This window comes from Chitinophaga filiformis (assembly GCF_900102545.1).
Classification (GTDB): domain Bacteria; phylum Bacteroidota; class Bacteroidia; order Chitinophagales; family Chitinophagaceae; genus Chitinophaga; species Chitinophaga filiformis.
On the sequence record NZ_FNBN01000001.1, the window covers coordinates 956473 to 1014143 of the forward strand.

Annotated in this window: 43 protein-coding genes (1 of these 43 running past the window's edge); 13 read left to right on the top strand and 30 right to left on the bottom strand. The window is 45.4% G+C overall.

What is annotated here, in order from left to right; all coding sequences use genetic code 11:
• The 5 genes from BLR32_RS03945 to BLR32_RS03965 all read right to left on the bottom strand — a co-directional run.
• Positions 1–1036, bottom strand: the 5' portion of a protein-coding gene (locus BLR32_RS03945) for a RagB/SusD family nutrient uptake outer membrane protein (RefSeq protein WP_245705348.1). It extends 296 nt beyond the left edge of the window; the window shows 1036 of its 1332 coding nt (coding positions 1–1036); it begins with the start codon at positions 1034–1036; its stop codon lies beyond the left edge, outside the window.
• 22 nt (positions 1037–1058) lie between these two features.
• Entirely contained in the window at positions 1059–4190 is a 3132-nt protein-coding gene (locus tag BLR32_RS03950) for a SusC/RagA family TonB-linked outer membrane protein (RefSeq protein WP_089829922.1), read from the bottom strand.
• A 31-nt stretch (positions 4191–4221) separates the two neighbouring features.
• A complete protein-coding gene (gene soxC / locus BLR32_RS03955) occupies positions 4222–5439 on the bottom strand; it encodes a sulfite dehydrogenase (RefSeq protein ID WP_089828928.1) in 1218 nt (405 codons plus the stop codon).
• A 45-nt stretch (positions 5440–5484) separates the two neighbouring features.
• A complete protein-coding gene (locus tag BLR32_RS03960) occupies positions 5485–6060 on the bottom strand; it encodes a c-type cytochrome (RefSeq protein WP_245705349.1) in 576 nt (191 codons plus the stop codon).
• A gap of 205 nt (positions 6061–6265) precedes the next feature.
• Positions 6266–6517, bottom strand: a complete 252-nt coding sequence (locus tag BLR32_RS03965; protein WP_089828930.1) for a hypothetical protein — start codon at positions 6515–6517, stop codon at positions 6266–6268.
• A gap of 1044 nt (positions 6518–7561) precedes the next feature.
• On the opposite strand from BLR32_RS03965, the gene BLR32_RS03975 reads away from it, so the two are divergent.
• A complete protein-coding gene (locus tag BLR32_RS03975; RefSeq protein ID WP_089828932.1) occupies positions 7562–9058 on the top strand; it encodes a sensor histidine kinase in 1497 nt (498 codons plus the stop codon).
• A gap of 59 nt (positions 9059–9117) precedes the next feature.
• On the top strand, positions 9118–9822 hold the full coding sequence (locus BLR32_RS03980) for a response regulator transcription factor (RefSeq protein ID WP_089828933.1): 705 nt from the start codon (positions 9118–9120) through the stop codon (positions 9820–9822).
• Positions 9823–10185: 363 nt separating this feature from the next.
• On the opposite strand, the gene BLR32_RS03985 is transcribed toward BLR32_RS03980, so the two are convergent.
• The 12 genes from BLR32_RS03985 to BLR32_RS04040 form a co-directional block, all read right to left on the bottom strand.
• A complete protein-coding gene (locus BLR32_RS03985; protein ID WP_089828934.1) occupies positions 10186–11046 on the bottom strand; it encodes a cupin-like domain-containing protein in 861 nt (286 codons plus the stop codon).
• Positions 11047–11060: 14 nt separating this feature from the next.
• Entirely contained in the window at positions 11061–11894 is an 834-nt protein-coding gene (locus tag BLR32_RS03990; RefSeq protein ID WP_176842159.1) for a DUF4397 domain-containing protein, read from the bottom strand.
• A 31-nt stretch (positions 11895–11925) separates the two neighbouring features.
• Positions 11926–14478: a TonB-dependent receptor plug domain-containing protein gene (locus BLR32_RS03995; protein WP_089828936.1), complete on the bottom strand. Its 2553-nt coding sequence runs from the start codon at positions 14476–14478 to the stop codon at positions 11926–11928.
• Positions 14479–14527: 49 nt separating this feature from the next.
• Entirely contained in the window at positions 14528–15463 is a 936-nt protein-coding gene (locus BLR32_RS04000; RefSeq protein ID WP_089828937.1) for a cytochrome-c peroxidase, read from the bottom strand.
• On the bottom strand, positions 15463–16122 hold the full coding sequence (locus tag BLR32_RS04005; protein WP_089828938.1) for a YceI family protein: 660 nt from the start codon (positions 16120–16122) through the stop codon (positions 15463–15465). The genes BLR32_RS04000 and BLR32_RS04005 overlap by 1 nt, the downstream gene beginning before the upstream one ends.
• Positions 16123–16241: 119 nt before the next feature.
• Positions 16242–17528, bottom strand: a complete 1287-nt coding sequence (locus tag BLR32_RS04010; RefSeq protein ID WP_089828939.1) for a peroxiredoxin family protein — start codon at positions 17526–17528, stop codon at positions 16242–16244.
• A 744-nt stretch (positions 17529–18272) separates the two neighbouring features.
• Entirely contained in the window at positions 18273–19295 is a 1023-nt protein-coding gene (locus tag BLR32_RS04015; RefSeq protein ID WP_089828940.1) for a glycoside hydrolase family 43 protein, read from the bottom strand.
• Positions 19296–19297: 2 nt separating this feature from the next.
• Positions 19298–20014 (bottom strand): DUF3823 domain-containing protein, encoded by a 717-nt coding sequence (locus BLR32_RS04020; protein WP_089828941.1) that lies wholly within the window; start codon positions 20012–20014, stop codon positions 19298–19300.
• Between the two features lie 11 nt (positions 20015–20025).
• On the bottom strand, positions 20026–21924 hold the full coding sequence (locus BLR32_RS04025; protein ID WP_089828942.1) for a RagB/SusD family nutrient uptake outer membrane protein: 1899 nt from the start codon (positions 21922–21924) through the stop codon (positions 20026–20028).
• Between the two features lie 20 nt (positions 21925–21944).
• Positions 21945–25379: a TonB-dependent receptor gene (locus BLR32_RS04030; RefSeq protein ID WP_089828943.1), complete on the bottom strand. Its 3435-nt coding sequence runs from the start codon at positions 25377–25379 to the stop codon at positions 21945–21947.
• Positions 25380–25544: 165 nt separating this feature from the next.
• On the bottom strand, positions 25545–26627 hold the full coding sequence (locus BLR32_RS04035) for a FecR family protein (protein ID WP_089828944.1): 1083 nt from the start codon (positions 26625–26627) through the stop codon (positions 25545–25547).
• Positions 26628–26789: 162 nt separating this feature from the next.
• On the bottom strand, positions 26790–27338 hold the full coding sequence (locus BLR32_RS04040; protein ID WP_218124148.1) for an RNA polymerase sigma factor: 549 nt from the start codon (positions 27336–27338) through the stop codon (positions 26790–26792).
• 1328 nt (positions 27339–28666) lie between these two features.
• Between BLR32_RS04040 and BLR32_RS04045 the strand changes: the two genes are divergently transcribed.
• The gene (locus BLR32_RS04045; RefSeq protein ID WP_089828945.1) at positions 28667–29617 is read left to right on the top strand and encodes a helix-turn-helix transcriptional regulator; all 951 of its coding nucleotides are present in this window, start codon (positions 28667–28669) and stop codon (positions 29615–29617) included.
• 216 nt (positions 29618–29833) lie between these two features.
• Positions 29834–30439 carry a GyrI-like domain-containing protein gene (locus tag BLR32_RS04050; protein ID WP_089828946.1) on the top strand — a complete coding sequence of 202 codons (606 nt, stop codon included), beginning with the start codon at positions 29834–29836 and terminating at the stop codon, positions 30437–30439.
• Between the two features lie 13 nt (positions 30440–30452).
• Here BLR32_RS04050 and rnc read toward each other — a convergent pair whose 3' ends face one another.
• Genes rnc through BLR32_RS04065 form a run of 3 tightly spaced genes read right to left on the bottom strand, consistent with a single transcriptional unit; the run spans position 30453 to position 32694 of the window.
• On the bottom strand, positions 30453–31175 hold the full coding sequence (gene rnc / locus BLR32_RS04055; RefSeq protein ID WP_245705350.1) for a ribonuclease III: 723 nt from the start codon (positions 31173–31175) through the stop codon (positions 30453–30455).
• A 4-nt stretch (positions 31176–31179) separates the two neighbouring features.
• Entirely contained in the window at positions 31180–32433 is a 1254-nt protein-coding gene (gene fabF, locus BLR32_RS04060) for a beta-ketoacyl-ACP synthase II (RefSeq protein WP_089828948.1), read from the bottom strand.
• Between the two features lie 24 nt (positions 32434–32457).
• On the bottom strand, positions 32458–32694 hold the full coding sequence (locus BLR32_RS04065) for an acyl carrier protein (RefSeq protein WP_012788038.1): 237 nt from the start codon (positions 32692–32694) through the stop codon (positions 32458–32460).
• A 379-nt stretch (positions 32695–33073) separates the two neighbouring features.
• Here BLR32_RS04065 and BLR32_RS04070 point away from each other — a divergent pair, with 379 nt between their 5' ends.
• The 3 genes from BLR32_RS04070 (at position 33074) to BLR32_RS04080 (ending at position 38674) form a co-directional block, all read left to right on the top strand.
• Positions 33074–34165 carry an efflux RND transporter periplasmic adaptor subunit gene (locus BLR32_RS04070; RefSeq protein WP_089828949.1) on the top strand — a complete coding sequence of 364 codons (1092 nt, stop codon included), beginning with the start codon at positions 33074–33076 and terminating at the stop codon, positions 34163–34165.
• 67 nt (positions 34166–34232) lie between these two features.
• Positions 34233–37346, top strand: coding sequence for an efflux RND transporter permease subunit (locus BLR32_RS04075; protein WP_089828950.1), 3114 nt, complete (start codon positions 34233–34235; stop codon positions 37344–37346).
• Positions 37347–37360: 14 nt separating this feature from the next.
• Positions 37361–38674 carry a TolC family protein gene (locus BLR32_RS04080; RefSeq protein ID WP_089828951.1) on the top strand — a complete coding sequence of 438 codons (1314 nt, stop codon included), beginning with the start codon at positions 37361–37363 and terminating at the stop codon, positions 38672–38674.
• Positions 38675–38747: 73 nt separating this feature from the next.
• On the opposite strand, the gene BLR32_RS04085 is transcribed toward BLR32_RS04080, so the two are convergent.
• On the bottom strand, positions 38748–39506 hold the full coding sequence (locus tag BLR32_RS04085) for a carboxypeptidase-like regulatory domain-containing protein (RefSeq protein WP_089828952.1): 759 nt from the start codon (positions 39504–39506) through the stop codon (positions 38748–38750).
• Between the two features lie 220 nt (positions 39507–39726).
• Between BLR32_RS04085 and prs the strand changes: the two genes are divergently transcribed.
• From prs to BLR32_RS04105, 3 genes are all read left to right on the top strand, one after another.
• Complete coding sequence (gene prs, locus BLR32_RS04090) at positions 39727–40644, top strand: ribose-phosphate diphosphokinase (RefSeq protein WP_089828953.1); 918 nt, start codon at positions 39727–39729, stop codon at positions 40642–40644.
• 414 nt (positions 40645–41058) lie between these two features.
• Positions 41059–44640 carry a SusC/RagA family TonB-linked outer membrane protein gene (locus BLR32_RS04100; protein ID WP_089828955.1) on the top strand — a complete coding sequence of 1194 codons (3582 nt, stop codon included), beginning with the start codon at positions 41059–41061 and terminating at the stop codon, positions 44638–44640.
• Positions 44641–44651: 11 nt separating this feature from the next.
• Complete coding sequence (locus BLR32_RS04105; RefSeq protein ID WP_089828956.1) at positions 44652–46112, top strand: SusD/RagB family nutrient-binding outer membrane lipoprotein; 1461 nt, start codon at positions 44652–44654, stop codon at positions 46110–46112.
• Between the two features lie 74 nt (positions 46113–46186).
• Here the strand turns inward: BLR32_RS04105 and BLR32_RS04110 are convergent, their stop codons facing one another.
• Complete coding sequence (locus tag BLR32_RS04110; protein WP_089828957.1) at positions 46187–46669, bottom strand: YcxB family protein; 483 nt, start codon at positions 46667–46669, stop codon at positions 46187–46189.
• 18 nt (positions 46670–46687) lie between these two features.
• Positions 46688–47269, bottom strand: coding sequence for a hypothetical protein (locus tag BLR32_RS04115; protein WP_089828958.1), 582 nt, complete (start codon positions 47267–47269; stop codon positions 46688–46690).
• Positions 47270–48356: 1087 nt separating this feature from the next.
• On the opposite strand from BLR32_RS04115, the gene BLR32_RS04120 reads away from it, so the two are divergent.
• Positions 48357–49115, top strand: a complete 759-nt coding sequence (locus tag BLR32_RS04120; protein ID WP_089828959.1) for a phosphoglycerol geranylgeranyltransferase — start codon at positions 48357–48359, stop codon at positions 49113–49115.
• Positions 49116–49263: 148 nt separating this feature from the next.
• Here BLR32_RS04120 and BLR32_RS04125 read toward each other — a convergent pair whose 3' ends face one another.
• Both BLR32_RS04125 and BLR32_RS04130 read right to left on the bottom strand, forming a co-directional pair.
• Entirely contained in the window at positions 49264–49992 is a 729-nt protein-coding gene (locus tag BLR32_RS04125) for a LytR/AlgR family response regulator transcription factor (protein ID WP_089828960.1), read from the bottom strand.
• A 36-nt stretch (positions 49993–50028) separates the two neighbouring features.
• Positions 50029–51069, bottom strand: coding sequence for a sensor histidine kinase (locus tag BLR32_RS04130; protein ID WP_089828961.1), 1041 nt, complete (start codon positions 51067–51069; stop codon positions 50029–50031).
• 183 nt (positions 51070–51252) lie between these two features.
• Between BLR32_RS04130 and dxs the strand changes: the two genes are divergently transcribed.
• Together dxs and BLR32_RS04140 are read left to right on the top strand one after the other, a co-directional pair.
• On the top strand, positions 51253–53178 hold the full coding sequence (gene dxs / locus BLR32_RS04135; RefSeq protein WP_089828962.1) for a 1-deoxy-D-xylulose-5-phosphate synthase: 1926 nt from the start codon (positions 51253–51255) through the stop codon (positions 53176–53178).
• Positions 53179–53260: 82 nt separating this feature from the next.
• Positions 53261–54310: a flavin reductase family protein gene (locus BLR32_RS04140; protein WP_089828963.1), complete on the top strand. Its 1050-nt coding sequence runs from the start codon at positions 53261–53263 to the stop codon at positions 54308–54310.
• A 10-nt stretch (positions 54311–54320) separates the two neighbouring features.
• Here BLR32_RS04140 and BLR32_RS04145 read toward each other — a convergent pair whose 3' ends face one another.
• The 5 genes from BLR32_RS04145 to BLR32_RS04165 form a co-directional block, all read right to left on the bottom strand.
• Positions 54321–54695, bottom strand: coding sequence for a hypothetical protein (locus BLR32_RS04145; RefSeq protein WP_089828964.1), 375 nt, complete (start codon positions 54693–54695; stop codon positions 54321–54323).
• A 202-nt stretch (positions 54696–54897) separates the two neighbouring features.
• The gene (locus BLR32_RS04150) at positions 54898–55374 is read right to left on the bottom strand and encodes a Dps family protein (RefSeq protein WP_089828965.1); all 477 of its coding nucleotides are present in this window, start codon (positions 55372–55374) and stop codon (positions 54898–54900) included.
• A 28-nt stretch (positions 55375–55402) separates the two neighbouring features.
• Positions 55403–56113 (bottom strand): pirin family protein, encoded by a 711-nt coding sequence (locus tag BLR32_RS04155; RefSeq protein ID WP_089828966.1) that lies wholly within the window; start codon positions 56111–56113, stop codon positions 55403–55405.
• A gap of 143 nt (positions 56114–56256) precedes the next feature.
• Positions 56257–56667 carry an OsmC family protein gene (locus tag BLR32_RS04160; RefSeq protein WP_089828967.1) on the bottom strand — a complete coding sequence of 137 codons (411 nt, stop codon included), beginning with the start codon at positions 56665–56667 and terminating at the stop codon, positions 56257–56259.
• Between the two features lie 308 nt (positions 56668–56975).
• The gene (locus BLR32_RS04165) at positions 56976–57503 is read right to left on the bottom strand and encodes a YceI family protein (protein ID WP_089828968.1); all 528 of its coding nucleotides are present in this window, start codon (positions 57501–57503) and stop codon (positions 56976–56978) included.
• Positions 57504–57671: the final 168 nt, after the last annotated feature.

A 57671-nucleotide genomic window follows, 5' to 3' on the forward strand; every position in this document is an offset into this window, starting at 1 on the left:
CACGGATGAGATACTGTTCTGCAATACGCAGCACATAAGCAGGATCGGTTGCCGGACTACGATAGTAGAAGTTGCCATACCACAGTCCCTGGTTGGTGATGGCCACGGCGGCCTTACGGTTACCGCCGATAGCCGGGTCATTGATCAGTGCAATAAAGGCATCGTTGGGCGCCCATTGACGGGTACCACCATTGGCAGGTGGCTGCCAGTACCCCCTGTGTGCATTCACATTGTTGGCACTGTAGGATATTTCGAAGATGGATTCATTTGTAGCTACCACGTTGTTGGCGAAAAAGGCGCTATAGGGTTTTATAAGGCTATATTTGGCGTCTTCTATCAGTTTTGAGGAATAGGCCTCGGCCTGCTCCCAATTCTCCCTATAGAGGTAAAAACGGGCCATTAATGCCCATACTGTTTTCCGGGTAGCACGATAGCGGTTAGTGGTTTCCGGTAAAAGCGGTTCTGCCGTCTGCAGATCGCTCAATATCTGTGCATAGGTCTGCTCCAGGGAACTTCTTTTAAGCCCCTTGGTATCGTTGATATTAGTTGTTGCTTTCAGTACCAGCTGTACACCACCCCAGGTACGGGCCAGGTCAAAATAAGCCAGCGCACGGATGAAATAAGCTTCGCCAATTAAAGCATTCTTTTCATCCTGTGTAAAAGTGGCATCTGTCACACCAGGTACTTTATCAATTACCTGGTTGGCCCTGTTGATAGTGGAGTATATGCCTGCCCAGACAGTAGCCACATTGGCATTATCGGCTTTTACATTGTGAGAAATGAACTGTTGTATCACCGACTGTGATCCCGTCCACTGGATATTATCACCGGATAAATAACCAATGGTCTGAAAAAGCGAACCGTAATAAGCATCATCCCCCAGTTCACGATATACGCCCCTTACGGCCGTTTGTGCGGAAGCTTCATCAACAATGGTCGCATCATCCGAAACGGAATCGCGGGGCTCTACATCCAGGAAGTCTTTGCAGGATGAGAGTAATAATACAAGTGGTAATATGCGGATAAGTGATTTCATGATCTTCTTCATTAGATGTTTCCTATAATGTCACATTCAAACCAAACTGCAGCGTGCGCGACTGTGGTGGTGTACCCAGGTCAATACCCTGTACGGTTTGCGTAGCCGTTACGTTTGCTTCGGGATCAGGCCCTGTATATTTTGTAAGCAACCACAGATTATTCCCGGCGAAGTATACGCGCAAGGCATTTACATGCCAGCGGCTGGTCAGCGCTTTAGGTAGTGTATACCCTACTGTCAATGCCTGTAAGCGCAGGAAGGAACCATTCTCGATAAAACGGCTGTTCTGTTCCAGTGTGTAGTTGTTGCCTACCTTCGTCAGGCGTGGTACATCTGTGATGTCGCCCTCTTTCTGCCAGCGCTTCAGCTGACTGGCAAACAGTACCCTGTTCGCATCGCGGGTACCACCACCTTCTCCGAAGAAGCGGTTCAGGTTTAATACCTTGTTGCCATACTGGAAGTTGAACTGCACAGATGCATCAAATGATTTCCAGGAAAAACTGTTATTGATACCACCGAAGAATTTCGGCAATGCGTTCCCTACAATCTGCCTGTCAGCTACTGTAATGCTGCCATCTCCATTCACATCCTGGAATACCGCATTACCTGTTTTAGGATCTACATACAGTTGTTTATACATCCAGAAAGAATACATAGAGTACCCCTGCTGCATCCTGATCCAGTCACGGTTGTACTGCGTGATCGGCACCGGCAGTTTTTCCACCTTGTTCACGTTGCCTGAAATGGTGAAAGAGGTATTCCAGGTAAAAGCACCCCGTTTAATATTCTCGGAACGGATAGCCACTTCGTATCCTTTGTTGCTGATCTCACCGGCATTGGAGTAATAGGTGGTATAACCGGTGTTAGAAGGAACCGGCAATTGCAGCAGTACATCAGTCGTTTTCTTCGAATAGACATTCACTTCCAGCGACACTCGTCCGTCCAGGAAACCTGCATCCAATCCAAGGTTCGCTTGTGTTGTTTTCTCCCAGCGCAGGTCAGGGTTGGCCAGCTGTAATGGAGCGGTCGCCGCTTTATCTCCGCCACTCTCTGTATCAGGATAACCACTGGCGCCTGTCCATAAACCACGGGCAGCATAATCATTGATACCACTCTGGTTACCGGTCACGCCATAACTAGCCCGCAGTTTCAGGTCACTGAGGAACTGTATATCTTTCAGGAACTGCTCTTCTTTCAGACGCCATGCTGCACCAACGGCAGGGAAATATCCCCAGCGGTGATTACTGCCAAAGCGGGAAGAACCATCAGCACGAACGCTCAGTTCCAGGTAGTACTTACTATCGTAGTTGTAATCAACACGGGAAAAGAAAGAGGCGAGTGTCCCCCGTGTCCAGGTCTGTCCTGCGGTACGGGTGGAAGCGGAGGAAATATCTTTATAGGCATTATTCGGGAAACCTGTACCCTGAGCAAAAGTTCTTCCCAATGTATTCTGCTGGATAGTGTTACCTACTACAGCGCCAAACGTATGTCCGCGGCCCAGCTTCTTACGATAGGACAATGTCTGCTCATTGATCCAGGTACTGTTCTGTGTGATGGAAGACGTTGCTAAACCATTGGTGGGCGCAGCACCTAACTGTGTTTTATCATTCCAATATTCTGATTCATCATAGTTGTTATAATCCACACTCCAGCTGGTACGGAACTTCAGGTCACGCAGTATTTCAGCTTCTGCATATACATTGCCGATATACCTTAAACTGATCGTATGCACATCATAGTTATTCAGCAACACCTGCAGGTTGTCGAAGCCTGCCCAGCGGGCGGGAGTACCATCTGGATTGGTTTCCGGCAGATAAGTAGGTGTATGCAATGCAGACTGTAACAATCCTCCCTGCGGACCGTCACCAGCACGTGCCTGGTTCCTGTAGGAGCGGGTAATACCATTGCTCACGCCTATCTGTACCCTGTCATTGATCTTATGATCAACATTCAGTTTCAGGCTGGCCCTTTCAAAGAAAACAGGACGGATATTGGCCTCCTGTTTTGTATAACCAGCGCCGATATAGAATTTAGTCTTGTCAGAACCGCCATTCAGCGACAGGTCATAGTTTGCCAGCTGACCGGTACGGAAAAGTTCTCCCAGTCTGTCATAGGTTTTCTGTTCTTCCGGCAGTCCGCGGCCTCCTTCTGCCACAGGACGGAAAGGGCGATTGGCAAAGGTCTGGTTCAGGGAAGGATTATCGATACCTGTATTGATCCAGTACTCGTTGATTAATGTGGCATGTTGAGGACCAGTTGTTAAATCCCATAATTTCGGCGCCTTTGCAAAACCATGTGATACATTCACATTGACTTTAGTACGCTCACCATAATTCCCCCTTTTTGTAGTAACGATCACCACACCATTTGCACCACGTGAACCATAGATAGCAGTGGCGCTGGCATCTTTCAATACCTCTATACTGGCAATATCAGCCGGATTAATATCTGCGATAGGAGAGGTTGCACGACCACCTGTGCTCACCGTCTGCAGACTGGTATTATTTACAAACACTCCGTCTACCACATACAAAGGATCATTGCCTGCATTGATGGAAGTAGTACCACGCACACGTACAAAGACACCATCTCCCGGTACGCCGGTGTTAGAGTTAATCTGCAAACCTGCTGCCTTTCCCTGTAACTGCGCATCAAATCCTGCTACAGGTATATTCCTTGTTTCAGCAGCGTTGATGGTCGACACAGAGCTGGTCAGGTTACGACGTTCCTGTGTACCATACCCCACTACCACCACCTCGCTGAGTTTCTTGTCGTCTGTTTCCAGTTGTATATTGAGCCGGTCGTTTGCACTTACCTTTACCTCCTGTGGTTTATAGCCGAGATAGGTAAATACCAGTACCGCATCTGCCGGCACATTCAATTCAAAAGAACCGTCTATACGCGTCAGGGCTCCCCGTTTTGATCCCTTTACGATTACGCTTACACCCGGCAATTGCTGACCGTTGCTATCTGTTACCTTTCCTTTTACAGGAATATCTGCCGGAAGATTACCGGCAACAACATGTTTACTGGCAGCGGGCAACACTGCCCCCCACATTTCTGAGCTTCCCAGTACAGCGGGAATGAGCAGAAAACCTGCATTTCTCGCAAGCCTGCGTATGGCAGGAACGTGTCCATAATCAAAGAATGACATATAGTTGGTTGATTTTTTTATGCTGATTATTCTATTTCCATTTCTCCGGACTGTATACCACTTGTCCATCCCGTTTGATGAGCCATGCTGTAACAGGATTGAGATGATAGCCTGTACCAATACCCCGGGCAGCGATCAATTCCTGCAATACAGGTTGCACATAGCCTGTTTCGTCAATAGCGCGGCTCATAATAGCGGCAGTGTCTCCGTTCCATTGCCATAGGTATCTGAAGTAAGTATGCGCCTTATCTAATACAGGTTCCTGCAGGCGTGCGGCATTCCAGGTTTTTCCAGCATCTGTACTTATTTCCACTTTCTGGACTTTACCGCGTCCGCTCCAGGCCAGTCCTCTTATTTCCACCCATCCTTTCTGCAGCTGCGCAGGGTAGGCCGGATAGGTGATAATAGAACGGGCATCCATGGTGAAACTAAACTGCCGGATCTTACCATCTTTTACAGGCTCTGTGTATTTGGAAGTTTCTTCCCTGGTCATGAAGGGGCCGTCTGACAATTCAATACGGCGTATCCATTTCACACTGGTGTTGCCTTCCCACCCCGGTAGCAGCAGTCTTGCCGGATAACCTTGCTGGGGGCGAATAGCCTCCCCATTTTGTGCATAAACTATCATAGCGTCCTCCCAACCCTTACTGACGGGAATGCTGCGTGTCATCACTGCTGCATCAGACCCCTCTGCCAGGAACCAGGTAGCCTTCGGATTGATGCCTACTTCCCTGAAGAGGGTGGACAACATCACACCGGTCCATTCGCTCTGGCTGGTCAGTCCGCAGATATCCTGTGGTGTCACATTCTCTTTATCGGGCTTGCGGAAATTGCCGGAGCACTCAATAAAGCAGATCCTCGACACAGACGGAAACCGCTTCAGGTCTGCCAGAGAGAAGACAGTTGGCCTGTCTACCATACCATGTATCATCAGCTCATAGCTATTGGGATCAATAGCAGGCACACCCGCGTGATGCCGTTCGAAATGCAGGTCTGAAGGCGTGATCATGCCATACAGGTCCTGTAAAGGCGTCTGTGAAGAAGTGAGGGATGGCTTCCTTTGCGGATGTTCAAATGGAGATCTTGTACCCAGTACACCAGGCAGCGGTCCCACCTGTTTGGTAGGGTCAATAGCTGCTTCGGGAATACCCGTCTGGACCATTTTGCCAAAGGATGACTTTACCAGTACCACAGCAGCTGTGGCAGCACCTCCCAGCAAAAGGCGACGACGCGTCATCTTTTGACTCATATTAAGTTCTGTTTCGAATTACAGTTTTGTACCTAATGCATATAGTTATTCATAAGGCCCTTCCCCTCCTTTTCTATTGTCTGTGACATAGTATTTCCTGGCCGGCATGACAACGGCAGGTAAGGTTTTCGCGTTGATGACAGCATTTGCGTCAATCAGTTTATTGGCATGTAACAGCCATGCTGTGATGCTGTAGACTTCGTTATCTGATAGTGAGCCCGGCGCATTAAAAGGCATTGCACGACGCACATAATCAAAGATGGTGGTGGCGTATGGCCAGTAATTACCAATCGCTTTCACACGCTTTGGAGCCTGGTCAAAAGGTGGTGCATCTATAGTATCAGGCGCTACAAGTATGTTGTATGGCCCTTCTACACCAGTAGCACCATGACATGCTGCACATTTTGCAGCATAGATCAACGCACCATCCTGTACAGTACCACTCCCGGCAGGTAATCCTTTACCATCCGGATGAATAGCAATCGCTTTCGCTGCTATCTCCTTTTCTGTAGCTGGCCGTCCATACCCGAAATGTTCCGGCATAGCTGTATTGCGGCGTTCACAGGCAATCATGAGGGTACCTGCAACGCAGGCCCAAAATGGCATTCGTAGCTTAAACATCAGATAACTGAGACTTGGATCGTTGGTTGATTATAATGCGCAGAGTGTAACCTTACCGGTTACTTGCATTTAGTCTCTTGGTGGGAGCACAATGATAATCGATGCAAATATATGCAGTTCATTTTTAAAAGTCTACTATTCGTGTAGACTTTTATATGAATGGTAATATTTAACCAAAATAGGTGAGTATATGAGGAGCGCAATATTAATGTTCCATCATATCCAGTATGTCTGTCCAGATGATGCGGGCTATCTGTTCACTTTCAATTGTTTTTACCCGCTCGTCCGGAGTAATCATACGGTCTTCCTGCCAGTCTATCTCTTCAGGCATAAAATCCCTAAGAATATTTCCGCTGGTGATAACTTCGTATGTCGTTTCCTGAGCAACATCGTCCACGGTGATCGCAAGCTGGTACGATCTACCTTCGATATAAACTGTTATTGTACGCCTTTCCATAACAAACAATTAAAACAATTAAAAAAGGGGCCTTACTATGGAATATTCCATAGCAGAATAAGTTGCAGAGAATCTGTTGGTATATTACTGGCTGCTGACTGCCGGAGGCACACTAAAGTTGTCACTGTTCGCTATTAGACCTGCTCTTGTTCCCTCTACACTTCTCTTTTTCGCTTTTTGACCCTTGCTCGAATACGTCTTCATAATCTCACATTTAAATGGGTTAGTAATAAGCTGACATACTACATAGAACAAAATATCTGCCAGTATGTTTTCATTAGTAAAATGTGGAATAATTCTCCCCAACTCCAAACCCCGGAGGCTCGCTCCGGGGTAAAAAGTACGCTCTGTGTATGAATCAGTGTAGAACAAATGGCCTGTCTACCAATTGGAAGCAATTTGAAAGTAATTGAAAATCAGTATATTTATGTGGAAAAACTCATCCTTATGGCGAAAATCAGGGGCGAACCCGGCCATTTGACACCATGGGGTTTATTTTGATCTGTAACACAAAAAAATTAAGGGTATCTTATACGCAGGAAACGTTCAATTAAACATTCTATTCATTTGCAATGATTATCTGAAATGGGCTAAAAAACAAAAATGCACCGCAACCGACAGTGCACTTCGTTGATATATCAATCTGCATTCATCCGGATTTTTTACCAATATCCTATACCGTCTGTGAAATTGTTTCTTTCAACTGAAGGCCGGTAAATATTCACTTTTATATAGCTGATATAATAGCTATCTTTTCTGGTATTGAATGATGGGATTAACAACCTACAAGCCGCACAGAACGTACAGCCTGTAGTTTGTTCTTTCTAAAGATGGCTGAGTACTTATTTCGTGGTAATTAGCACAAAGGTCCCGCAGGACTTGTCTGTAAAAAAAATCGGCGGTTGATAAAATAGTCGTCAAGAATAACCTGCCGAAAACCGAAGATAACAAAGCATCATTGGAAAAGTTGTAAATGGAAAGCAAACGAAGTGTAAACAATCTTAAATGAATTGTGAATGAATATTAAATTTCCAATATTTAAATATGACTAGAAAATCATGGAGTTTACTGAAACTGCCAGCTGAAAGAATATATTTGTTCTTCAGGAATTTTTCGATGAAGCATCCCTTTAAGATCTACATAACTACATCTGTAATTTGCTTTCTTGTATTGGCACTCGTTCAGTTTATTCTGGTCTACAATACCTATGATCTGCTCAACAGGCGTTTCTATTACGAGAAAAAAAATAAGATCAATGAAGAATATAGTAAGGCTATTATCAATGACAAATTATATCCCGGAGGACAGGCAATTATAGACAGTATCCTGGTGCCTGAGCTCAGAACACTGGAACAACTCAACAATACCGACACTACAAAATTCCATACTTACTCACAGCAGCTGTTAAATAAAATATTCCACCGTCTTATCAAAGAACAGCGGATCGACAGCCTTATGCGGCAGATCCGTGATAAAGAGAATATCACCGACTCATTACGATATGCGCTGAACATTGCCAAGATCGATATCATGACCGGCAACAAAAAGTATATCAATATCTACGATAGCAAGAAAAAATATGAACTGATAGACGATTCACTGCAATGGTCTGACGGTATCCGTATTTATGGCGATCTGAAGGATCCTGACGAACGAAGCCAGGTAGCAAGATTGAATGTGAGCAACCCCGCGCCTTATACTTATGCCATGGCATTCAGCTTCCATGCGGAGCCCTCTAACCGCCGGCAGATGGTTTTCCGGCAGATGCGCCTGATGCTCACCATGTCGCTGCTCTCCATGTTTGCCATTATTTTACTATTTTTCATCACCATGCGGAACTGGATAAAGCAGAAACGACTCTCTGATGTTAAAACTGATTTTATCAATAACATTACGCATGAATTTCATACACCATTGTCAGCCATTATGGTAGCCAATAAAAACATCCAGAATGCAAAGATCCTGGATAATAAGATGGCTATCAGATCGCTGTCTGACGTAATAGAGCGGCAGTCTCACCGGTTGAAACTGCTCTTCGGACAAGTGCTGGATCTTGCTACTGTCGATAAATTATTTGTGCAGAAAAAGCCACATCATCTCAACATGCTGGTGAGTGAAATTCTGACCGATTTCAGCATCAAGTTCTCTGCTTCCAATGTGGAGATTGATTTTTCGCCCGCAGAAGAGGACCTGGTAGTAAATCTTGATAGTTTTCATTTTACTACCTTAATGCTGAATATACTGGACAATGCAGTGAAGTATAATCTTCAGCCGGTCAAAGAGTTGATGGTGCTTATCAGAACTGACAAAGAGAATATCTACGTTACGGTCTCAGATACTGGTATCGGCATGTCAAGAGAAACGCTCAAACACATCTTTGAGAAATTTTACAGGTATCAGAAAGATCTGACGCAGAACACTAAAGGATTGGGACTAGGATTACACTATGTGAAGCAGTGCATAGATGCACATCAATGGAAATTAAAAGTAGACAGTGAAGTAGGAAAAGGGACTACCTTTGTAATTGTAATTCCTTCATAAAACATTTTTAGTAATTAACGTAGAACAGGTCGGCTGCTTCAAATTAAAAATTGAACGCTATGAGACATCGCATTTTATTAGTCGAGGATGAATCAGATTTGGGTAATGTAGTAAAACAGTACCTCGAGCTGATGGATTTTGAAGTAAACTGGCAACAGAGTGGCAGTGATGCGCTGGAAGATTTTAAAAGAGCTCCTGAGCTCTATCAGATACTGCTGATCGATGTGAATCTTCCCGGCATGAACGGATTCGAACTTGCCGAACACGTGGTCAAAATCAATGATCAGGTACCTTTCCTATTCCTTACTGCACGCGGTGAAAAAACAGATCGCCTGAATGGTCTCAAAATAGGGGCAGACGATTATGTCGTGAAACCCTTCGATGTAGATGAACTGGTATTGCGTATCCGGAACATCATCAAACGTAAACAACCCGTGGTACAGCCGGAAGTTGTAAAAGCCAATAATGTTATCACCATAGGCAATACGCAGCTATTCGTTGATTCCCTGAAACTGATTACAGAACAGGGAGATGAAATAGTGCTTACGCCAAGAGAATGCGACCTGCTGGTGTTATTCTTCCACAACGTAAACCGTGTGATCAAACGGGAAGAAATCCTTACCAAAGTCTGGGGTTCCAACGATTACTTCGTGGGCCGCAGCCTGGATGTGTTCATCTCGAGGTTCAGAAAGTATTTCAACCAGAATCCCGGTATCAGTATCAAGAACGTATACGGAATCGGATTTGTGTTCAATGTGAAATGATCATACCGCTTATCCTCGCTACACTTTTTTCAATTGCCTGCATCGTCATTTGATGAAATGCATGTGGCACATACACGCATGCTATACCGCTACAAATCTGGTTCAGTAATTCCGTTTAGTAGCACAGGGGCCGTTATAGCGCCCGCCTCAGTAACGAAATATAGTAGTTATTGGAACGCGTCATTTACGTTTCCCACGGGGTGACGATCCCGTTATATTCCCCGCGATTGTCATCCCAACACGTACCAGGGTTGAAACCCGGGGTATCGTAAGACAAACCAGGATCATGCAAGTCATATGCAACTCTGTATGCAACATACATGCAGCCTCGTCCTGACATTAGCGATACACTCCTCAGCGCAACTATTTCCTGTTCACAGCGCGTTCAGCCCTTCTGTATGCAGTCTTCATCTTGTAGTCAAACCACTTCTTTCCCAGTATCTTCCGCATGGCATCGTCAAAACGCCGCGTTATAAAGATATTCCGCACGCCGACTGCACGCTTCAGCATAGACACCGGCAATGCACGATAAGCAACCGAATAGCCCTCCGTTTCATACTGGATGTAATGCCAGTAACCGGAAGGTATGAACAGCGTTTCCCCGAAATGCAGGGTACACTCCCAGCCATTCAGATGCCGGAGCGCCGGAAAGGCCTCATAATCAGGATTACGCAGATCGGCAATACCATGGAAATTCCAGGGCAGCCGGTATAAGAGGTCCGATTGCTCATTAGGGAACAACCATACTTTTTTGACTCCTTTAAACTGCGACAGAAATACGTGCGACATGTCGATATCATAGTGATATCTCACAGAAGAGCCCTCTCCGCCGAAGAACAGAAAGGGCAACCAGGTCAGCAGGTTATCTGCCAGTTTTCTCACCTTCAGCTGTTGCTTGATATCCGGTCGCTCCCGCAGCAGGTTAAACAGGAACAAGCGCCTGACGGTAGGCCTTGACTCAATCAGGTCCAGGTAGTCGCCAAACTTCATTTTTTCCGCAGGCTGGCTTGTCGCCTTGTCCAGATGCGCGTTTTCCTCATTGTGCACACCTACCATCACATCACCGGCTTCCTGCCTGAAATAATCGTAGTTCCATTTTTTCAATGCCTCGCTCTCAGGGTGAATAAAGTCCTTTATCAGCACAGGAATCCCCGGTTCCAGAAATTCGCTCGTAAACTGCTCCCGGGTGTACCCGCTAATAGTTGTTACAGGTTTCAGTTGCATGATATATTCTGTTGTTAATTCTCAAGATGTGTAATGATAGCGCCTCCTGTCGCCGATTTGCCCGGCGCCTTGTACAGGAAGACCGTGTAGCTTTTCCCGGCTTCCAGCGCCAGGTTGGAAAATGTTTCCCCTTCAATGGCCAGCGGGCTATGATCGGAGCTTGAACTCACCGCCAGACCGGAAGTACCTGCAGGTACTTCCACAAAAGGCCCAAGCGACCATACATTCAGACCATTGCCTTCCAGTACAGAACCGCCGGCACGACCATAATCCACACTTCCGAACAAGAGGCTATCCCTGCCCTGCTGCTGTAATGTGATACTGACAGCCGGAATGCCCGGTGCAAGATGAACGAAGCGTAGTTTGGCCTTGCCGGCGGCAGGGGTTTCAAGGTTGTCATAGAACAGTATGAGGGTATCTTTCGTAATATCTGTTTTGCTGCTGGCGGCAAAGACGGTGTGGTGATAGCCTGCTATAGGTCCGTTCGGCCCTCCGCTGGCTGTAAAGGCAGCCTGATTTCCGAACTGGCGCGACAGCTTGTAGCTGGTGCCTGTACCTTCTGTGAAATTGATCTGCACATTGCCGAATACCGTTGGCAGATAAGGCGAGGCTTTGCCAACACCTACCGAAGTTGTCGTTACCTGCGCTGTGAAGGCCCAGAACTGTAATGGAACATCTACCGGACGTGCATTCACAAAGCTGATCTGCGCATTGAGCGGCGGTCTTTCTCCGGCATTCACATCCAGGTAATCAGCCTTATTGCAGGCCCCCAGCATACCTGCAATGAGTAATATCGTCACAATACGGGCTGAAAAAATGCCCCGAGTGATATTGATCGTCATATTCATGTTCTGCATTTTAATACGCCTTCAGGCGCGTTTAAAATTGAGCCAGCAACCTGGCAAAAGGCTGAATACCAGCACTGCCATTCTGAATGCCTACCACAGTTGGATTACGCAGGCCGGATATTGTAGCAGCTGTATAATCGCCCAGCACATCAAAAACATTGTTGACACCAACTGTGGCCAACAGCTGTGGCGTGATATAATATCCCGCCGAGAGGTCTGTTACCCAGACAGGCTTCAGTTCCTGGAAGAAATAGTCAGGTCTGGGAAAGGTAGCATTCAGTGCTGTAGCTGTGGTAACACTGCCGAAATAGACAGTACGTAGCAAGAGGTTCCATTTACGGAGATTATAGATGCCCTGCAGTGTAATTTTCGTTTGCGGTATGTTAGTCGTTACACGCGCCTTTTCTGCTTCACTGAAGATGACATAGCGGTATGCTTCCAGTCCTTTCGGCGTATTCACACCCGTGACTTCGTTGCGCGAAAAGTTGGCGCCTGCCAGGAATGACAATGTTCCCTTATCTAACTGCAGTTTATAGCTGCCTGTAAATTCAATGCCCTTTGTACGGGTACTGAATGCGTTATAAAAGAACTTCGCCTGTGTAGTACCTGTTTGCAGCAGTAGGGCCCTCACATCTTCCGGCAGATTGTTATCCAGTGCAGAGAAGTTACCGGTATTGCCTACGCGGTTCTCTATCTCAATGTGATAAGCATCAAGCGTTAATTCAACCCGTGGCGCCGGTTGGGAAGTAATACCGGCACTGAAACCCTTTGATCTTTCAGGTGTCAGAGAAGGGATACCCAATGCCCTTGCAGCGGCGCTTTTGTTGGAAGCGGTTACCAGGTCTACCGCGCGTCCCTGTTGAAAGGTGGTGGAAGTCTCCGTGTAATAGAACTGTGCAAGATCCGGTGCACGGAAACCAGTATTATAGGCTCCCCGGAAAGCCAGCCATTTAGCCAGGCTATAACGGCTGGCAACTTTCCAGGTAGTAACATTGCCAAAGTCAGAGAAATGCTCTGCCCTGATGGCTGCTGACAACAACCATTTACTGGTAATGTTGGCCTCAATATCGAGATAACCTGCGGCAACAGCCCGGTTAACATTTACTTCATTGACAGGCCTGAATCCTGCATGTATCTGTGATCCCGGAGATAAACCATTCAGCGCAATCAGCCCGGCAGATGATTGATACGGTACGCCGGCAGCTGTGGTATCAATGTTATACACCGTACGCAGATCAGCCTTTGCATAAGACGCTTCTTCTCCCGCAATGATCTGGTATGTTTCCACGCGGTACTGCCCACCGAAGGCCACATTAACACCTTTCAGCGCCTTGTCGAAATACCTCGAGATATCCAGACTGGCTGTATTCTGCGAAGCATTATAACGACCGGCATCAAAGGTGGTAGGACTCTTCAAACCATAACTTGCATTCAGTGAATTGTCTATTACATTCCCGAAATCATTCTTACCATATACATTCGAAAGATCGGTAGTCCACTCTTCTAACTTTCCTTTAATGCCTATGGCGATAGATTTATCCGTGATAGTATTGTCCATCTCCGGCAGAAAACCGTCAGGATACAGGAATGAATTATTTCTTTCTGTCCATCCCGGTAAACGGTATACAGCAGTGAACTCAGCGTTACGATGACTGATACCGCCGAAAGTATACAGCTCAACACCGTCTTTGAGCGGAATAGCGGCGTTGAACGACAAGAGTGCGTCTTTAGCCTTGTTGGAGCCGCCTCCGCGCTGATCGAAGTAATGACGGTCTATACCACGACTGGCCAGTATCGCATCATCTATCTCCTTTGTATAGACAGCATCATATCCACGTGTATTAGCACCACCGCCATAGATGGGTCCATTGTATAGTCCCGCATCCCTTCTGCCTGCCGGCAATGCAATGCCCTGTGTGGCAAATTCGGCAGTGAGATGGAGATAACCACCCTGCTGTCCTATTTTAAGGCCATAGCTAACGTTGGACCGGGTTGTCAATCCATCTCCTCTGCGCCGCATGCTGGCAGTTGAACTGACGTTGATATCATCGGTTGATTTCTTCAGTACGATATTGATCACACCTGCAATGGCGTCGGAGCCGTATTGTGCAGCAGCACCATCTCTGAGTATTTCGATACGCTCAATAGCTCCCGCCGGAATGGCGTTCAGATCATATCCTGTCGCACCATTTCCCAGTCCGCCCCAGTTTATATTAGCGCTTTTATGTCTTCTTTTTCCGTTTACAAGTACCAGCAGCTGGTCCACACCCAATCCCTTTAATTGCGCAAGACTGAGTGCGGAACCTGCATCACCGGCGTTGCTGCCATTCACTGAGTGAAAGGAGGGAGAGATGTATTGCAGCAACTGAGTCACACTGGTTTGTGGGGCATTTTCCTGTAAAGACCTAAGGTTAATGACATCTACCGGCACCGGTGCATTCAGCCGGGTACGGGTCACACTGCGGGAACCCACTATCTGCACCTCGCCCAGATGACGCTGAGTGAGGGTATCCTTCTCCTGCGACTGTGCCTGCACAATATTGCCTGCAAACAGCAGTAAAAAAATGATAGTAAAGATTCTCATGTTGATAATGTTAATAAGATAAGGTGTCCGCCCTGCGACGGACTTTTGATTATTGGTTGATGAAACGGTCGTCGGTGAGTGTTTTTAAAAATGCTTCGAGTTCGTCTATTTCAGTGGCTGTTAAATTCAGTGGCGTATTTAATGAGAGATCCCTTTTTATACCATCATGTACAATTGCATCAGGATTGTTATAGTACTGTATCACTTCGCGCAATGTTTTAAACATACCGTTATGCATATAAGGCGCAGTGATAGCTACATTCCTGAGACCGGGCACTTTGAAGAATCCCAGTTGTGCACTATCCCGTGTCACTTCAAATCGCCCCGCATCTGTCAGTGTAGTGCCATTGTACAAGCCGATATTCTTAAAGCGGTCGGCAGTAAAATCTTCCCCCGAGTGACAATTGCTGCAATTGGCCTTACCTATGAATAATAATCTGCCTCTTGCAGCTGCCGGTGAAATGGCCTGATCGTCTCCGTTAATATATCTGTCATAAGGACTGTTGGCCGTTTCCAGGGTACGCTCATATGCAGCGAGCGCATTCAGCAGATTTTTCTCAGTCGGCACACTGTTAAACAGTTTTCTGAAAGCGCGCACATAAGTACTGTCTGCATTCAGCCGTTTTACTGCATCTTCAATAGGTAAGCCCATTTCGTTTGCAGCAATGATCGGCTGTTTGGCCTGCTCTTCCAGTGAAGCGCTGCGTCCATCCCAGAAGAAACTGGGTCGGCCCCGCTGATTGGTGATTGAGGGCGTATTCCTCTTCGTAAGCTGACCATGAATACCACTACTGAATGCGGCAGTATCTGCAAATGCAAACTGTGGCTTATGACAGGATGCACAACTGATGGTTCTGTCGCCGGATAATACCGGATCAAAAAACAACTGCTCTCCCAGCTTCGCACGTGTTAACGGTTCCTCCGAATGAAAGGCCAGCAACATAACGGCAGTTACTAATATGCCTGCGATGTACCACTGTTTCATTACTGTGCATTAGCCAACAATGTTATGTCCAGCTCAAAATCATCATAGATAGCTTTGTCGCCAAGGTTCTCGAAATAGTTCTTCGAACGGTATTTGATATCATACTTCGTTCTGTCTATTTTCAACTTTGCAGTAGCGGTCAGCTTATCCTTATCCACCTTTACGCTGGCTGGAAAACTGATATCGTTTGTGATGCCTTTGATGGTCAGTTTACCTGTGAGATCATATTGATTATTACCCTGCGGTTTAATACCGGTGATCAGAAAATCTGCAGTAGGAAATTTTTCAACAGCAAAGAAATCATCACTTTTCAGATGCCCTGTAAGCTTGGCATTACCGTCTGCATCTTTGATATCGGTTACTGTGATACTACGGGTATCCAGTTTGAAACTGCCGTTCTTTAAAGCGTTGTTCTCTACATTCAGTGTACCACTGCTGATGTTGATAGTACCGGTATGTTCGCCGGTTACTTTGTGTGCAGTCCACAATAGTTTACTGTTCCTATTATCTACCTGGAATGCAGTTACTTTATTGGCTGTAATAATATTATTAACAGTTGCAGGTATCGGTTGAGTATTCTTTACCTGTACGGTAAAAGCGGTGATCACGGCTATGACACCGATAGAAGCAAAGGAGGCTGCGTGTTGGAAGAGTTTCATAATAATTCGTTTTTAAAGACCTGTGAAGGCTGTCTTGCACAGCCCCACAGGCCTGACTACAGAAAACAACATGAGAACCAGAAACATATTTTGATCATCATCCGATGATAATAGTCCTGTTAGTGCGCGCTGGCAACATCCTGCGGAGCAGGTTCTTCAATCAGCGCATCCAGGTCTTTATTCCATTTCTCCACATATGATTTGAAGTACTGACCAGTTACTTCTCCTGTATAACCCGTATGGATCTGTCTTACATCTCCCTTGCGATCAATAATGATCGTTGTAGGGAAGGCCATCATGCGGTTGAGTGCCGGAAGTTTTTCCGAAGCCACTTTCTTATCAGCAATGCCACCAAAAAGAATATCATATTCAATTCCGTATTTATCTTTTAATTTACCCAGTGTATACCTGGCATATTCGAGATCATCTTTCTGCTCAAAGCCTATAGCGATCGCTTCTACGCCGCGTGCTTTGTTCTTTTTGAACCAGGGAGCAAGGAATGCTGTCTGGTCTGTACAGTTGGGACACCAGGTACCGATTATTTCTACAATGACAACCTTACCTTTATACTTTGCATCGCTCAATGATACTGGCTGACCATTCAGATTGGGCAGGGTAAAATCCAGCTTATTATATCCTTCTTTCAGATAAGTGAGCTTATAGGGGTCCGGCAATTCTGCTTCCGCATTTTTATTGCCATCAAACTTTACATTGTTGTAGATGCCCAGGCTCAGCTCTCCGGTGAAAGACTGATCATCATTGATCTTTCCTTTTATATAAATAGGACTCGGGCCAGTGAAGCCTGACAGCTCAAACTGGTCGCCCTGTACAGTGCCTTCCAGTTCACGGCTGTCGCCTACTACAGACATGATCACTCCTGTCAGTTTGTTCCCTTCCTGTTTCAGTAATCCGATACGGTTAGGAGTAGGTTCTTTGCTATAGATCTGCAGTTCCCATTTACCTGAGAGATCATATGCAGGTTTGAGGTCTTTTCCGGGTTCTACAAAGCGGTATTTCTTACCGGCTTCCGCTACAAAGGGCAGTGCATTACCACGGAAATTAGGCACCAGGCTTCTGTATTCACCGGTGATACGGCCATCTGTTTCAATCTTTGCAAACAGTGCAGCATCGTAGGTATTCATTTTAATAAAAAGTGAATCATCTGCAATGCGTTTCACTTTAAAATCATCGCGACGGTGACCATTAATGAGTGTAAAAACGACATGCTCAGGGTCTTTACCTTTCAGTTCAAAATTGAAGGGGACATTGGCTTCATTCACTGTAAAAACACCACGCCATACGCCTTCTTTTAAAAACAGGGGCTTTTTCTCAACAGCCAGTACGGTGCTGCTAAAAAGTACAGCGGCCAGCAGGCCTTTTACTCCAATGCGGGTAATTGCTTTCATGAGAGTAGATTTGGTTTGATGGTTGATAGTTCAGGGCATGGCGATCTCCTTCCGCTTAGCGGTCAACTGTAGAGTATATCTGACAAAATGGAATGGGAGTGCCTTTGCCTAAGGCAGAAAATTAGCTACAACAACAGGGCATACAGCCGGAAGAACGAAAGAAGTTGTACATGTTGAATGACGTTAGTTAATTTTTATAAATCAACTAATTAATGGTGGCTTAATTAGGGTGGTGATAACAAAGATAGAATGGTGAATCTTATTTTCCAAAAAATAGTCTATAATTTTTATAGACTAATGAAAAGCGGGTAAATAGCACTACCGTTACTGAAGGTTAGACATAGGGATATAAGCTGTTTTTCTTCAGTGCAGAAGCTTGTTCGCTACTCAATAATGCGGGACTTACCTGACGCGTGGCTCTTAAAGCTGTTCATTGTTCTCCTTCCAGTTGATGCTCGTCTTGTGACCGTAGAATCTATTCACTAAAACAAACATAACTGTAATGCTCGCAATGATAACATAATGTAAAACGATTGACGGCATGTTGCTTAAAACTAAAACTGAAAAAGTATAATGTTCTATCTAAATCTACTTAAAGCAGGTTGAAAATACACGGCAGTCCTGACAAATTTTGAGGGAGGCCGAGAAATTCAATAACCAAAAGTTAACACTCCCTTTTCAATCCTACAATACAACGATCGTTTAATCTATTAAAAAAAATAGCCGCAAAAGCAAAAATCCCCGCTATATGCGGGGACTTTGTAATAAAGAGTCAGTTCTGATGGGCTTGCCAAATACAGGCCATCCGTCTTTATCCCAGGTAAAACGCTGAATACGCGGGGATCTTTTATCTCCGCAACCATCGCCAGGATGGTCGTTTGCATGATAAAGTATCCAGTACTCTTTTCCATCCGGGGAAGTGAAGAAAGAGTTATGGCCCGGTGCATATACGTTATTTTCAACTGATTGCTTAAATACTGATTCCGGCTTCTTCTTCCAGGATGCAGGATCCAGCAGATCACTATCCTCGTCGGCAGCAAGTATTCCCAATGCATAATCGTCTGTCCAGCAGGCAGATCCTGAGTATACAATGAAAAGTCGCTTGCCATATTTCAACATCTCCGGACCTTCATTCACATCTATATGCCGCAGGTTAGGGTCACCAATGTCTCCTTTCGTTTCCCAGGCGTACTCCGGTTTGGAGATCCTTACTCTTTTCCCTTTGATTGTCAGGGGATCTTTCATGGCTGCGATATAAATATCCTGCCGGCCATTCTTATTGCCTTCCCATCCTGACCAGATCATGTACAGCTTTCCCCGGTGTTCGAATACGCTGGCGTCAATAGCCCATTTATCTTCCGCATCGGCTACTTTGCTTTTGAAGATCCAGTCGCCCTTCATGGGGTCAGGAGAGCTGTTTTCCAGGGCATATATCCGGTGATATTGATTATCACCACCATCTGCCGCAAAATAGACGTACCATTTGCCTCTGAGGAAATGAATTTCCGGTGCCCAGATATCTCTTGAAAAAGGACCTGCTACTGGTGGTGTCCATATCGTTTTATGCTCCGCGTCTTTCAAATGTGCGATATTCTTTGTTTTCCATAGCTCCAGGTGGTTTCCCATGGTATGCATATAATAGTAATATCCATCCTTATAGACGCACCAGGGATCAGGCCCTTTGGATAAGAGAGGATTCCGGAAAGTATCCTGCGCCTGTACAACAGTCCCTACCAGGAGCATCAGGCAAACAAGTGTTCGTATCATAACTATTTAAGATTAATCTGCTGCACTTCAGAAAACAACAGGTCTTCCACACCGCTGATCTTCACACCGATACGCGCAAATACATAATCCTGGTCGCCCGTAATACCGGTGCCGGAGATAACATCCGGAATATTCACGCTCAGGTGTACATTGGCAGGATCAGTAATATCGCCTCCTGACAGGGAGCTGCGGGCAATGTAGTTAGTCGCGTCTACAAAGCTGGTCTGGTTCAGGTACAGGAACACTGACTCCACATTTCTGGCATTTGCATCGGTGATGATCTTCTCCAGCCGGCAGCTGCTATTCACTGCCGTTGTACCACTCAGTTCCATTTTGGCGTCCCTGATCATATAGTAAGGCATCACTTCAATGTCCATCTCACGGCTGCCATTTATGGTGAGCAGCATTGTGTCTGACTTCGTCTCTGCATCGGTAATTGACCTGAAAGGCCCCTGGGAAGGAGGTATGATCAGTTTATAGTTACCATTGAACAACAATGCGGAGTAAGAGCCATCCTCATTTACGGCCACATTAATAGCCCCATTCTTACCCCAGCCGGGTTCCCACAGTTCGAAAGTTACATCTTTTGAACTGACATTAACCGGCACTCCCTGATAAGTAATATGCCCTGACAACATGGAGGATGGCGCCTCGTAATTGTCTTTCCGGCAGGAAAAAGCAGTCAGTATCAACGTCGTATATACAAATATCTTCTTCATGTAGTTCTTTTTTAGTTGTTGGGATTCTTTACCAGTTTAGGGTTGTTACTGAGGATATCTGAACCGATACGGGAGTAATAGTTCCCGAAGTTGAAACGGTGTGCAGCAGTCACGTTAGATGGCTTCACGACCCTGTATACCCATTTCCCATGGTTCGGACTCCCCGGGTTGAAGATCTTGTATCCCCACAGCCCGTAGATCATGGTATTGATCTTATCAGCCTTCCCGATGTTGCTGATCACATCATTGGCCGAAATGGTCTCTCCGTTCCATACCTTATGCGCCAGTCTCCAACGCTTGTTGTCAAACATTTCATGCCCTTCAAAGGCCAGTTCAACACGTCTTTCATGTACGATCCTGTCAAAAGAAATCTCTGCATCTGTTAGTGGGGTAGTAAAACCAGCGCGTTCCCTCAGCTGATTCATATAAGTGGATGAAAGACCAGGTTGTCCTAATTCAAAAGCTGCTTCAGCGGCATTTAATAATACCTCTGCATAGCGGTAGCGTACCCACCATACATCACTGCGGGTACCGATCTGGCCTGAGCCTACCGCAGGGTCCATGAACTTACGTACAAAGAAGCCGGTCTGGGCGCTGAACTGTAATCCGTCTACCGGACCATCAGTACCTACTACCTGCGAACTTTTAGGAGCGCCTGCTACCGGAATACTATCCAGGTCGCCGAAGTTGTCGCCGGTAATGGTATTATACTTACCATCTTTCCAATACATTACACCCGCCCAGATATCCAGTGGTACTCCTTTAAATTTGGTGCCAGGCAGGATGATCGTACCTCCAAGACGCGCATCCCTGCCGGCAAAAATATCCTTCGGATTGTCGTAGTACATGTAGTCGCTCCCGTTATTCGTTGCAAAAGGACTATAGGTATTATCCAGTTTCTCATACAGGAGTGCCAGGTTGAGTGAGGGATTGATCCTGCCACCCTGTTGTTCTTCCGCAGATGACCATGGCTGATTAATGATCGTCCATTCCTGTGTTTTACCAGATTTCAGTTTGAAGTCCTGTGCAAAGATCACTTCAGGATTATTGGCTTTATCATAGAACAGTGAAGCAAAGTTCTCTTCAAGATCCTCTGCTTTCTTCTTATACAGCGAATATTTACCACTACCGATGATCTCCTGTGCAGCAGCCAACGCTCGCTGGTAATAAGCCGTTGCTTTATCAGCAGATATCCCTACTTCTCCTCCGGGTAATGATACAGAAGGAGTAGTTGCGCCATACTTTGCGATAGAGGCCGCATACAATGCCGCCCTTGACTGCATAGCTAATGCCAGCCATTTGGTAGCGCGTGACTTGATACCGGCATCATCCGGCAGTACCGTCTTGATGCTATCCATTTCGCTAATCACAAAATCGTAGATATCAGACTCTTTCGCTCTTGCATGCTGCAGATAGGTAGGATCGCCGCTGAAATTATACTCCATCGGTTCCAGGATCAATGGTACGCCACCCATACGTTTTACCTCTTCAAAGTAGATAGCAGCACGCAGTAACCGTGCTTCCGCTACAAAGCGTGCACGTACATCAGCTGCCAGCTCATTTGCAGCACTGCATTTTTGTACAAAGAGATTCAGGTCGCGGATATACCCGTAGTCCCACAGGTTCCACCAGTCGTACGGATAGTCTACCTGTTTCGTTCTCCAATACTGGCCGGATTCAGAAGGGAAGGCTTCATCAAAGTTGGTAAACTCTGCCCAGTTGGTGATGGTCTGTTGTTCAGGATAACGATTGTACAGATCAGCAAGCACAGACAACACGAGGTCAGGGCTTTTCCATACCGCTTCATCTGTAAGCAGGTCTTTAGGGTCTGTGCTAAGGAATTCATCGTCCTTTACACATCCGGATATCATCACGAGGGCTGCTGCGAGTGTCAGCAAATATTTTTTCATGCTATTATGCAGTTAAAAGATCAGAGAGAAAGTTCAAAACCAATATTCACAAATTTGCTCTGCGGATAGGTGAGACCGTTATCATCCACAATCTCAGCATCGATACCGATGCCGCTCATATTGTCAATAGAGAACAGATTGTAAGCATTTACATAGAAACGGGCTCTTTCTATTTTCACGCGGCTAAGCAGATTCTTAGGGATTGTATACCCTAACTCGATTGTTCTGGCACGCAGGTATTTTACATTGACAAGCCAGAAATCGGAGTTCCTTCCAAAGCTGCTGTGATCTCCGTTATTGAAGCGAAGTGCAGGATATTTTCCAGCTATCCAGCGACTGTTCTTATCCAGCGGATTCTCTCTGTGCCAGCGGTCTTCATAGAGGTCCAGCAACAGGTTACCACCATTCTGGTAAGGGTTACGCATCTCCCAGTTACGATTGAAAGAATAACCGCTGCCACCTGAAAAGTCGATACGCGCATCGAAACCATTCCATGCTGCGGCGAAGTTCAGACCAAAGTTCACAATAGGATTCCTGCCAGTACCATAACCGATAGGACGCTGATCGTAATCATTAATCACACCATCATTATTAAGGTCTTTATAGATCAGATCTCCCGGCAGTAATGTTTTGTTGCCGGCGCCATCTATATTCACAGGGTACTTGTTGATCTGTTCCTGCGACTGGAACTGTCCCTGTACCTCATATCCCCAGAAGGTATTGCTGAACCTTTCCTGTACTGAGTTGCGGTAATGATCCCATGAATTGTTGTAAACCGGCTTGTAAGTGTGCAGTGATTTTGCTCTTGCATAGGAGACGTTACCACCTATGTTTAAGTTCACTTTCTGGATTTTGGTAGACCAGGCAACGGAACCTTCTATACCTGCTACCTGATCGCTGTTCACGTTTTCAGAAGGCAGGGAATAGCCGAGTTCACTGGGTACCAGGATGTCATATTTTGCGCCTAGCAATCCCGTTCTTTTTCTGTTAAAGACATCTACCGCACCGGTGATCTTACCGTCAAGTAAACCGTAGTCAAGGCCTATGTCCAGCGTTTTGCTCACAAACCATGAAATGTTTTTGATAGGCACGCCTTTGTTGCTGGAACCAATTACAGCATTTCCATCCAGTATAACGGTAGAGGCGTTGTAGTTATAACCTGCCAGGTAGTCGTACGCGCCAATACCTACATCATCATCACCCAGCTTTCCATAAGAAGCACGGAGTTTCAGTTCACTCACTACTTTTTTGCTAACGAAGCTGAAGAATTTCTCTTCGCTCAGGCGCCATCCGCCAGAGATAGCCGGGAAGGTACCCCATCTTTTATCTGGTGAAAATTTCCACGAAGCATCCCTGCGTGCAGACACTTCCAGGTAATATTTGCCTGCATAGTTATAGTTCACACGACCGATATATCCGAGACGGGCTTCTGTTCCATCAGCATCATTATAAGTATCCATTGTGGAGAAATAGATCAGTGGCAGCTGATTGGTAGTAGGCACCGAGTGTACATAATTGCTCAGGTCTCTTCTTTTAATACGCTCTGCCACCAAAGTAGCGCCAACAGTATGCTGTCCGAATACTTTATTGTAATTGAGCTGTACCTGGATATTAGGTGTAAGGATAGTCCTGTTACGCCTTTCTCTGTACGGGTTGGAGCTACCGCCGGTTGCATTATAGGAGCTATCTACCGGATTGTAAGTATATACTTTATAGGTATACTCATGTCCGTTCATAATTTCATTGGCATAGTAGTAGGAGAACAATCCTTTCGCTGTCAGGCCCTCCAGCGGGAACTGGTATTCAGCGGTCAGGTTGGATTGTAATACACGCCAGTCGCTGCGCCAGTAGCCGGACAACTTCTTATTCTGTACAGCCCATTGCTCTGTATTGTGACCGATGTCATTGGGATACTCGGGATTATCATTGGCGTAAGCACGTTCAGTAGGCCTGTTACGGAGTATAGCAAAACGGGCAGCCCAATAGTCATCCACACCTGGTACACCTGGCTGGTCGCGTGTTTCCACGCGTCCGTTGATCTGTGCACCGATCTTAAAACGATCAGATACGCGGGCTTCTATATTGCTTTGTACGTTGGTACGTTCGAATGTGAATTCCCTACCCAGTACAGAGTTCTGTTTCAGGTGGGTAGCGGATACGTAGTAGTTGATCCTTTCAGAACCACCGGTAAAATTGAGGTTCATCTGTGTAAGGGGGGAGTTGCCTTTTACAATGAACTTATACCAGTCAAAGTTCTTATAACCGGTTTCTGTACCCTGTTTCCATTTGTCCAGCTCCGCCTGTGTGATGGATGTCTGGCCATACTGGTTCATGTCAGCATCAGCCTTGCCTACCATCCACTGGTAAGCATTGGTGGTTTTGGGGAAGCGGGTCCAGTTCTGCCATCCTTTGTAAACGTTTACGTTGATGGTGTTACGACTACCCAGTTTACCGCGTTTCGTAGTTACCACAACCACCCCGTTTGCAGCACGCAAACCATAGATAGCGGCGGAAGCATCTTTCAGCACAGTGATGCTCTCAATGTCGTTGGGAGCAATGTTATTGAACTGACCTTCATCCTGCTGAATACCATCTATTACATACAGCGGGTTGCCCATGTTCCTGATCTGTATGGAAGCGCTGGCGCCGGGACGGCCATCAGAAAAGCGGAAGGATACGCCGGCTATTTTACCGGCCAATCCTGCGCTGACAGTGGAGCCAGCATGTATACCATTTAAGTCTCTACTCGTAACAGAGGCAACAGCGCCTGTCAGGGATTCTTTTTTCTGTGCACCGTAACCAACGATCACCACATCACTCAGCGATGTGGACGATGCTTCCAGCACGGCATTCACATTATCCTTACCATTGATCTCGATCTCTTTGCTGGCAAAACCTACATAAGTAAATAGCAGGATACCACTCAAAGCCGGTACATTGAAGGCATAGCTACCAGTACCGTCTGTTGTGGCGCCGGTAGAAGTACCTTTTAATTTTACGCTGACGCCGGGCAGGGGCTGACCTTTATCGTCAGTTACCTTACCGCTGATCCTTACGGGCTGCATCTGTGTACCCGGATCTGTGGAAGGTGCGCGTAATCGATTAAGTACAATCTGACGACCAGACACGTGGTACTGTAGTTGCAATGGTGAAAGTAAGCCGTTCAGGATGTTGCCTAAAGCTTCATTGTCGGCCACTACATCCACCTTGCGGTCTGATTGGATCAGTGAAGAACTGTAAAGGAATTTAACGTCGACCAGTTTTTCTATCTGGCTCAGGACCTTGCCGATTGGCTGTTGTTTCAGTTCCAGGGAAATTTTCTGCTGTAGTATTTCCTGGGCGCTGCTGCTTCCGGCAAAGGTGAGGGTGGTAAACAGCACTGCAACCAGCAGTTGAGAGGCACATGTACGCGTAACGTGAAAGATTAAATCACGGATTCGTAATCTTTTTTTCATAACTTGGATTGTGTTCCTTAATAATATGGGAAATAGAAGGGCTGTCTTATCCCAGTGGAGCGGGCATAAGGCAACGTGAAATCAGTCATAGCCAGTGGTACGGCCATACCGCTGGCTATTTTCATTAAGTACTAGTGTTCATTTTTTAAGATTCTGGTTTAGTTTTCAATAACGATGACATCCTTTCGCCGAGAGGGTTATGTCATTCCCCTTAATAATACAGTCAGCCTCCAGCGCCTTACAGATCAGGCGCATCTTTTCATATAATGGTTCATCTGTCAGCGAAGCCGTCAGCCTGCAATCAGCCAGTAATGCCCTGTCATAGGCGATATGCACACCATAGGCGTTTTCAATAGTACTCATCACACTATCTACCGGGGCATCATTGAATACGAACGAATAAGTGGTTGCTTCCGGTGCTTCCTGGTCTATGTGATGCTGTTCTGGCAATTGTACCGATACGGCAAGTGTATTTCTCTGCAATATGGCCTGCTGATTGGCTGAAACGTTTGATACTACCTTACTCCCCAATGGTTGTACAGAGAGCGCTATTTTACCTGTCTTCACGTACACCTGCACCAGGCTATCCTTATCATATGCCTTTACATGAAAGCTGGTGCCCAGTACATTGATCACCATTTCATTGGCATATACGACGAAGGGTTGCAGTGTATTCCGGGATACTTCGAAAAATGCTGCTCCGGTAAGATAAACCTCACGTTTACAGTTGTTGGTCGCACATACCGGGTAACTGATCCTGGCGCCGGGCTCTAATACCACTGAACTTCCGTCGGGCAATCTTACTGTCCTGACAGTACTTTCCTCATTTACTTCTTCTATGCGTCTATTGCCATCGAGCTTTGCTTCTTTCAGCAAACGGGTGTACGCGACTGCCGTTTCCTTCTCCGGGCGCATCCACCAGAGGGCTGCACCAGCCATGATACATACTGCCGCCGCGGCCCAATACCAGTAGGTAAAACGGCTTTTTTTTACAGGCGCCATTCCGGTAGTGTCCATCTGGCTCCTGATCTGATCCCACATCTGCTGCTGGTCCTGCGCTTTCAGTTGAAAGGGAGGTAGCTGTGCAGCTGCCAGAATGATGGTCCTTGCCTGTAATATCAGCTCCTGTTTACCAGGATACTGTTTAATCACCTGTTCCCAATGAGCGCCATCCCTGCCTTCCTTTACCCAAGCCACAAAAGAATCGTCACAGACAAAATCTGCGGTATCGTATGCTGAATAATCCATAGCATTAAGTGCCTTTCCGACAGTATTTATAATGATAAAGGCGGGAAGCTTTCGTTTTAACTCACTTCTCCTGAAAAAAATTTATTCTTTTTTTGCCAGGCAGAGATCTGGTATTGCAGAATGGTCAGTAAACCGCCAGCTGTGAATAAGGTATGCACAGGGTTACTTCCATCCTTCACGGAGTTTAACAATGGCGCGTTGTACGAGGTTTCTCACAGATTGTTCATTGATCTGCAGGATGCCTGCGATTTCTTCCCAGCTGAAGTTATCGTAAAAACGTAGGCGGATCACTTCCTGCTGCCGTTCAGGCAGGCGGGCCATCAGTTGCTGCAGCCGTTGCAGCAGCAACAGGTATTCTTCTGTTTTTATTTTGAGCTCTTCGATGGATTCTGTTTGTAACGGTGTGGTGGAAGGTATGGGTTTGATATCGGCCATCCGGTGCAGGCGGCGGCGTAGAGAGCGGAAAAGATAATATTTAATGGAGCTGGTGTCGGAGAGGTTATGTCGTGTACGCCAGAGGTCAGCAAACAGGTCCTGCATGGCATCCTGTACCAGGGCGGCGTCGGGAACAAGGTGATAGCCATAGTTGTACAGTGTGCCTGCGTATCGCTGGTACATTTCACTGAATGCTTCTGTGTCTCCTTGTTTAAAAGCTATCCATAGCTCGTGGTCCGCTATGGATGCATGGTTGATATTTTCGGACCCCGCCAATTTACCTCGTTTAAAGTACAACAGTTCAAACTATTGCATCTAAAGTACAAGCTATAAAATTTAAATGACAAGGGGTAGAAAATAAAAAGGGGCCTGATGAAAATCAGGCCCTCCCCAAATTAACCATTAAAAAACTCATTTGAATTTTGCTGTATCAAAAATAGGATGAATCCGTGTTTCAACTGTTAATCGTAAGTTAATGATTTTAAATAATTTGGGTTGGGCAAATGCGTTAGTTGCAGGGTAAATACAACTGCTGCATTCCGACCTACTCTATGAGATCCGTCTGGGATGCGTCTGGTATACGTCCGGTATACCTTGGGTATAAAGCGTACTACCAATACGGCGATCATTTGTTTTAACAGCACCCCGAACGGAATGGTATACCCCCCGCACCGGCATTTACAACCAATACCATTAACAAAACATAATAGGACTCCGGTAGGAGTTCCATTGTTTGTAGCGCGGGGTGATAGCCCCGGGAAAACGTGTTTGTAGCGCGGGGTGATAGCCCCGGGAAAACGTTTGTAACGCGGATGCCATTCCCGGGAAACGGGTTGGTTTCAATCCGGCACCGGCATTTACAACAAATACCATTAACAAAACATAATAGGACTCCGGTAGGAGTCCCATTGTTTGTAGCGCGGGGTGATAGCCCCGGGAAAACGTGTTTGTAGCGCGGGGTGATAGCCCCGGGAAAACGTGTTTGTAGCGTGGGGTGATAACCCCGGGAAAACGGAATGATGATAACCCCCGGGAAACGTATTCGTAACGCGGGGTGATAACCGGGCGCAACGGAATGGTTCCCCAGGCCCCAAAACATTCTGATATTATTTTAACACAATACCCCTATTCGAACAAGCGTCGAATTAGCGTCGAAGACGTGTCGAATTAGCGTCGAAGAAGCGCCGGCGTTAATCTGGTATAAAAAAGATATAAAAAGCCCCAAAATGAGACATCACTGATGTTATTTTAACCCAAAAGACTGAGAGAACAAGGAGAGATAAAGCAGAGAAGACGGAGAGAATAAGCAGAGAAGATTCAAACCGGTTAAAGAGTGCGAGAAACCATGTAGGTCAGATCCGTGGGAAAAAACAGGCCCCCGCAAGAAATTGCAGGGGCTTACCATTTAACCTATATTCTGTACTGTAGCATCAAATTCTTTAAATATTTTCCAGGGACCTTCACATTTTACTCATTCTGTTATCACTTAGATCATCCTCGAAAATGTCGCCCTCAAATATTTGTTGTATCTAAGACTGGGTATTATAACCGAAGTTTAATCGGTGTTCGGATTTTTTTTCATTTTTATTCTAACTTGCCGTCATATGAACAGGATCGACCGTCTTTCCGCCATTCTTATCCAGCTACAGGGCAAGAAAGTGGTGCGTGCCGCTGAAATAGCGGAACGCTTCGATATCAGCCTCCGTACGGTATACAGGGACGTCAGAGCGCTCCAGGAAGCTGGTGTGCCTGTAGGTGCGGAAGCGGGTACCGGCTATTACCTGGTGGAAGGGTATCACCTGCCTCCTGTTATGTTCAGCCGGGAAGAGGCCGCTGCATTGCTAACGGGTGAGAAACTGATGGCCAATCTGAGCGACCGTTCCAACAGGAAGGAATTCAGTAACGCCATGCAGAAGATAAAGGCGGTATTAAGAGGCAGTGAGAAAGACTTCCTGGAATCGCTGGAAGACAATATTGCGGTGGTGAGCCGCCGGCCACCCGTAGGAGAAGAGTTCCCCAACCGCTTTCTTTCCGATATTCAATACTCCCTGGGCAAACAGCAGATCCTTCAGCTGGATTATTTCGCCCTCCATAATGAAACACTCACCAAACGGGATGTAGAACCCATTGGTATCATTTTCATGAGTGGTAACTGGTACCTGATTGCCTGGTGCCGACTGCGGCATGGGTACCGGAATTTCAGAATGGACCGTATCAAGAATGTCACTGTTTCCACAGAGCCATATGACAGGACCCGGCATATCACCCTCAAAGAATATATAGACAAATATGCCGAATACGATACCCAACCCTATGAGGTGAAAGTGCGTTTCCCCGCATCATTTGCCCGCCGCATAGGCGAGCAGTTTTATTATGGCCTGGTTGAAGAACGGGCTGTGGGAGAATGCACCGAAATGACCTTCATGGCGCCCTGCCTGGAATGGTTTGGCCGCTGGCTGTTGACATGGGGTTCAGCGCCTGAGATCGTTGCGCCTCAGGAACTTGTAGAAAAAATGCAGGTACTGGCCCTGGAAATAAAACAACATTATTTATAACCCCGTTTTTCGCTCCTGACATAAGGCTGTCACTTCCCCCATTTTTCTTTGTATCAGTAAAATAACTCTTTACTGATGAAATTACATCTATGGTGCCACTGGTTATTGTTGATCATTGGTAGCGTGCACCAGTTCACGCTGTCTGAGAAGACGTGTGTTATAACGCATAAGATTAAACGCAATACTAACAACCCATGTTATACTAAAACAATGTCTATGTCAAAAACAGATCTAACCAGGATACACAAGGAACTTTACACGGCACAGGCTACGCCGGCGCTCATCTTTGTACCTGCCGGCCATTACATCAGCATCAGCGGTAAAGGCGATCCTAACGGTCCTTTGTTTGCAGACAGTACGCAGGCGCTATATACTGCTGCCTACAGTATTAAAAATGTATACAAACAATCGGGACAGGATTTTACTGTCAGCAAACTGGAGGGTACCTGGTGGGTGAACTCCGACAGTCACAATCCTGTAGCAGAAGTGCCCAGAGAGGAATGGCACTGGCAATTGCTGATCCGCATGCCTGATTATGTAGTGAGTGCAGTTGTACAGCAAACATTGAAGGCGGCTTTTCTGAAGAAACAATTACCCCTGCTGCAGCAGGTCACACTTTCTGCGCTGGCAGAAGGCAGATGTGTACAGATCATGCATAAAGGACCTTATTCCGAAGAACCGGCCACATTACAACTGATGGAAAATTTTATCAGGAAAGAAGGACTGATAAGGAATGGCAGGCATCATGAGATCTATCTCTCAGATCCGCGTAAGACAGCGCCAGACAGGATGAAGACGATCCTGCGGCAACCCGTGAAGTAAGTAACGAAGCTGATTATTTTTCGCCGAGACCTAACAGTTCAATGGCCTGCTGGGCAGCTATCTGGCTGGCGTCCTTTTTATTGAAGGCTTTGCCGCTGCAGATCAGTTCACCATCTACTACAGCGCCGACAGTGAATATGCGGCGACCGTTATCCATTTGCTCTTCCAGCAGGTCAAATTCCAGGGTCTTACCATGTTTATTGGCCCATCCGTACAATTTGTTCTTATGGTTCATCTCTACATTTTCCAGTTGCTCCAGGTCAATGTAGGGAACAATAAGACGTTGATGTACGAATTGTTTGGTCCTGTTGTACCCTTTATCCAGGTATACAGCACCTACCAATGCTTCAAGGGTATTACCAAAGATCTGACTGATCTTCAGGAAGCTGTTGTATTTATCGTAGATAGTCAGTTTACGCAGACCCATTTTGATAGCAATATCATTGAGCTGCTGACGGTTAACGATCTTAGACCGCATTTCGGTCAGGTAACCTTCTGTTTTGTAAGGATACTTTTTGAAGAGGTAGTCGCCAATGATAGCGCCAAGTATTGCGTCGCCAAGATATTCCAGGCGTTCATTACTTTCCAGGAATTTCTCCTTACTGGACCGGTGACTAAGCGCCACCTCATACAATGAGAAATTACCCGGAGCAAACCCCAGCAAATTGTAAAGGTCCTTGTAAAGGCCCCTTTTTTTAGGAACGAATCGATATAAAAATCCTGGCAGTAATTTCACACAATCAAGCAACAAATTTTTTGAAAATAACTGATGCATTATGGCCACCAAATCCGAAGGTGTTACTCAATGCAGCGTTGATTTCTCTACGTTGTGCGACGTTAAAGGTAAAATTTAATTTGGGATCCAGTTCTGGATCTTTTGTAAAATGGTTGATGGTAGGAGGTACGATACCGTGTATTATAGACATGATTGCTGCGATGGACTCGATTGCTCCTGCAGCACCTAACAGGTGCCCGGTCATGGATTTTGTGGAACTGATGTTCATATTATAAGCATGTTCTCCAAAAACCTGTTGTATCGCTTTCACTTCGGCTACGTCACCGAGCGGTGTGGAAGTTCCGTGCACATTAATATAGTCAATATCATGGGGTTGCAATCCCGCATCCGCTAAAGCTAACCGCATTACATTCATGGCACCTAATCCTTCCGGATGTGGTGCTGTAAGGTGATAAGCGTCTGCAGTTGCACCACCTCCGGCCAATTCAGCGTAAATTTTAGCACCTCTTGCCGTCGCATGTTCATAGGATTCTAACACCAGTCCTCCGGCGCCTTCTCCCATGACAAAGCCATCTCTGTCAAGATCAAAAGGACGGGAAGCTGTTGTTGGGTCATCGTTTCTCTCGGAAAGGGCTTTCATGGCATTAAACCCGCCTATACAGGCTTCGTTAATAACATTTTCTGATCCACCGGTGATCATTACATCTGCTTTGCCATACTGTATATACAGCATTGCCTCAATAATAGCATTGGTGGCAGAAGCGCAGGCAGAAACTACTGAGAAGTTAGGGCCTCTGAAGCCATGACGGATGGAAATGTGCCCGGCTGCAATGTCGAGAATTAACCGTGGGATCAGGAAAGGACTGAAACGGGGAGTTCCATCCCCCTGACCAAATTCTTTCATTTCCTGACAAAAGTTGATCATACCCCCAATACCGGAAGCCCAGATCACCCCAACTCTGTCTACATTAACAGTATTGCGGTCAATCCCGGCATCTTGTACGGCCTGGTCAGCAGCTATAACGGCTGTCTGCGTAAAAGGATCCATCTTGCGGGCATCCTTTTTATCCAGGAAATTGGTAGCGTCAAAGTTCTTCAGTTCGCAAGCAAAACGGGTCTTGAACTTGGCAGCATCAAAAAGTGTAATAGGGCCGGCACCGGATACACCGTCCGTCAATCCCTTCCAGAAATCGGAAACTGAATTGCCGAGCGGTGTAAGTGCGCCTAAACCTGTAACGACTACTCGTCTTGGTTGCATTAAAACAAATCTGATTAAGTAGGATTATTTCACATGTTCTTCCAGGTAGGCAACTGCCTGGCCAACAGTAGTAATAGTTTCAGCTTGTTCGTCAGGAATGGAGATGTTGAATTCTTTTTCGAATTCCATGATCAGTTCTACCGTATCCAAAGAGTCAGCGCCCAGGTCGTTGGTAAAGCTGGCTTCAGGAGTTACCTCGGCTTCGTCAACGCCCAATTTGTCAATAATGATCTTTTTAACTCTTGATGCAATGTCTGACATAATTTTAAGTGTTTTTGGTTTAAAACTTGAGTGCAAAAATATAATTTTTATTGAATTGACAAGAACGCACACAAATTTTACGTCATATACTTTAGTTGTAGGCCAATGAAACAACGGCCCAATAAGGGTTTCAGGCATTATTATTAATACCGGCAATGGGGCGTTTCCTGTCGAAAAGCCACCAAAAAGGGGTTTCAGCCCCCATATATATGGGTTATTGTGAACAGGGAAAGATAATTGCCACTCAACAGCCAAATCAGCCACCTATATACCGGAAAAATGCAATTAACTTTAATTAACACTGTAACTTCCCTAGCAGCAATCCCATTTATTAAATTTGCCCGGATTTATCCCTTCTATATTAACACAATACAAGCACATGGCTGGCAATAAGAAGATCCTGAAAACGGTTTTATTTTTAATAGTAGCTGCTGTCGTTATCGGTTTTATCATAACGAAAGCAACTGCTCCGGGGAAAAAAGCAGAAAAAACACCTGATAAAGCTGCTGCTGGTGGTAAAGGCGCTGGCGCCAAAAACCTCCTGGTAGACGCTTATGTGATTAAACCCACCTCTCTGAATGAAACCATTGAAGCGAGCGGTACCCTGCAGAGTAATGAAGAAGTACAGGTACAGGCAGAGATCACCGGCCGTGTTACAGGTCTCTTTTTTAAAGAAGGTACTCAGGTTACCAAAGGTACCCTGCTGGTAAAAATTTATGACGAAGACCTGAAAGCACAGTTGCAAAAACTGGAACTACAGCGTCAACTGGCTAAAACAACCCTTGAAAGACAGGAGAACCTCTTAAAAATCAATGGTATCAGCCGTCAGGATGTAGACGTAACCCGCAACCAGGTAAGTGCCTACGGCGCCGATATTGAGTATACACGTACCCAGTTACAGAAAACTGAACTGCGGGCGCCGTTTTCCGGCAGACTCGGTCTCAGGAACGTTAGCCTTGGCGCTATTGTAACACCTACTACTATTATTACTACCCTGCAGCAGCTGGATCCGCTGAAAGTGGATTTCTCTGTTCCGGAAAAATACCGTACCGCCATCACACAGGGAGACCAGGTGGATTTTAAGGTAGCCGGAGATCAGCAAACATATAAAGGCCATATCTATGCTATCGATCCTAAGATCGATCTTTCTACCCGTACTATTAAAATAAGGGCCCTTGTGCCTAATGCCGGTAAATTACTTCCCGGCGCTTTCGCGCGCGTACTGATCTCACTGAAAAATATGCCTGATGCCATCATGATACCTACACAGGCCGTTATTCCAGGCACACGCGATAAAAAAGTAGCTATCGCTGACAGCGGAAAAGCGAAATTTGTAATAGTAGAAACAGGTATCCGAAATGCGGACAATGTACAGGTTACCAGCGGACTCAACGCAGGTGATACTGTTATTACAAGTGGTATTATGCAGCTCAGACCAGGAATGGTGCTTAAGTACAACGAGATTAAATAGACAGTTCTACTAATAATAATAACAACGCGTCTGCGGTCATCGTCTGCAGACCTTTAAATATACTTTAATGAGTCTCCCTTCGCTATCGCTTAAACGTCCCGTATTCGCTATCGTGATGAATATCATCATTGTGATATTCGGCGTAGTGGGATTCAACTTCCTGGGGGTAAGGGATTTTCCCGCCATTGATCCTCCTATCGTGAACGTGCGTACCTCTTATGCAGGCGCCAACTCTGATATCATCGAAACACAGATCACCGAACCATTGGAGAAATCTATCAATGGTATAGCCGGTATCAAGAATATCTCCTCATCCAGCAGCCAGGGTTCCAGTAACATTACCGTCGAGTTTGAACTGGGTATAGACCTTGAGGCCGCTGCCAACGACGTGCGCGACAAAGTATCACAGGCACTCCGTAACCTGCCGCCAGATATTGACGCGCCACCTGTAGTATCAAAAGAAGACGCTAACTCTGATTATATACTGTCAATGACAGTGCAGAGCAATGTGCGCAATCAGCTGGAAATCACTGAATACGCCAACAACGTATTGCTGGAAAGACTGCAGACTATTCCCGGCGTTAGCTCCATCCGTATCCTGGGGGAAAAGAAATTTGCTATGCGCCTCTGGATGGACCCTGCCCGCCTGTCGGCATATAGTCTCACTCCTACAGATGTACAGGCTGCCCTCGCCAAAGAAAACGTAGAACTGCCTTCCGGTAAGATTGCCGGTAATGCTACCGAACTGACTGTACGTACTTTTGGCCGTTTAAATACAGAAGATGATTTTAATAACCTCATCATCAAAAATGAGAATGGTAATGTAATCCACTTCCGTGATGTAGGACAAGCAGTACTCGGCCCGGAAAACGAGGAAACGATCCTTAAAGAGTCCGGCGTTCCAATGATCGCGCTTGCTTTAACACCTCAGCCGGGCTCTAACTATGTGGCTATAACGGATGAGTTCTATAAACGTTATGAGCAACTGAAGAAAGACCTTCCTGATGATCTTGTTACCAACATTGCTATCGACAATACCAAGTTTATCCGTAAGTCTATTGAAGAGGTGGAAGAGACTTTGATTGTGGCGCTGGTGCTTGTGATCATTATTATATACCTCTTCTTCCGTGACTGGCTCATGGCCTTCCGTCCGCTGGTGGATATTCCGGTATCCCTCATTGCGGCGTTCTTCATCATGTATCTCTGCGGCTTTACCATAAATATCCTGACACTATTAGCCATCGTACTCGCTACAGGGTTGGTGGTAGATGATGGTATTGTGGTCACGGAGAATATCTACAAAAAGATAGAGGCCGGGATGCCGCGCATGAAAGCTGCAAAGGAAGGTTCAGAAGAGATCTTCTTTGCGGTAATAGCAACATCCATCACACTGGCATTCGTATTCCTGCCGATTGTATTCCTGCAGGGATTTGTGGGTAGATTATTCCGGGAATTCGGGATTGTGGTAGCAGGCGCGGTATTAGTCTCTGCCTTTGTATCCCTGACGCTGACGCCGGTACTGAACGTAAAACTGGGTCGTAAAACACATAAACACTCCTGGTTTTATGAGAAAACAGAGCCTTTCTTCACAGGCATGGAATCAGGCTATCAGCGGGCATTGGAAGCCTTCATGGGTATACGCTGGATAGCCACCCTGATCATACTTGCCTGCGTTGCGCTCATCTACATTATATTTAAAATTCTGCCGTCAGAGCTGGCGCCTATAGAAGACCGCAGCCAGTTCCGACTGTCCATTTCAGCTCCGGAAGGCACTTCCTATGATTATATGGAAAACTACATGGATGGCCTTACGCAATTCATGGTAGATTCTATTCCGGAGAAAAAGATCCTCATGACGGTTACTGCTCCCGGCTTTGGCGGCGGTGGTTCTGTCAACTCGGGCTTTGCGAACGTAGTGCTTACAGAGCCAAACGAACGCCAGCGTTCACAAAAACAGATCGTGAACATGGTGAACCGTAACATGTTCCGATTCCCGGAAGGTAAAGTATTTGCCATCGAACAACAGACTATCCAGGTAGGACGCCGTGGTGGTTTACCTGTTGCATTCGTATTACAGCATATCAACTTTGACAGCCTGTCGTCAGCCTTACCACAATTCCTGGAAGAAGCTAACAACGATCCGACCTTTGCAGCTGTTGACGTGGATCTGAAATTCAACAAGCCTGAATTACGTATCCAGATCAACCGTGCTAAAGCAAGTGAACTAGGCGTATCTGTAGATGACATTTCACAAACCTTACAGCTGGCATTGAGTAACCTGCGTTATGGTTACTTCATACGTAATGGCAAACAATACCAGGTAATGGGGCAGGTATACCGTGGCGCCCGCGATAAACCAACCGACCTTCAGAATATCTACGTGCGTAACAGCCGTGGTGAGGCCATCCAGCTGGATAACGTCGTGACGATTGAAGAAGAGACAAGTCCTCCTATTATTTATCACTTCAACCGTTATAAATCCGCTACGATTTCAGCGAGCCTTGCCCCAGGTAAGACCATCGGTGATGGTATCAAAGCTATGTATGACATCTATGGCCGTCTGAAGGATAAAGGTGTACTGAATGATAACTACGTATATGCATTGGCTGGTTCTTCCCGTGACTATGCAGAAAGTGGTTCCAACACCATGTTTGCATTGATCCTGGCGCTGGTGCTGATCTATCTTGTACTGGCCGCACAGTTTGAAAGCTGGGTCGATCCGTTGATCATCATGATAACAGTACCACTGGCATTTGCAGGAGCGTTGCTCTCCCTGTGGATATTCGGTCAGACCTGGAATATCTTCTCACAGATCGGTGTAATTATGCTGATAGGTCTCGTTACAAAGAACGGTATCCTGATCGTGGAATTTGCGAATCACAAACGCGATGAGGGATACACTAAAGCCAGGGCAGCGATCGAGGCTTCTGCCATGCGTCTGCGTCCGATTCTGATGACCAGTCTGGCGATGGCGCTTGGTGCATTGCCTATTGCCATGTCACTGGGAGCTGCCGCTACAAGCCGTATCCCATTGGGTATCGTGATCGTGGGAGGTATCGTATTCTCCCTGATCCTGACATTATTTGTAATACCGGCCATGTATACTTTCTTATCCAGGCGGAAACCTGTATCTGATAAATTTGAAGAAGAAGAAGCGGAGCCTGCTTCAGTGCATGCATAAACATCAGCAATTAAATGAAACGTACACTTCTATATTTCTCTTTATTACTGGGCACCGCTGTACATGCACAGCAGGTGCTCACGCCTGAACAGGCGATAGACCTGGCATTAAAGAATAACTACGATATCCGTCTGGCAAAAAATGATGCGGCCATTACTGCTAACGATTATGCTTATGCTAATCTGGCTTTTGCTCCCCGTGTGAATGGTACTGCCAATAAGGTATGGAACAGCACACGGACCAAACAGGAATTTGCCAATGGCACTAAGCGTGATACCAGTGGTATCCACTCCAGCACCTTTAGCGCGAATGTAAGCCTGGCATGGACTTTATTCGACGGGTTAAAGATGTTTGCTACAAGGCAGAAACTTGAATCGCTCCGTGATCTTGGTGAACTGGCGGTAAAAGACCAGGTGATCAACACCGTAGCTAATATCATTGCCGGCTACTATAATGTCGTACAGCAAAAGCAGCAACTGCGTAATCTTTCAGAACAACTGTCCATATCAGAAGAAAGGGTTAAACTATCTGATGCTAAATTCCAGACAGGACTCGGGCCTAAAACAGACTGGCTGCAGTCAAAAGTTGATTACAACGCATTGAAAGCATCTTATCTGCGTCAGCAAACGCTGATAGAACAAAGCAAGGCATCATTGAATCAGCTGATGGCTGTAGATGCCGGCAATACGCAATATGATGTGCTGGATACTATTCCGCTGAATATGGAGCTATCCTACGGCGGATTAAAACAGGAAGCACTGCAAAAGAACACCGGCCTGATGGTGGCACAACAAAACCTCCGGGTATCCCAGTTGCAGCTGAAAGAGAGTAAAGGAGATTATTTCCCGGTGATAAATTTCAACTCTGCCTATAACTATTCAAGGGTCAATTCCAACGCGGCTACGAACTCATTCAGCCCTGTATATAACCAGAATGGCGTGCTTAGCTATGGATTCTCTGCTACTATCCCCATTTTCAATGGTCTGAATGTTAAAAGGCAGGTGAATGCGGCTAAACTGAACGTAGGTTACCAGCAACTGACACTGGAAAATACACGCACCCTGGTGGACCTGTCGCTGACCACTGCCTTCAAGGATTACGAGTATTACAAAACGGCCCTTACACTGGAAGATGAAAATCTGGGACTGGCGAGAGAAAACGTCATGGTAGCCATGGAACGTTTCAGGCAGGGAGTAAGCACCGTGATAGAAATGAAGGAAGCACAGCAAAGCCTGGAAGATGCTTATAACAGATTGATCAACGCACGATATAATGTTAAACTTGCGGAAACACAGTTGTTGAGACTGAACGGCTCGCTGGTAAAATAACAACAGACGATAAAATAAAAAGGGTCCGTTTGATGAAACGGACCCTTTTTATTTTATCGTAAATAATGGTTAATTACTGCTGTTCTTCCTTCTTTGCCGGCATATTGGCTTTATCCTGCTGGTAATGCTTGAAGCTCTCTTTTATGAACAACATCAGGTCATATTCTGTGGCCTCCTGGAGGAACTGATAACCCGGTCTATATCGTAGCATAAAAGTATCCAGCTCATCTCCACTCAGCTTTGTCATTCTCTCCACTAATTCCGGATTATAGCGGTTGTCAATGAACTTTTCTTTTTCCCAGTATACCAGCTGTTCCTGGAAATGTTCTTTACGTTTACGCGCCTTACTGGGTACCAGGTAGGTGAGTGCCGTAATCGGATTGGAAGGAAGTGTCTTTAACACATCCATTGCACCCGGTTTATGATAGTTGAAATATTTACCATATTCCTCACGGGTGGCGAGTGAGTCACGCTTATAGTCCTTTCCCACTACTGTTACCTGTCCCAGGCCAATCACCTGACGGGTAAGATAAACATTAATGAACATGGAAGTGGTGGGAACTGTAAGGCTCTTTTTATAATAGCTCAGAATTGAAAACTCAAGTGTATCGCCCGGCATTGCGTCAATGGAAAAACGGCCGCTTTCATTACTGATGGTCCCGCTCCGGGTAGCTTTATTAATAATTGTAACCCCCGGCAATCCTGTTCTGGCATCTGCATCTGCCACCATACCTGATACCCTCACCTGCGCGTTGGCATGCTGCAGAAAGAATAACAGGTACAAAAACAGTGCTCCGATGCATCCGGAAAGTTGTATAAATCGTCTAGGCATCGCTCAAATTTAGTTTTCCCAGCGCAAATGAAAAGTTAAAAAATAGTTCCCCGTCGACAGACTACAGTCCAGAATTTGTGGAAAACAAGCATTAAACTTAGGATTTTTATTTCTAATAACTCAACAGTTCATGCTAAACGGCAAATAAGTTTCCCGTTACTGCCCTGATAATCTGTATATAAAAACTATATTATTATCTTTATTCCTTATTTCGAAGAGTATGCCTCACAGGATCTTATTTGCAACGCAGCGTTATCAGTATCTGAAAGACAGGTTATTATCCCTTGTTCCTGAATGGGAAGAGGGCTTGCTGGACATCCAGGATTTTCCGGATGGGGAGCATTATCACCGGATAACAAGTAATGTTGCAAACAAGGAAGTCATCCTGGTGGGTGGTACCATCGACGACAAGGAAACATTAGAACTTTTTGACATTGCTCATGGTTGCATCCAGGAGGGAGCATGCTCAATTAATATTGTGATCCCGTTTTTTGGCTATTCCACAATGGAACGAGCTGTTAAAAAAGGAGAGATCGTAAAAGCCAAAACCCGGGCTTTGTTGTTCTCCGCTTTGCCTCCTACCAGTTCGGGTAATAAAGTGCTGATGATGGACCTGCATGTGGACGGCATTACCTACTACTTTGAGAGTGCTATTCGTCCGGTGCATTTATACGGCAAGGACCTGGTAAAGGAAGCGGCTATGGAAATAGCAGGGGGCCGTCCATTTGTGCTGGCCAGTACAGATGCAGGTCGCGCAAAATGGGTGGAATCGCTGGCGAATGACCTGCATGTATCTGCAGCTTTCGTTTTCAAAAAACGCCTCTCAGGAGAAGAAACACATATTACAGCAATCAGTGCAGATGTACAGGATAAACTGGTGATCATTTATGATGATATGATCCGCACAGGAGGCTCGCTGTTACACGCTGCAGAAGCATACCTGCAGGCAGGTGCGTGTGAAATAGCTGTTATTACTACACATGGTATTTTTGCAGGTAATGGTTTTGAGAAGATCAAAAAAAGCGGCATTATAAAAAAAGTTGTTTGTACAGATACGCACCCCAATGCGCTTGCTATTAACGATGAACTGCTCGTAATTAAATCAGTAGATAAGATCATTGCAGATTACTTCAATTAGCAATACTCAATGTTAGCCCTGTTTATAGAGTATGCCGTTGGCAAGGTGTTTGATATACAACGCAATAGAAGGGATTGCTGTTGAGGCGGAAACCATTGCCAGGGTGCATTATACTAATATGGGGAATGACAAAATATCACAGTTACTGTCGCATCCTCACTTCAGATCAAATAAGCAACCAGAGTACAACTACGCAGGAATGTCCGTACACTTAATGAATAAGCGTATGGACCGCCAACTAATGACTGTATGAACAGTGCGTGAATACACAATTTTAATAAATATCAGCCCCGGGGCTCATTGTAACGTGCGTTTAGGTTGTATTGTAAGTAGCAGAGAAGTTTATCACATAGTATAGAGATAGAAGCAGCCACCTGCTTCAAAAAAATTTGTAACCAAATCTTACCATATAAGATGAGAAGCCATGTACTCAACTGGTTGTGGCTGTGCTTTGCCTTTTTCTGTAGTGTGAAACCCATAAAAGCAAGCACACGCGTTAACCACTCCTTTTACGGAACCAGCGCTGAGATAACCAGATATCAGCCGCTTATTACAGATAATGTTAACTTTCAGCAGAAAGATACCACTGTAAAACCCACTACCAGTCCGGTAGTTATAACACCTTCCTCGTCGGGAAAAAAAGACACTACTAAACCTGCAACTGCATCACCTGTAGTCGTCACTCCTTCGTCTGACACATCAAGACCGAAGAAAGACTCTGCTGCTAAAACAGCCGCCGATACGACTACCAGGCCGAAAAAAGATACAGCACTGATCCTTCCTGCTGATTCAAATCAGCTGAAAAAGGAAGCAGGTCAGTTCAATCTGAAAGGTGTGGTAAAAGAAACCGGTGGTACACCTATTCCAGGTGCACAGGTGATAAATCTTTCCACGAAGGAAGCTGTTGCTACAACTGCCGACGGTACGTTTACGTTAAAAGCATCTCTTGGAGATACTATCAAGATCGCGTCTGTCAGCTACGCTGAACAGTCGATCCCGCTTGATTCGAGAGAACCGCTCAATGTACAACTGACTTCTGCATCTGCCAACCAGAAAGCACTCAAAGAAGTAGTAGTAACGGCGTTGGGTATTCAGAAAAATACACGCGCTGTTGGCTATGCTGTAGAAGAAGTGGGTGGCAATGCTGTGCAGGAAGCAAAAGAAGTGAACTTCGCCAACGCCCTCACAGGTAAAGTGCCCGGCTTACAGATCAATACCAACACGGGTTCCATGGGTGGTTCTACGAAGATCACTATCCGTGGTGTAAAGTCTATCCTTGGCGATAACAACGCCTTCATAGTAGTAGATGGTACACCGTTTATAAACAATAATACCAACCAGGGTGGTCAGTTGAATGGCGGTGGTGGTTATGACTTTGGTAGTTCTTTGCAGGATATTAACCCGGAAGATATCGACAATATATCTGTGCTGAAAGGTGCTGCTGCTACTGCACTGTACGGTAGTCGCGGTGCAAATGGTGTAATGCTGATCACTACTAAGAAACGTCCGGAAGTATCCAGCGGTATAGGTGTTACTTATAGCATCAATGCGCAGGTAGACCAGGTATATGTACTGCCTAAATACCAGAATGAGTATGGTGGTGGTACCGGTGGAAAATTTGACACGCTCTATTACAATCAGAATCCGGAGGCATTCATTGATGAGGCGCATGCTACATATGATAACAATGATGGTAAGGGTCGCTATGATCTGTTAGTAAAGTACTATGACGATGCTTCATGGGGTCCTAAACTGGATGGCCAGTTGGTGCGTCATTACTGGTCATGGGATAAGAACAAGGGTAATCCTTATTTTGGTCAGACAGCTCCATGGGTGGCTCATCCAAACAATGTGAAGGATTTCTACAGATCGGGGTACACGCTCACCAACAATATAGCCATGGCCGGTAATAACGACAAAGGTTATTTCCGTCTTTCGTATGGCAATATGAATCAGATATTCGTACTACCGAACGCTTCGTTAAATCGTAATAACCTTTCCTTTAATGGCGGTTATGAACTAACAAAAGGTCTCCGTGGCGTGGCATCTCTGAATTATACTGCCATGAAGGCGAAAGCCCGTCCGGGTACAGGTTTCACTGGTCCTAACCCAACGCTGCAGTTCACCATGTACGGTCAGCGTCAACTGGATATAGACCAGGAGAAACGCTACCAATATGAAGATGGATCGCAGATCACCTGGAACCGCAAATCCTGGAATGACCCTGCTGTTGCTTCAAGTAATGGGCCCTACTGGAACCGTTACATGGATTATGAAACAGACAGCCGCAACCGTATATTCGGTAATGCAGGTCTTGACTGGGATCTAAGCAAATGGCTGACCATCAGCGGCAGGGTGTTTATGGACGATTATAATACACTGGAAGAAGAAAGAACAGCGAAGGATTACCTGATAGGAGGTTATATCAAGCGCGTACGTACATCCAGGGAAATGAACTACCAGTTAACTGCAAACATTAATAAAGACCTCGGTAAGGATTTTAAGCTGAATGCATTAATTGGTGGCAACATCATGCATCGTAAATGGACCACCACCGGTGGTAGCACAGTCGGTGGTCTGATCATTCCGGGTGTATATAACCTGAATAACTCCCTGCAGACTGCCCTGCCAATAGATGAGTTTTACGAAAAGCAGATCAATTCAGCTTTTGCTACAGCATCCCTGGGTTACAGGAACTTCCTGTTCCTTGAACTGACAGGTCGTGCTGACTGGAGCTCTGCACTGTTGAGTGAAAACAACCCATACTTCTATCCATCTGCATCTGGATCCTTCGTCTTCTCAGATCTGTTAAAAGAGTGGAAATGGCTGACCTTCGGTAAACTGCGTGCCAGCGTATCGCAGGTGGGTAGTGATACTGATCCTTATCAGATCTACGATACTTATCAGTTCATTCCGCCATTCGGTAACTACCCTGTTACACAGCTGACTTCTACCAAGTATAATAAAACACTGAAACCAGAGCGTACGAGAGAATATGAAACAGGTATTTCCCTGAAGTTCTGGGATGATCATATCGGCCTCGATGTTACCTACTATGACAGGATCACTAAAGACCAGATCATTCCGCTACCTATCTCTTCTGCTTCCGGTTTTACCAATACGATTGTTAACGGTGGTAGCGTGCAGAACCGTGGTCTGGAAATAGGACTGAACCTGAATCCTATCCGCCTGAAAAATGGTTTCCGCTGGGATATCAATGCGAACATCGCACGTAACCGCAATAAGCTGCTGAACCTGGACATTCCTCAGTATAATAGCTCACTGCCTGTATTGCTGATTGGTACAGACCGCAGAACAACCAGGGTATCTGTAGCTGCTTATGTTGGTAAACCAATGGGAACAATACTGGGAACTGATTATGTATACGATGCGCAGGGCCGGAAGATTGTAGGATCCGATGGTCTGTACAAGATCACTGACAATCCGGTTCCTATCGGTAATGCGTATCCTGATTATGTAGGTGGTGTGACCAACTCCTTTACATATAAAGGCGTTTACCTGTCGGCACTTGTCGACTTCCAGCATGGCGGTGATTTCTTCTCTTACACCAATATGTACGGTAAAGGTTCCGGTTTGTTGGATATCACTGCAGCAAACGGGGTAAGGGAAAAAGGTATCATTGCTGAGGGCGTAACAGAAGAAGGCAGGCCTAATGAAGTAGTACTGGATGCGGCTACCTATTTCCAGAACAATGAAGGCAAAACGCTGAGCAAGGCTAATCTGTACGATGCTAGCTACATCTACCTGCGTGAGGTGAAGCTGGGATATAATCTGCCTGAGTCATGGTTCAAAAAAGTGCATGCACAAAGCGCCCGTCTTTCTTTGTATGCAAGAAACCTCTGGCTGATCAAATCCAATGCACCGAATGTGGATCCTTCCAATATTCTGAATTCATCATCTAATATCCAGGGTATTGAAGGTGGTGCATTGCCTTCACTGCGTTCTTATGGTGTTAACCTGAATGTTTCATTCTAAAACTGAATTCAATGCTGAAAAGATTCTTAATATACGCATGGCCGGTATTATTCATCTTCGTGATGGTGGCAGGGTGTAAAAAACTGGATGATATCAATCACGATCCTACCAAGCCTACTTCAACATCACCTGCCTATCTGCTGACCGGCGCAGAAAAAAATGCCATGGACTACCTCTACAGTACCCTGCAGAATGGTTATATCGGTATGCATTATGCGCAATACTGGTCTGGCAACTCAAGAGTAGGAGATAGTCAGTATGCAATTGATGAAAACAACAATACGGCTTTCTGGAACTTTATGTATGTGTCGCTGCATAACCTGGACAAGATCGTTGCACTTAACAATGCAAGTGGGGATAATCCCGCTGCAAAAAATCAGAATGCTATTGCTACGATTTTAAAGGCCTGGTTGTATCAGATCCTGACAGATACTTATGTGAATGTTCCTTATTCACAGGCCTTAAAAGAGGGCGAGAATATTACGCCTGCATACGATAGTCAGGAGTCAATCTATACGTCACTCATTGACACATTACAGCAGCAGATCACTGCATTAGATCCGGCACAACCTACGTTTACCTCCGGTGATGTGATCTACAATGGTGATGTTACCAAATGGCGGACATTGGCACATTCCTTACTGCTCCGCTTAGCGATCCGTATTGCAGATGTGGCGCCTGATAAGGCAAAATCTATTATCGAAGCTAATTACCAGGCAGCAATGACCAGCAATGCTGACAACGCACAATTCGCTTATCTCAGCGTTGCACCTAATAAGTTTCCTTTGAATGATTCTGAGAGGGAGGTGCTGGATTTCTTTGTCAGCACCACGCTGGTGGATTATATGAAGAGCACCAATGACCCTCGTCTTTCAATATATGCAAGACCAGCTAAGGGAACAGGGCTGATCACAGGGCTGACATACGGTATCAGTGCAAATGATCCCAGCAGACTAGCTCCTGAAAATTATTCCTATCCGGGTACATTGATATATTCTGCTACCATGCCCGGTATCCTGATGACATACCCCGAAGTGGCCTTTATACTGGCTGAAGCGGCGGCGAGAGGCTGGTCTGTGGGCCAACCTGCTGCTACCTGGTATGAAACCGGTATCAGGGCTTCTATGGCCTACTGGAATGTAACCACTGGTGTTGATGAATATATTGCGGCTGTGCCCTACACTGCCGGTGACTGGAAAAATGTGATTGGTACGCAGAAATGGCTGGCATTATATCCTCAGGGCTTCCAGGCATGGTATGAGCGCCTGCGTCTTGATTTCAAAAAGCCTAATGGTGATTCATTGTTCATACCGCCTTATTCCGGCTCATTGGACCAGAATGTATCTTTTGTGCCTTCCCGTCTCACCTATCCTTTAGGAGAGCAGACACAGAATGCGGCAGCCTATAAAAAAGCGGCCAGTGATATTGGTGGAGATACGAAAGCAACGAAGAGCTGGTGGGACAAGTTTTAAAAGCACAACTATCCTTCATAAATTCCCGCTATCCGAGATGATGGCAAACTGCCCTGGCCTCTGGCCGGGGCTTTTTAATTGATATTATCATTCGCCAGGCGGCTGAATTCTTTCTGTGCGTCTTCTGATTTAAATGCGCTGGTAGGAACGAGGAAGAAGTTCTTTTTACCCCGGTAAAGGAAGAAGAAGTTTTTAGCTTCCACTACTTTGGTAAATGTGCTCCAGGAGAGCAGACGTTGATGTTCGCTTGTGCGGGTGGAAATGGTGATTCCTTCTTCGGAATATTTCAGGTGAATATCGTCTTTGAAAGTGGCGGCTTTATTATAGATAGATACGGGCAGCAGGAACCAGAACACTGCAATGATGAGCAGTACCATGGCGGCAATACCTAAGAGGGCACCGATTGTAACTACTTTGAAAGCATATCCGGCCATTGTAAAGGCCAGCAGGATGAAGAGTGTGTTTCGGAATACTTTTATTTCTCCCCGCTGCATGAAATGATAGCGTAATGCATTCAATACCTCCTCCTTATTGTAACTAAACTCCAAAAAATGCATTATGGCAAGGCAAACTTTTTATTTATTAACAGGGAGTGTCATCTGACTCTCCATATCGTCTCTTCTGCTGACAGGTGCATATTTTTTCCGATTGGCAACTGGTTGTTTTTTAACAGTGGAGGCGTCATCAGACAGGTCATCCTCACTTAAGCCGGGAAAATTATTTTTTACGAACTGAAAATACTGCTGGAGGGTCTTGGCATCAACTTTAAAGGGGAAGGCCAGCTCATTGCCGGTCATCTTTAGAATGTCATTATTGTTGATGCGGGACTCGTTCTGAAGGTACCATTTGTAGAGGTCTACAATTCCTTTCTTCAACTCCTCTTCGTACATTTTATCACCATCCTGATCTTTGGGCAACATCCATACGTACTCTTCAACCCTGCCAGGTCTGGCAGCGGTGGCTTTGGCAGCTGTTACTGATTTATCGGATTTCTCGTCGCAAGTAGCATTCTTATTCCCGGTTTTCTCCCCCTCTTTATCCTTCTCTTTCTCTTTTGTAGCTTTAGTTTTGTCCTCGTCCTTCCACTTTTCGCTATTTGCGCTTGCTGATGCGGCTGAGGCTAAACTTACCAACAGCAGGAACAACAGCTTTTTCATAGTGTAAAAAATTTGTAAGACTAAAAATACAAAATCAAAATTATAAATCCCAAACTAATTGTACCGGAAAGCCGGCTCATATGGCAGAAAAAACAAAAGCAATGGATAAACCATTGCTTTCGAGAGTCATTTTACATTGCATGATGATTCACGCCTGTAGGAATATTTGGTTTTTCATAGGACAGTAACCATAATAAAATTAATACAATAACAAATATAATAAATATTTATTGCAACATAGACGATCCCCTAAATATTTGAAATTCTTCAAATTGGCCTATCTCTTTTTAAATAGCTGGTAAAAAATTAAAATGTTTGTTAAAAATCCAAAACCAGTTCTTTTACGGATATATTAAAATAAACATAACCTGTCTTCCGGAAACATTGCAGGAAGCACAAGTGAGCAAACAACCACGAAAAGTCGTAAACACGTGAACAGTATGAAAAACTATTATGAATTGCTAAAACCGATCAGTAAAGGGGGAGATTAAAATTTTCAACAAATAGGCCGATAGTCCGAAATGGGTAGAAATAGTAAGGGCACCTGGAAAGGCGCCCTCAATTTGTTACTATCCTATGAAAACCCTATTTGAATACAAATGTAAGCTCATGTTATTTTTCTTTGAAATTTTAAGGCCACAATAACAAATCATTAACAAAGGCAGGGACCGGATAATAGCTGAAACCCTCTGCTATATTGCATTTAGCACATTCCCACTTTTTTACTAAATTCGTTAACAACCCCTGAAATTCACTACAGATGGGCCTGTTTTAGTGATATATGATGTTATATTCACCTTGTAAATAACATGGCGGGACCGGCAGAACCGCTTCTGCGCTCATTTAAGTACTTGCAGGGTGAGTTAAAAAAGTATATTTTTATTTGATATGACGTCCTTTTAACCTTTTTGGTTTTCATTGGTTTACAAGAAGGAAATGGCCTGAAGATTGTACGATAAACGAGCAGAGCCCTTGCTTGGCGGGGATTTTCACGGATAGAAAATGGATAATATGCATATTTAACTAACAATGTGGCTTATTACCGAAAAATTTATACATTTGCGACAACCGGAACAATGCTATTTTAATGCACAATAAAATATACAACTCTTTTATCGATAGAAAGGCGAAGGGGATAAAATCTTTTGCTGTTCTGATTGATCCGGACAAGGTAACTCCTGCTGGCATAGCAGACCTTGCGGCGAAATGTATGGCAGCGAAGGTAGATTACATTTTTCTGGGAGGCAGTCTTGTGATCACCGATCATCTCGATGAATGCGTACAACAGTTCAAAAGTCTTTGTGATATTCCTGTTGTATTGTTTCCTGGCAGCCCATCGCAGGTTTCACGCTATGCTGACGCATTGCTCTATCTGTCCGTAATATCTGGCCGTAACCCCGAATTACTGATAGGACAACATGTGTTATCAGCCCCCGCTGTCAAAAAAAGCGGGCTGGAAGTTATTTCTACCGGTTATATCTTAATTGATGGTGGCGCTCCCACTACCGTTTCTTATATCAGCAATACGACACCTGTTCCTGCCGACAAAGACGACATTGCCATGTGTACTGCTATTGCAGGAGAAATGCTTGGCATGAAGGTAGTGTTCATGGATGCCGGCAGCGGCGCCCGTAAGCCTATCAGTGAAAGCATGATAGCACGCGTAGCCAGCCAGGTATCGGCCCCTATCATCGTAGGCGGCGGTATCCGGGATGCAGAAAAGGCTTACCTCAATTGCAAAGCCGGCGCTGATATCATCGTTGTAGGAAACGCTATCGAGAAAGAAACCTCTCTGATCAAGGAAATGGCTGATGCAGTACACGCAGCTGCACCAGTGTTAAAATAATACCTTTTTAAAGGAGAAACGCTGATTACCGTATTCACTACGATAATCAGCGTTTCTCCTTTTTATTTTGATGATCCGGCTACCTCTTTGTAGCCGCAAGACGATCTTTAAGTGCTATAACAGCCCTCACAGGAAGCCGGTGCTGTTGTCAAAGACTCATCATCTCCTTAAACTTCACCGCTTGCCTGCGGCTCACTTCTATCTTTTCTCCCCCACGCATTTCCAGCAACAAACCTCCGTTGAAATAGGTATCGATCTTCTCGATCATGCGCAGGTTCACAATATGTTTTCTGTTGGCCCGGAAAAAGGTACGCTCATCGAGACGTTCTTCCAGCGCATTTAAAGATTTCAGGATCAGCGGCTTATTACCCTCAAAATACACACGGGCATAGTTACCCACACTTTCAAAAAGCCGGATCTCCTGCAGTTTTACAAACCAACAGCGGTCGCCATCCTTAACAAATACCTGGTCGTTTTCTGACAGGATGGTCCGGATAGCACCTGCCTCCGCCTGTCGTTCTTTTTCTTCCAGCTGATGCAACTTATGAATCGCATCTGCCAGCCTTTTGGGCTCAATGGGTTTCAGCAGATAATCCAGCGCATTATACTCAAATGCTTTCAGTGCATGCTCATCATAAGCAGTAGTGAAGATCACCTGTGGCGCTTTTTCCAATTCTGCCAGCAAATCAAAACCTGTTTTATCTGGCATTTGTATATCCAGGAAAAGCAGATCAGGATGCAGTGTTTCAATTTTTTCCAGTCCGTCCTTTGCATTTACTGCCTCTCCGACTACCACTATTTCAGGGTGGTCAGCCAGCAATTTTTTCAGCTCGCTTCTGGCCAGGCGTTCGTCATCGATTATCAAAGCTTTTTTCATGAGCAACTACTTTTAAACTTGGCGCGAATAATACTACTAAAACAACGGCATCAGCACTTTTGCTTCAACCGTTTCCTCATTTTTATTATAAATATTAAATGACGCTTTATTCCCATACAACAAACTCAACCGTTGCCTGGTGCTTTGCAGGCCAAAACCATGTCCCGTTGTTTCTTCTCCTCCTATCTGCCCCGTATTTTCTATTGTGATTTCATGATGCATGTCCCTTACGTGAGAGCCGATCACTACCGTTCCTCCACTTACTGTGCGGGAAATGCCATGTTTAATGGCATTTTCCACCAATGTTTGCAACATCATGGGAGGTATGGGCAGTTCCAGTGTTTCCGGGTCTATTTCATATTTCACCTTCAGTCGCTCTTCAAACCGGATATTCTCCAGTGCAAGGTAATCTTTTACTATATCCAACTCGTTTTCCAGGTTCACCGTTTCTGCCTTTTCCACCTGCATAGAGCTTCTCAGAATATTGGACAGCTCCGTGATCGCCGTTCTGGCCCGTTGTGGATTCTCATCCACCAGCGCCCGGATGCTGTTCAGGGCGTTAAAGATGAAATGAGGATTTAACTGTGATTTGATCGTTTTCAGTTCCAGCTCCTTGACTGTACTCTCCAGTTTCAGTTTATCCACCTGGCTGTTACGGCTGCGCTCAATATAGTGCCACACAAAATAAACCAGCCACCAGATAGCTGTGAGCGTGAATATGGGTAAAAGGAAGGTCAGTGTTTTCTGGTCTGTCAGGCCCCGTTGCTGCCACGAATACCTGAACATGTTCCCTGTTGTGGTAATACCTACGTAAATAATGAGTCCTGCACTTACGGTGAGGGCGAAAAAAAGTAACATCTGGCCCTCAAAACTATACTGAAACCAATTTAACCGTTTGATGACAACCCGTAACAAATGCGTAGCGAGTATCCCAAAAAACATGATCATCAGCAGGTTTATCAGATAGAAAGAGCCAAATGAGCCCGCAAATGAATAGGCAAAGAAAAGATTGACTACTGCATATGTCGTCCAGCCCAGAATCTGACACCACCAATATCTTGATATTCGTTTAAACATCTATCTGAAAATTAGTAAACTACTGCTACATTTCAAAAATACCGATGTGCTTAGCCCACCTTGCTGCAAATGTTATGAGTGGGTTTCCGGCATGGCAGAAGTCCAAATGTGCTGATGTATGGAATAAATGTAGATTAGCGCTTTAATTTGTACTTTTGTTTATTAAATCCTGCATCAAGAAGTATGAATATTACGCCGGGCCCATTGCTGGGCAAGATCGAAACCCCTGCCGATTTGCGGAATCTCAGTAAGGAGCAGCTGCACGAGGTGAGTGAAGAACTCCGCCAGTTCATTATTGATGTTGTTAGTGTACACGGTGGCCACTTTGCGGCCAGTCTGGGTGTTGTGGAGCTGAGTGTGGCACTGCATTACGTATTTAATACCCCATATGACCAACTTGTTTGGGATGTGGGACACCAGGCCTATGGCCATAAGATCCTGACAGGCCGGAGAGACGTTTTCCATACTAACCGTAAATATCATGGTATCAGCGGCTTCCCGAAAAGGGATGAAAGCGAGTACGACACCTTTGGTGTAGGGCACTCCTCTACCTCCATTTCCGCCGCGCTGGGTATGGCCATTGCCTCCAAATACAAAGGAGAGACGGACCGCCAGCACATTGCCGTAATAGGTGATGGCGCCATGACAGCAGGTATGGCATTCGAGGCCCTCAACCATGCAGGTGTGGCCAATGCCAATGTGCTGATCATACTCAATGACAACTGTATGTCCATTGACCCGAACGTTGGCGCATTAAAAGAATACCTGACCGACATTACCACTTCCCCTACTTATAACAAACTACGTGACGACGTATGGAACCTGCTGGGCAAATTGCCCGTAGGTAAACGCTTTACCCGCGACATGGCCTCCAAACTGGAAGCTGGTCTGAAAGGCGTTGTATCCAGCTCCAGCAACCTGTTCGAATCCCTCAAGCTGCGTTATTTCGGTCCTATTGACGGGCACAATATCGTGAAGCTGGTGGATACCCTCCAGGACCTGAAAGACATTCCTGGTCCTAAGCTGTTGCATATCGTAACCACAAAAGGTAAAGGATATGCCGTGGCGGAGAAAGATCAGACTACCTGGCACGCTCCGGGCCTGTTTGATAAAATTACCGGCGAAATCTTCAAGAAACAGCCGGACAAGCCACAGCCACCAAAATACCAGGATGTATTCGGTCATACCATCATAGAACTGGCAGAGCAGAACAAGACCGTGATGGGTATTACACCCGCCATGCCTTCCGGCTCTTCCCTGAAGTTCATGATGGAAAAAATGCCCGACCGTGCTTTTGACGTAGGTATCTGTGAACAGCATGCCGTAACCCTTTCTGCCGGTCTGGCTACACAGGGTATGCGCGTATTCTGTAATATCTACTCTTCCTTCATGCAAAGAGCATATGACCAGGCCTTACACGACGTAGCTATCCAGAAGCTGCCAGTAGTATTCTGCCTGGACCGTGCCGGCCTGGTGGGAGAGGATGGCCCTACTCACCATGGCGCTTATGACATCGCTTATATGCGTTGCGTACCTAATGTCATCATCAGCTCACCGATGAATGAAGAGGAATTACGTAACCTCATGTATACTTCCCAGCTGCCTACCCAGCAGATGCCTTTTGTGATCCGTTATCCAAGAGGACAGGGTGTAATGCCTGACTGGAAACAGCCATTCAAGGAAATAAAGATCGGTACCGGCCGCAAACTGCGTAGCGGTAAGGATATCGCAATACTTTCCCTGGGGCACCCCGGTAACTTCGTAACAGAAGCCTGCAAAGAACTGCTGGCGGATGGTTTACAGCCTGCTCACTATGATATGCGCTTCGTAAAACCACTGGACGAGGCTCTATTGCATGAAATATTCAGCGAATTTGACAAAGTGATCACTGTAGAAGATGCTGCTGTAACAGGCGGATTCGGTAGCGCCATCCTGGAATTTATGGCTATTCATGGTTATAAGGCTGATGTGCGTATGCTGGGTATTCCTGACCGTATTGTGGAGCATGGTAAACCGGAAGACCTCCATCGCGAATGTGGCTATGATGCCGCTGGTATTGCCAGTGCAGCGCGTGCCATGCTGAAAGAGAAGATCACCGTTACTGCCTGATCATACAGGTAAAACAATAAAAATACATTTGAAGCCACCTTTGTGACATTGTTCATACAGGTGGCTTCCTTATTTTTATAGCATGGATGAATTGTATATACACCTCCGCATCAGGGAGGTCATAGCAGAAACACAGGATGCATTTACCTACAGGCTGGAAACTATCGACGGACAACCTCTTGCATACCAGGCAGGGCAATTCATTACCTTTCTGATCTACCTGCACGGTACAGAATACAGACGTTCTTATTCATTCAGTTCTACTCCCGGTATTGATCCGTATCCATCTGTCACCATCCGGGAAAAACAGAATGGGGAAATATCCCGTCACATCCTGCATCACTGGAAAGCCGGTGACCAGGTCACTGCATTACTGCCTTCCGGCCGCTTTACGCTGTCGGGACATACGACTTCACCACGGGACATCTTTCTGCTGGGCGCAGGAAGCGGTATTACGCCTCTTTTTTCTCTTTTGAAGGAGATACTTCATAATGAGCCAACGGCCCATATTAAGCTTATTTACAGCAATACATCCACAGAGCGCACCATCTTCCACCGGCACTTACAGGAACTCGTTCAACAGTTTCCCCGGCAGCTGCATATTATCCATCTGTTCAGTAATGATCCCGACCAGATTGTACGCCGGCTCAGTAATCTTTCGCTGGAGCCGCTGGTACAGCAACAGCTCCGCTACCAGGCAGCAGATGCCCGGTTCTTTGTATGCGGTCCGCCGGAATACATGCGTATGATACTCTTAACGCTCACTTACATGGGCTTTGGTGAAGAGCAGTTGCATAAGGAGAATTTCGTGGTAAATACGGCTCCTCAATTGGCAAGAATAGGCACGCCGGAAGATAGTTCCATGAAGAACGTGGAATTACATCTGCGAGGGGGAGTGCATAAACTCTCCATTCCCGGCAATCACAATATACTTGGGGAGGCGCTTGCTCAAGGCATTGCCATTCCATATAGCTGCAAAGGCGGTGTTTGCGGTTCCTGTACTGCCCGCTGTACGACTGGTAAAGTGTGGATGGCCCTGAATGAAGTGCTGACGGACAAAGAAATTGAGCAGGGCTTCGTCCTCACCTGCACCGGTTATGCGATTAGTGCAGAAGTGGTGATCGAGATATAAGCTCTATGCTTTACGAAAAAGCGCTGAAAGCTTTAAACTCATCCCGTAACTCATTGTACAGTTTCCTGAATGTATGCATACGGTCCTGCAGAACATCAAAATCATCTACGGGACGATCGTCATGCAATATGGGAGGTTGCCCGTTGTTTGATATCTTTTTGGCAGATTGTTTCAGATCATGACGCAATTCATCTGCTTTTTCTTCCTGACAGATGAATTGATTCTGGAAGTGCTCAATCTGAGCCAGGGACTCGTCATCAGTTTTACTGATAGATAATTGCTCTAAGTGGCTGCGCATAGACCGGATGGACTCCCTGGTACTGTTCACTTCGTCCTTCCAGCTACTGATCTGTTCGAGATCTGAAGTTTGTGCGGATACTTCCATGTGTATTGATTTTAACGTTAAATAATTAAGCAATACAATATTTGTCCGTAACACATTTCTAAGTTACAAAGCTTTTTCCAATTAGGAATTAGGAATTAAGCACCAGGAATTGCAGCTTGCGTTTATTTATTACTTTAATAAAAAAGCTGTTATATAAGAAGTATAATCTTCCAATATAACAGCCCTTCTTTATTCCTGTTTATTATTTCAGATAAGCATTATACATCCATACCAGCTTCTCCTGTTCCCTGATATAAGTCGTGATCAAATCATTGGTACCATCGTCTCCCACTTCACTGCTGACAGCAGCCACTTCTCTTTCAATCTCAATCAGCGACTGCAGACCAGAGAGTACATGCTGCACACACACGACATCCTTACTTTCATTCCTGATCTCTACTATAGTAGATTGTTCAATGTAATCAGAGAATGCATGTGTAGGTGTAAAACCAAGTGTTAATATCCTTTCTGCAATCTCGTCTATCTTAGTCAGGGCATCTGTATATAACTCTTCAAATTTCGCATGCAACGTGAAGAATTTATCGCCGCGTATATTCCAGTGAAACCCACGCACATTCATATAAAACAACTGGTAAGTAGCCAGCAGTGTATTCAGTTTTTGAGCAAGTTCCTTTGATGTTTTCTTTTCAAGTCCGATGTTCGTTGTTGCAGTACTCATAGCGAAATATTTTTTGGGTAATATTTAATCAACTCATTGGTACATCGATCAACAAAAAGTCTGCCGCTTTGAGTGCTTTCACTGTTGCAGTATCATAGTTGCTCAAACCAATAGCATCACGGCGTTTCAGTATTTCTCCTGCCACTTCCACCTCACCTTCCAGTACCATCAGATAGCTGCCATGCTGTGCCATTTTTGGTGCAATGTCCACACTTTGTCCTTCCTCAAAATGACCTAAGGAAAACCATGCATCCTGATTAATGAGTAATGCATCACCGTTAGCCTCAGGCGATACAACTACCTGCAGTTTATTCAACCTGTCAGCAAGCTCAAATGCCTGTTGCTGATAACGTGGCTTTACATTACGTAGCTTTGGGAATACCCATATTTGCAGGAAGCTGGCAGGATCTGTTTTAGAGGCATTGAATTCAGAATGCGATATACCGGTACCAGCACTCATGATCTGCACTTCATTACTATGAATGATCTCATGTCTGCCCGTGTTATCACGATGCTCAAGCGCACCACTGAGTGGTATACTCACTATTTCCATATTGTCGTGCGGATGTGTTCCAAAACCCATCCCACCTTTAATTGTATCGTCGTTCAGTACACGTAATGCACCGAAATGTATGCGCTCCGGATTGTAATAACCTGCAAAACTGAATGTATGATAGCTCTGTAACCAACCATGATTGGCAAAGCTCCGTGAATCTGCTCTGTGAATGATTTTTTCCATAAATCTTTTCTCCTTTTACAATACAAATATCCTCATTACATACAGGCCGGTAAATGGATTGCTTGATGAAAAGAGTGGACTATTTATACAATAAAAAATCCCGTTCCCAATGAAGAGAACGGGACCTTTATAATGCGTTAGCCTTATACCAGTTCGGCATCCAGTGTAATCTCTGTATTCAGCAGTTTAGAGATAGGGCAGTTAGTTCTTGCTTCTTCTGCCAGCTCAGCAAACTTAGCTTTATCCAGACCGGGAACAGTTGCTTTCAACTCCAGATGGCTGCTTGTAATAGCACCATTATCCAGTGTAATAGTAGCTTTAGTGTCCAGGTTCTCAGGTGTGAAACCTGCTCCTGACAACAGGAAGCTCAGCTTCATGGTAAAACATCCTGAATGCGCAGCTGCTATCAGCTCCTCAGGATTAGTACCTGTACCATCCTCAAAGCGGCTTTTATAAGAATATGCTGTATTGCTTAATACACCAGACTGTGAACTTACTGTACCTTTTCCATCTTTACCGGTACCTTTCCAGTTGGCGGATGCAGATCTTTTCATGATTAAAACGTTTGATTAGTTTAATGAATAAAGTGAATTGAAGGTGGTTATGGAGCTGAAATTACTATTTCTTTTTTTGTTTAGGAAGGGGTATTCCTTCGTAGACTTTTCTCTACATACATCCTCAAAACAAAAGACCGGGTGAAATGTTTCACCCGGCCTACACTATTTCTGGCAATCATCCTCAAAAAAACTTCTTTCTCCACGTCATTGCTTACACTGTTTCCATGTCTGAACTTCTTTATTCCACGCTATTAGACATTATACCGCTGCAATAACCGAATGCCAGTATATATTGATTGTTGTGCTTAACCTTGTTTTACAAGCTGTACTCCTGCCTGCAGTTTCACCTCGTCGCTCAGCATGATACCACCGGTTTCAGTTACAGCGTTGTATGTAAGTCCAAAATCCTTTCTGTTGATCTTACCTTTAATCTCAAAGCCTGCTTTGGTCTGACCATATGGATCTTTCTGGATACCATTGTATTCTACCTCCAGTTCCACTGGTTTGGTAACACCACGGATGGTCAGGTCGCCAGTTACTTTATACTCATCGCTGCCTTTCTTAGTTACACCGTTAGAAACGAAAGTGATTTTAGGATACTGTGCTGCATGAAAGAAATCTTCTGCCTTTAAGTGCTCATCGCGCTGTTCGTTTTTGGTGGAGATGCTGTTAACATCTGCTTCGAAAGTGATCTTAGCGTCGGTGAAATCATCGTTGTTGCTTTCCACAGTTGCATCGTAGGTGCCGAAGTAACCGGTCACGTTAGAGATCATTAAGTGTCTGATCTTAAATTCTACTTCACTGTGCATTGGGTCGATTTTCCAGATTGCCATAACTTTAAGTGTTTTTTTAAGTTTAGTGTTTTTTTAAGTATGCCTTGTTTCAGAGTGTCTTTCTAAAAGATTGATTAGCAATTCACATCTTCCCCTATTACTATGCCATTCTATTGGCTTTCCCTCTTCCGTCCTTGCTGTTATCTCCGTTTCATTAAGACAATACAA

Excerpts from the sequence above, each read along its gene's own strand:
- dxs (WP_089828962.1), top strand. The coding sequence starts at position 51,253 with ATGAATATTACGCCGGGCCCATTGCTGGGCAAGATCGAAACCCCTGCC.
- BLR32_RS04020 (WP_089828941.1), bottom strand. The coding sequence starts at position 20,014 with ATGAAGAAGATATTTGTATATACGACGTTGATACTGACTGCTTTTTCC.
- BLR32_RS04010 (WP_089828939.1), bottom strand. The coding sequence starts at position 17,528 with ATGAAAGCAATTACCCGCATTGGAGTAAAAGGCCTGCTGGCCGCTGTA.
- BLR32_RS04035 (WP_089828944.1), bottom strand. The coding sequence starts at position 26,627 with ATGGATTATTCAGCATACGATACCGCAGATTTTGTCTGTGACGATTCT.
- BLR32_RS04145 (WP_089828964.1), bottom strand. The coding sequence starts at position 54,695 with ATGGAAGTATCCGCACAAACTTCAGATCTCGAACAGATCAGTAGCTGG.
- BLR32_RS04105 (WP_089828956.1), top strand. The coding sequence starts at position 44,652 with ATGCTGAAAAGATTCTTAATATACGCATGGCCGGTATTATTCATCTTC.
- BLR32_RS03990 (WP_176842159.1), bottom strand. The coding sequence starts at position 11,894 with ATGAATATGACGATCAATATCACTCGGGGCATTTTTTCAGCCCGTATT.
- BLR32_RS03965 (WP_089828930.1), bottom strand. The coding sequence starts at position 6,517 with ATGGAAAGGCGTACAATAACAGTTTATATCGAAGGTAGATCGTACCAG.
- BLR32_RS04030 (WP_089828943.1), bottom strand. The coding sequence starts at position 25,379 with ATGAAAAAAAGATTACGAATCCGTGATTTAATCTTTCACGTTACGCGT.
- BLR32_RS03975 (WP_089828932.1), top strand. The coding sequence starts at position 7,562 with ATGACTAGAAAATCATGGAGTTTACTGAAACTGCCAGCTGAAAGAATA.
- BLR32_RS04085 (WP_089828952.1), bottom strand. The coding sequence starts at position 39,506 with ATGCCTAGACGATTTATACAACTTTCCGGATGCATCGGAGCACTGTTT.
- BLR32_RS04160 (WP_089828967.1), bottom strand. The coding sequence starts at position 56,667 with ATGAAAAGATCTGCATCCGCCAACTGGAAAGGTACCGGTAAAGATGGA.
- BLR32_RS03980 (WP_089828933.1), top strand. The coding sequence starts at position 9,118 with ATGAGACATCGCATTTTATTAGTCGAGGATGAATCAGATTTGGGTAAT.
- BLR32_RS04140 (WP_089828963.1), top strand. The coding sequence starts at position 53,261 with ATGGATGAATTGTATATACACCTCCGCATCAGGGAGGTCATAGCAGAA.
- BLR32_RS04120 (WP_089828959.1), top strand. The coding sequence starts at position 48,357 with ATGCACAATAAAATATACAACTCTTTTATCGATAGAAAGGCGAAGGGG.
- BLR32_RS04100 (WP_089828955.1), top strand. The coding sequence starts at position 41,059 with ATGAGAAGCCATGTACTCAACTGGTTGTGGCTGTGCTTTGCCTTTTTC.
- prs (WP_089828953.1), top strand. The coding sequence starts at position 39,727 with ATGCCTCACAGGATCTTATTTGCAACGCAGCGTTATCAGTATCTGAAA.
- BLR32_RS04000 (WP_089828937.1), bottom strand. The coding sequence starts at position 15,463 with ATGAAACAGTGGTACATCGCAGGCATATTAGTAACTGCCGTTATGTTG.
- BLR32_RS04070 (WP_089828949.1), top strand. The coding sequence starts at position 33,074 with ATGGCTGGCAATAAGAAGATCCTGAAAACGGTTTTATTTTTAATAGTA.
- BLR32_RS04045 (WP_089828945.1), top strand. The coding sequence starts at position 28,667 with ATGAACAGGATCGACCGTCTTTCCGCCATTCTTATCCAGCTACAGGGC.
- BLR32_RS04075 (WP_089828950.1), top strand. The coding sequence starts at position 34,233 with ATGAGTCTCCCTTCGCTATCGCTTAAACGTCCCGTATTCGCTATCGTG.
- BLR32_RS04015 (WP_089828940.1), bottom strand. The coding sequence starts at position 19,295 with ATGATACGAACACTTGTTTGCCTGATGCTCCTGGTAGGGACTGTTGTA.
- BLR32_RS04005 (WP_089828938.1), bottom strand. The coding sequence starts at position 16,122 with ATGAAACTCTTCCAACACGCAGCCTCCTTTGCTTCTATCGGTGTCATA.
- soxC (WP_089828928.1), bottom strand. The coding sequence starts at position 5,439 with ATGAGTCAAAAGATGACGCGTCGTCGCCTTTTGCTGGGAGGTGCTGCC.
- BLR32_RS03960 (WP_245705349.1), bottom strand. The coding sequence starts at position 6,060 with ATGTTTAAGCTACGAATGCCATTTTGGGCCTGCGTTGCAGGTACCCTC.
- fabF (WP_089828948.1), bottom strand. The coding sequence starts at position 32,433 with ATGCAACCAAGACGAGTAGTCGTTACAGGTTTAGGCGCACTTACACCG.
- BLR32_RS04080 (WP_089828951.1), top strand. The coding sequence starts at position 37,361 with ATGAAACGTACACTTCTATATTTCTCTTTATTACTGGGCACCGCTGTA.
- BLR32_RS04065 (WP_012788038.1), bottom strand. The coding sequence starts at position 32,694 with ATGTCAGACATTGCATCAAGAGTTAAAAAGATCATTATTGACAAATTG.
- BLR32_RS03950 (WP_089829922.1), bottom strand. The coding sequence starts at position 4,190 with ATGTCATTCTTTGATTATGGACACGTTCCTGCCATACGCAGGCTTGCG.
- BLR32_RS04125 (WP_089828960.1), bottom strand. The coding sequence starts at position 49,992 with ATGAAAAAAGCTTTGATAATCGATGACGAACGCCTGGCCAGAAGCGAG.
- BLR32_RS04165 (WP_089828968.1), bottom strand. The coding sequence starts at position 57,503 with ATGGCAATCTGGAAAATCGACCCAATGCACAGTGAAGTAGAATTTAAG.
- BLR32_RS04130 (WP_089828961.1), bottom strand. The coding sequence starts at position 51,069 with ATGTTTAAACGAATATCAAGATATTGGTGGTGTCAGATTCTGGGCTGG.
- BLR32_RS04115 (WP_089828958.1), bottom strand. The coding sequence starts at position 47,269 with ATGAAAAAGCTGTTGTTCCTGCTGTTGGTAAGTTTAGCCTCAGCCGCA.
- BLR32_RS04150 (WP_089828965.1), bottom strand. The coding sequence starts at position 55,374 with ATGAGTACTGCAACAACGAACATCGGACTTGAAAAGAAAACATCAAAG.
- BLR32_RS04110 (WP_089828957.1), bottom strand. The coding sequence starts at position 46,669 with ATGCATTTTTTGGAGTTTAGTTACAATAAGGAGGAGGTATTGAATGCA.
- BLR32_RS03995 (WP_089828936.1), bottom strand. The coding sequence starts at position 14,478 with ATGAGAATCTTTACTATCATTTTTTTACTGCTGTTTGCAGGCAATATT.
- BLR32_RS04025 (WP_089828942.1), bottom strand. The coding sequence starts at position 21,924 with ATGAAAAAATATTTGCTGACACTCGCAGCAGCCCTCGTGATGATATCC.
- BLR32_RS04050 (WP_089828946.1), top strand. The coding sequence starts at position 29,834 with ATGTCAAAAACAGATCTAACCAGGATACACAAGGAACTTTACACGGCA.
- BLR32_RS04155 (WP_089828966.1), bottom strand. The coding sequence starts at position 56,113 with ATGGAAAAAATCATTCACAGAGCAGATTCACGGAGCTTTGCCAATCAT.
- BLR32_RS03985 (WP_089828934.1), bottom strand. The coding sequence starts at position 11,046 with ATGCAACTGAAACCTGTAACAACTATTAGCGGGTACACCCGGGAGCAG.